The 57,671-nt window shown below is 31.9% G+C and carries 34 protein-coding genes and 1 tRNA gene (1 of these 35 running past the window's edge); 3 read left to right on the top strand and 32 right to left on the bottom strand.

Annotated features, from left to right (window positions below; translation table 11 throughout):
* The 27 genes from Q0684_RS02745 to Q0684_RS02615 form a co-directional block, all read right to left on the bottom strand.
* Nucleotides 1-76 carry the start of a family 43 glycosylhydrolase gene (locus Q0684_RS02745; RefSeq protein ID WP_299012508.1) on the bottom strand. The gene continues 1,286 nt to the left of window position 1, outside the view, so 76 of the gene's 1,362 nt are visible here — the first part of the coding sequence; it begins with the start codon at nt 74-76; its stop codon lies off the left edge, out of view.
* 213 nt (nt 77-289) lie between these two features.
* Complete coding sequence (locus Q0684_RS02740) at nt 290-1,789, bottom strand: hypothetical protein (RefSeq protein ID WP_299012507.1); 1,500 nt, start codon at nt 1,787-1,789, stop codon at nt 290-292.
* 127 nt (nt 1,790-1,916) lie between these two features.
* The gene (locus tag Q0684_RS02735; protein ID WP_299012506.1) at nt 1,917-4,841 is read right to left on the bottom strand and encodes a sugar-binding domain-containing protein; all 2,925 of its coding nucleotides are present in this window, start codon (nt 4,839-4,841) and stop codon (nt 1,917-1,919) included.
* Between the two features lie 222 nt (nt 4,842-5,063).
* Complete coding sequence (locus tag Q0684_RS02730) at nt 5,064-5,243, bottom strand: hypothetical protein (RefSeq protein WP_299012505.1); 180 nt, start codon at nt 5,241-5,243, stop codon at nt 5,064-5,066.
* A 32-nt stretch (nt 5,244-5,275) separates the two neighbouring features.
* Complete coding sequence (locus tag Q0684_RS02725) at nt 5,276-7,462, bottom strand: T9SS type A sorting domain-containing protein (protein WP_299012504.1); 2,187 nt, start codon at nt 7,460-7,462, stop codon at nt 5,276-5,278.
* Between the two features lie 405 nt (nt 7,463-7,867).
* Complete coding sequence (locus Q0684_RS02720; protein WP_299012503.1) at nt 7,868-9,976, bottom strand: BNR-4 repeat-containing protein; 2,109 nt, start codon at nt 9,974-9,976, stop codon at nt 7,868-7,870.
* A gap of 89 nt (nt 9,977-10,065) precedes the next feature.
* Entirely contained in the window at nt 10,066-13,584 is a 3,519-nt protein-coding gene (locus Q0684_RS02715) for a sulfatase-like hydrolase/transferase (RefSeq protein ID WP_299012502.1), read from the bottom strand.
* 353 nt (nt 13,585-13,937) lie between these two features.
* The gene (locus tag Q0684_RS02710) at nt 13,938-15,434 is read right to left on the bottom strand and encodes a sulfatase (RefSeq protein ID WP_299012501.1); all 1,497 of its coding nucleotides are present in this window, start codon (nt 15,432-15,434) and stop codon (nt 13,938-13,940) included.
* Between the two features lie 48 nt (nt 15,435-15,482).
* Nucleotides 15,483-18,203, bottom strand: coding sequence for a family 78 glycoside hydrolase catalytic domain (locus Q0684_RS02705; RefSeq protein WP_299012500.1), 2,721 nt, complete (start codon nt 18,201-18,203; stop codon nt 15,483-15,485).
* A gap of 89 nt (nt 18,204-18,292) precedes the next feature.
* Nucleotides 18,293-20,203 carry a hypothetical protein gene (locus tag Q0684_RS02700; protein ID WP_299012499.1) on the bottom strand — a complete coding sequence of 637 codons (1,911 nt, stop codon included), beginning with the start codon at nt 20,201-20,203 and terminating at the stop codon, nt 18,293-18,295.
* Nucleotides 20,204-20,335: 132 nt separating this feature from the next.
* Nucleotides 20,336-22,810, bottom strand: coding sequence for a BNR-4 repeat-containing protein (locus Q0684_RS02695; RefSeq protein WP_299012498.1), 2,475 nt, complete (start codon nt 22,808-22,810; stop codon nt 20,336-20,338).
* A gap of 380 nt (nt 22,811-23,190) precedes the next feature.
* The gene (locus Q0684_RS02690) at nt 23,191-23,892 is read right to left on the bottom strand and encodes a fibronectin type III domain-containing protein (protein WP_299012497.1); all 702 of its coding nucleotides are present in this window, start codon (nt 23,890-23,892) and stop codon (nt 23,191-23,193) included.
* Nucleotide 23,893: 1 nt separating this feature from the next.
* Complete coding sequence (locus Q0684_RS02685) at nt 23,894-26,104, bottom strand: BNR-4 repeat-containing protein (protein ID WP_299012496.1); 2,211 nt, start codon at nt 26,102-26,104, stop codon at nt 23,894-23,896.
* Nucleotides 26,105-26,314: 210 nt separating this feature from the next.
* A complete protein-coding gene (locus Q0684_RS02680) occupies nt 26,315-27,199 on the bottom strand; it encodes a T9SS type A sorting domain-containing protein (RefSeq protein ID WP_299012495.1) in 885 nt (294 codons plus the stop codon).
* A gap of 148 nt (nt 27,200-27,347) precedes the next feature.
* The gene (locus Q0684_RS02675) at nt 27,348-28,286 is read right to left on the bottom strand and encodes a T9SS type A sorting domain-containing protein (RefSeq protein ID WP_299012494.1); all 939 of its coding nucleotides are present in this window, start codon (nt 28,284-28,286) and stop codon (nt 27,348-27,350) included.
* Nucleotides 28,287-28,709: 423 nt separating this feature from the next.
* Nucleotides 28,710-29,837, bottom strand: a complete 1,128-nt coding sequence (locus Q0684_RS02670; RefSeq protein ID WP_299012493.1) for a DUF5627 domain-containing protein — start codon at nt 29,835-29,837, stop codon at nt 28,710-28,712.
* A 38-nt stretch (nt 29,838-29,875) separates the two neighbouring features.
* The gene (locus Q0684_RS02665; protein ID WP_299012492.1) at nt 29,876-31,603 is read right to left on the bottom strand and encodes a RagB/SusD family nutrient uptake outer membrane protein; all 1,728 of its coding nucleotides are present in this window, start codon (nt 31,601-31,603) and stop codon (nt 29,876-29,878) included.
* A 27-nt stretch (nt 31,604-31,630) separates the two neighbouring features.
* Nucleotides 31,631-34,666 carry a SusC/RagA family TonB-linked outer membrane protein gene (locus Q0684_RS02660; protein ID WP_299012491.1) on the bottom strand — a complete coding sequence of 1,012 codons (3,036 nt, stop codon included), beginning with the start codon at nt 34,664-34,666 and terminating at the stop codon, nt 31,631-31,633.
* A gap of 39 nt (nt 34,667-34,705) precedes the next feature.
* Nucleotides 34,706-36,568, bottom strand: a complete 1,863-nt coding sequence (locus Q0684_RS02655; RefSeq protein WP_299012490.1) for a RagB/SusD family nutrient uptake outer membrane protein — start codon at nt 36,566-36,568, stop codon at nt 34,706-34,708.
* Between the two features lie 12 nt (nt 36,569-36,580).
* Nucleotides 36,581-39,715 (bottom strand): TonB-dependent receptor, encoded by a 3,135-nt coding sequence (locus tag Q0684_RS02650; protein ID WP_299012489.1) that lies wholly within the window; start codon nt 39,713-39,715, stop codon nt 36,581-36,583.
* A gap of 397 nt (nt 39,716-40,112) precedes the next feature.
* On the bottom strand, nt 40,113-40,958 hold the full coding sequence (locus Q0684_RS02645; RefSeq protein ID WP_299012488.1) for a DMT family transporter: 846 nt from the start codon (nt 40,956-40,958) through the stop codon (nt 40,113-40,115).
* Between the two features lie 436 nt (nt 40,959-41,394).
* Nucleotides 41,395-41,562 (bottom strand): hypothetical protein, encoded by a 168-nt coding sequence (locus Q0684_RS02640; protein ID WP_299012487.1) that lies wholly within the window; start codon nt 41,560-41,562, stop codon nt 41,395-41,397.
* A 3-nt stretch (nt 41,563-41,565) separates the two neighbouring features.
* On the bottom strand, nt 41,566-42,951 hold the full coding sequence (locus Q0684_RS02635; protein ID WP_299012486.1) for a hypothetical protein: 1,386 nt from the start codon (nt 42,949-42,951) through the stop codon (nt 41,566-41,568).
* Between the two features lie 541 nt (nt 42,952-43,492).
* Nucleotides 43,493-44,641, bottom strand: a complete 1,149-nt coding sequence (locus tag Q0684_RS02630; RefSeq protein WP_299012485.1) for an alpha-hydroxy acid oxidase — start codon at nt 44,639-44,641, stop codon at nt 43,493-43,495.
* Nucleotides 44,642-44,718: 77 nt separating this feature from the next.
* On the bottom strand, nt 44,719-46,095 hold the full coding sequence (locus Q0684_RS02625; RefSeq protein ID WP_299012484.1) for an FGGY family carbohydrate kinase: 1,377 nt from the start codon (nt 46,093-46,095) through the stop codon (nt 44,719-44,721).
* Nucleotides 46,096-46,103: 8 nt separating this feature from the next.
* Nucleotides 46,104-47,384, bottom strand: coding sequence for a sugar isomerase (locus Q0684_RS02620; protein ID WP_299012483.1), 1,281 nt, complete (start codon nt 47,382-47,384; stop codon nt 46,104-46,106).
* A 94-nt stretch (nt 47,385-47,478) separates the two neighbouring features.
* Nucleotides 47,479-49,575, bottom strand: coding sequence for a bifunctional aldolase/short-chain dehydrogenase (locus Q0684_RS02615; RefSeq protein WP_299012482.1), 2,097 nt, complete (start codon nt 49,573-49,575; stop codon nt 47,479-47,481).
* A gap of 234 nt (nt 49,576-49,809) precedes the next feature.
* On the opposite strand from Q0684_RS02615, the gene Q0684_RS02610 reads away from it, so the two are divergent.
* Nucleotides 49,810-50,856, top strand: a complete 1,047-nt coding sequence (locus Q0684_RS02610; RefSeq protein WP_299012481.1) for a GntR family transcriptional regulator — start codon at nt 49,810-49,812, stop codon at nt 50,854-50,856.
* A 126-nt stretch (nt 50,857-50,982) separates the two neighbouring features.
* On the opposite strand, the gene Q0684_RS02605 is transcribed toward Q0684_RS02610, so the two are convergent.
* The 3 genes from Q0684_RS02605 to Q0684_RS02595 all read right to left on the bottom strand — a co-directional run bounded on the left by Q0684_RS02605 (nt 50,983) and on the right by Q0684_RS02595 (nt 51,971).
* Nucleotides 50,983-51,053, bottom strand: a tRNA-Cys gene (locus Q0684_RS02605).
* Between the two features lie 95 nt (nt 51,054-51,148).
* The gene (gene folB, locus Q0684_RS02600) at nt 51,149-51,505 is read right to left on the bottom strand and encodes a dihydroneopterin aldolase (protein WP_299012480.1); all 357 of its coding nucleotides are present in this window, start codon (nt 51,503-51,505) and stop codon (nt 51,149-51,151) included.
* A 55-nt stretch (nt 51,506-51,560) separates the two neighbouring features.
* Nucleotides 51,561-51,971 carry a DUF2452 domain-containing protein gene (locus tag Q0684_RS02595; protein ID WP_299012479.1) on the bottom strand — a complete coding sequence of 137 codons (411 nt, stop codon included), beginning with the start codon at nt 51,969-51,971 and terminating at the stop codon, nt 51,561-51,563.
* Between the two features lie 285 nt (nt 51,972-52,256).
* On the opposite strand from Q0684_RS02595, the gene Q0684_RS02590 reads away from it, so the two are divergent.
* Both Q0684_RS02590 and Q0684_RS02585 read left to right on the top strand, forming a co-directional pair.
* Nucleotides 52,257-53,942 carry a glutamine--tRNA ligase/YqeY domain fusion protein gene (locus Q0684_RS02590; protein WP_299012478.1) on the top strand — a complete coding sequence of 562 codons (1,686 nt, stop codon included), beginning with the start codon at nt 52,257-52,259 and terminating at the stop codon, nt 53,940-53,942.
* Nucleotides 53,943-53,971: 29 nt separating this feature from the next.
* Nucleotides 53,972-54,277, top strand: coding sequence for a DUF6370 family protein (locus Q0684_RS02585; protein ID WP_299012477.1), 306 nt, complete (start codon nt 53,972-53,974; stop codon nt 54,275-54,277).
* A gap of 104 nt (nt 54,278-54,381) precedes the next feature.
* Here Q0684_RS02585 and Q0684_RS02580 read toward each other — a convergent pair whose 3' ends face one another.
* Both Q0684_RS02580 and Q0684_RS02575 read right to left on the bottom strand, forming a co-directional pair.
* Nucleotides 54,382-56,271, bottom strand: coding sequence for a ubiquitin-like protein (locus Q0684_RS02580; protein WP_299012476.1), 1,890 nt, complete (start codon nt 56,269-56,271; stop codon nt 54,382-54,384).
* Nucleotides 56,272-56,393: 122 nt separating this feature from the next.
* A partial coding sequence (locus Q0684_RS02575) for an MBG domain-containing protein (RefSeq protein WP_299012475.1) occupies nt 56,394-57,671 on the bottom strand: 1,278 nt, incomplete at its 5' end.

The following is a 57,671-nucleotide window of genomic DNA, read 5'->3' as shown; positions in this document are numbered from 1 at the left end:
GATTTTGCGCCTTAACAGTTGCTGAAAGAAATACAAATATGATTGTCAATACTTTAAAAACATTAGAATATATCATATTTATAAACTTCTTTGTAGACTATTTTAAATTTTAAAAATAGATGCTAAGAATAGAAAAAGTATCCTGTACTATAATGGTTAAAGTTAGCTTTTTTTTGAAAATTAATTGACAATACATCTTATAATTTAGATAAGTTTTTACCATTCAAAATCTTAGAACTACTCTTTTTTGATGAACAATTAAATTGAAGGCAAAACTATTTTTATAAAGCTACTTTTTATGATTACTGAAAAACTCTTTAGCATCTCTTAAACTTAATTTATCTGAGTTATAAAAAAGCAAATAATCTACATTAAAGTGTTTTGATTTTCCTGCTAAAGTAAGTGTATAGTTTTGTCCTTTTTCAAATTGATAAATTAAATCGTGAACAATATGGGCTCCATTTTCTGCTTTTTGTGCCCAATGCCATTCTTTTTTCAGTGTTTTTTCATTTTCTTCTAGAAAAAATTTTGTATAATTTTTCAATTCGTTTTTAGAAAGACTTGTTGCCGATTTAAAATTACCAGCCATTTTAATAGAAATAGTATTGCAACAATCTGCTTTATCTCCTTTCAAACGTTTGCTGCTCTTCAACAACAATCTAAAGTTCCCGTCTTTTGGTGCTGTAAATTTATATTTTAAAGGCGAGTTTGGTTTTGGAGAATCCGGTTGATTTCCAGTAAACTCTAAATAAGAAAAACCAGAAGCATTTGCTTTATAATTAGCATCGCCAAATTGAATACGATTCCATTTTTGCAACTTTGATTTTGTACTTTCTGCCTCTATAAAAATGTAATCTTTTGCTGTAACTTTAATTTCTGGGGTTGGTCTATTATTTTCAATCGGTTTGTTTGTAAAAAGCGCTTTTACTTCTTTCCAACCTGCTTTATCATTACCTCCATTTGGTCCTCCAGTAATTAACCAATAGGTCATGCCTGCATCAGAAATATCAAAATGTTTTTCTGTATTCGATTTCCAACGTTCTAATTGATCTACTTGATAAGTATCATCAATTGTATACAACCATTGCCAATTTGGATTTTCACTTTCTTTGAGCCATTGCCAATTCTTAATATGGGATTGAAAATCATCTTCTCCATTAGATTTATTCTGATCTATAAGATCATGATAAACAACCGTTGGAAAATCTTTTTTCATGTCTGCCCAAGTCATTTTTGTTGCTCCATGGCTGTGTTCTTCATTCCATTTGCTATGAGAAATGGCATGTATAAATTGCCTTTTCTCTTTTGGTGTGGCTTTAATTAAATTATAGGCAGTGTGCATTGGGCCTGCACAAATAAACCAAAGCGGATTATTTTTACTACTTTTTTTAGCTTCTTTTACAAAATTTGCAATAGCATCTTCCTGTTCTGTTTGATTGTTAAAAACCTTACTAACATCCAAACCAAAACGTTTGGCACCGCCTTTTGCAGCGTCGTCCATTATTTTTTCCCAACTTGCTCTAGATTTTCCTAGATGATTGTTATAATCATAATGCACAAAATGTTTTTCTAAACCTGCATAATGAATAAATGCTAGTGAGAAAGCAGTTGCTCCCCAATCGTCAGAATCATGTAAATTACCATCAGAAGTAAAAGCAATACGCCCTTTTGGCATTTTTATTTTTATAGTATTTTGAGCAAAATATTCAGAAAAAAACAGCAACAAAAATGCAAAGAGCAACATTTTAGATTTTTTATGAGCTGCTATATTTTTAGAAACTGAGTGCATTGTAAATTTATAAGTTGGGTTACTAAAACTAGTTTGTATGGTAAAAAAAAGTATCCTGTACTATAATGGTTATATAATACAGGATACCTTTGTTTTTACTTTTGAAAAAAAGTTTAAAATATAGGCTTTACTTTTTAAGTTTCTTTCCGATCACAAAATACATTCTGCTATCTTCTGGCACATCACCATCACTATTACCAGCCATAATAATGCTTTCTCCTTTTTTTGCAATTCTTTTAAAGAGCGACATTTTTACGCCACCTAGATTTACATCATCTCCAGTATCTGTATAATCTTTTATTAAAAATACAGGTCTTTCTACGGTATCATCATGCCCAACATAAATAATCATATCTGCTCCTGCTATAAATTGCAGTTGGTCTCTTGCCCAATATTTACCGTCAGAATTTGGCACTCTAATATATTCTGAACCTACCAAATATCTAGGAATTACAGTATAGTTATGTTCCATATCTGTATAAGCTTTTTTACCCCAATGTACATTTTTTCTTAGCACTGCTTTACCATTTCCTGTATAACTAAATTTAACAAACAAGTCACTTTTATTAACTCTAGCAGGATTATAAGGTTCTGTTTTAGGATTATAAATTGGCAAAGGTTCTTCATTTTTAGAATTCACAACATATTCTTGTGGAAGTAATTTTGACAAACCATTTTCAATGTCCACCGCTTTAGAATTAATGGTTATTGCAGCCGGTTGTAAACCTTTTGTGGTTGCTGTAATTGTAACTTCACCAGCTTTTAGCATAGAACGTATTGCAACTCTGTTGATACCTGCTTCTGCATCTAAAAATAAATTGTTAGTGGTATTTGGTTTTCCACTATTGTAACCACCTCTCCAAATTGCAGGACCTGTAATTGTAAAATCTACAGTGTTTCTACCTAAAGGATGTCTGTTCCCATCTTTATCAACAATTTCAAAATCAACTAAAGCAATGTCTGCACCATTGGCTAACCAACCTTTTGGACCTACTTTAGAAGTTAATTTAATGGCAACAGGCTCTCCAACTGTTTTTTTAGTTTGAGAAACCAACAGTTTATCATTTAAATAGCCTTCAACTTTTAACTCTCCTGCTTCAAAATTTACTTTTGGAAATTTAAATAAATAACCATTGTCTGCTTTTTCATCTGTACCAACTAATTTATTGTTGATGTAGAGTTTTACTTTTGTACAATTAGACACAACATACATTGTTTTTTGCGTCCCTTTTTCGTAATTCCAATGCCCAATTGCATGGATTTGCGCTTCTGGTCTCCACATTGCTTTTGTTGCATAAAAAGCCTCTTTTTTTAATCTTACAGCATCAACCTCTCCACTTGCTCTGGTAACTTCTGTAGGATTTCTTCCTCCATGTGTTCCATCTGAAAACACCCAATTGGCACCTCCACTATGGTAAGATTTTTTACCCATCTTATCCCACCAATCTTCTACTTGACGCACAGCAAAAATTTCTGATCCAATTTTATAAACGTTTTTAGAAATGTTTGGATGTGTCCAAAAATTATCATCTGGTGTGTGTTTGTCCCAAACACGTCTTGCACCTTCATCTCTTAAGTATTCACTTTCTATTAAAGGCAAATGCGCATATTCTCTTTGCCAACCTTCTGTACCAATTTCTATAGAAATATACTGTTCTGAATCTTCTTTTACATCTGCTCTTCTGTTCCCCATTAATCTTTTTCCTTGAGGATCATAAGTATTGATGATTTCTAATATTTCTTCGTAATGTGCAGATGTTTCTGCCCAATTACCACCTTCCCAAATAAAAATGGATGGATGATTTCTGTAATAGACAATCATATCTCTAAAGGCAGCAATTCTAATATCCCATGTTTCGCCTTCGTCTTGAGACTCTCCACTTACACCAGGCATTAAGGTTACAAAACCATATTTATCGCCCATTGCAATTTCTGCAGGCGAACCAGCACAATGTCCCCAACGTATAAAATTACCACCAGCTTCGTCCATTAAACGATAGGTAAATTCTTTTAACCAATCTGGTTGTGCAGCTCCTAAACCTGCCCAACCCGCAGTTGGTTTTTGTCCCCAACCGTGCAATTTGGCATGCTCTCCATTATTATGAAAACCTGAGTCTTTATCGAACTTAAAAGTTCTAATTCCTAATGGAGTTGTGTAACTGTCTAACTCTTTACTACCCTCTTTTAAAGTGGTTACTACTTTATACATATATGGTTTTCTAGTGTACCATAAATTAGGATTCTTTACTTTGTTTTTTGTAGAAAAAGTTGCAGTTTCTCCTGCTTTTAAAACAGCCGTTTCTCTTTCACAACTAACCTCTTTACCATCAGCATCAATAATTTTAGCTTCAAAAGTAATTTTTTTGTTTTCTTTTGATTGATTTACCGTTTCTGCTGAAATATGAACGTCTGCCTTCTTTTTTGATATATTTTCTGCATGCACATAAGTACCCACTGTTTTTAAATTATCATACAATGGTAAAGTAATATGAACAGGATTCATGATATGTAAAAATACATTTCTGTATATTCCACCGTGGTTTGGATGCCAATGTTCATGATGCCAAACTAATGGAAAATTTTCTCTAAAATGTTCTCCTCTATCGTTGTTTACTTTTACTGCAATAATATTTTCTTCACCATTAAACTTTAAATGTTTAGAAATATCATATCCAAAAGGAATAAAACCAGTTTTATTGGTTCCTAAATACGATCCATTAATGTACACATCTGCAATTTGACGTACAGATTCAAACTCTATATAAACCTTTTTATCAGCATCTGATTTTGGTAATTTAAAGTGTTTTCTGTACCAAACTGTGCCTCTAAATTGGTTTTTCTCACCAATATGTTTTCCAATGCTTAAATCGTCAAAAGTATCTGTATCGTTAAACGTATGAGGCGTGCTAATAGTAGACCAACTAGAATCATCATAATTTACCATCTGCGCATCTGTTGGGTTTGCTTTAGTAAATTTCCAATCTGGATTGAAATTATACTTTACTCTACTTTCTTGTGCATTTACAATTGATGAATGTAGGACTAATGACAAGATTAAAAATAATATAAAGTTTTTCTGCATTGTTATTTTATAAAAAGTTGAGTTTATTTTTTATTGATAATTTTTTATTTTTTGAATAAAAAAGTTAATCTTCGGTAAAAATATTGTTCATATACATAATATATATCCTGTACTCTCAGGTTTTGAAAAAAATAAAAAAAAAACCAACTTATAGAAAAATAAGTTGGTTTTTTTTTATTGAACAGTAAGTACTTAAAACCCAGTACCAGGAGCCTCTGGACTTTGCGCTTGAGCTTTTTGAGGATTTAAAATCATATAGGTACCTAATGCAGTTAATGCCGCATATTTTCCGTAATTTCCTATTTTCTTAATGGCATCTTTACGCGTTATTTCTTGTTCTTTATTTTTAGTATTTACTTTATGTTTTTTCATGATGTCTTAATTAAAGGTTATTGTTAAAGCTATTATTCTAAAACTATCTTTTTATTTAATTTTCCAGTTTCAGTTTCCAATTGAACAATATAAACACCTGTTCCTAATTTTGGCAAAGCAATTTCTTTAACGCCTTGTGCATTAAAACTAGTATTTAACACTTGTTTCCCCAAAACATTAAATAATTTTACATTTGTTTCTCCTTGAGATAAACCAACAATTCTTAATGTAGAGGCATTAGATTTATAAATACTTACACTTTCTAATACGTCTGAGTCTACACTTAATACTGCTTTTGCAGAAGTATGTAAAAAGAAACGACCATCTGTAGAGTTAGCATTTACTGTTGCAGTATATTTTGCATTCTCTTCATCTAATCTTGTAAATGTATCTTGTAATCTATCTTCTAAAAAGACTTTATAACCTTCTGGAAGGTTTAAAGCGTTTGCTGTAAACGTAATTTCTGAATTAGCAATAGCTGTTACGCCTACAGGAACAACCATGTTATCCAAATTTGTGTTTGGTAAAGCTTGTCTTAAAAAAGAAACACCATTATTATCTGATACTAATTGAGTGTACACATTTAAGTTAGAAGCCTCTGCACCTGTAAATGTTCCAACATCAAAACTAGGGTCTAAACCTGTTGTTTTATTCTCTAAAAAGTTAATCTCTGTTTTTGCAATATTTTCTCCTTCTTCTACAAACAATTCAATTGATGTAGCAGCGTTTTTAAAAAAGGTAACATTATTTCTATCGCTTAACATTGCTGTAGTAACTGTAAAGTTATCTGCCGTAGAGTTTGCAGCATTTACAAAAAACCCTTGTGCAGGATGAATATAATCTGTACCCGCTAATGCTTCATAACCTGCACCACCCACTTTATTATTATTCCAAACATATACTGCTTGATGCGTACTTGTTAAATTAGTTGAGTTTGCAGTAACTAAATCACTTACTAAAATATAAGCCGTATATGGATTCCCTACTAAATTCCATCTATTCTCATTTGCAGTCCCCATATTCCCAACACTAATAGTACTTGTAAAATCGTCTGTTTTTAAAGTACCTGGAAATCTTACCTGACCTGTAGTTGGAGACTTTCTTTTGATAGCATAACCTTGTCCTGTTGTAAAAGTTTTAGTGGTAGCATCTGTACTTTGTAAATAAGACCATTCTCCGTCTGCATCTACAGTATTATCATAATTACCAATACCCACGTTATTTCCAGTACCAGCAACATCATCAATATTATAAGTAGTTATCCAATCTGTTCCTGTAGCAGAAATATACTCCATGTCTTCTGTTGGACTAGCTATTAAATGCCAATTTGTATCATTAATGTTAAATCTTGGACTTACTTCTCCAAAAGATTTATCTGACACTATTAAAGAACTACCAGAAGAAATTGTTAAAACTGCACTTGGCTCTACTACCAAATTGTTTGCAACACCACCTGTTAAAGTACCAGGTAATTCTGGGTCATTTGGCTGATCATCTGGAATATATACATTATCTGTTGCAGTTGGCACAGTACCCTTACTCCAGTTTCCAGCATCTGTCCATCTTTTTACATTTGCACCACCAGTACCTAACCAAGTATTAGTATTTGCACCTGCTGTTACTAATTCAAAGAAAAACTCACCACGGGTATCTCCAATTATACCTGGATTTTGATTTAAATTGGTACCACCACCATCTGTAATTAAGGTACCTACATAAACAGTACCAGCAGCTGTTAAAGCAGTAGAAATTAAACGATAAGCATTATTAGCTTTCTTTTGAATTATAAATCCTCTTAAGTTTTCGTCAGATTTAGCAGCTGCTGTTCCTCTATGTCTAGCTCTAGTACCTGTAGTGGCTGTAGTGTTATTAAATTCAATAAAATTTGTTGTGTTCTGTGTAGACTGAAAGTAATATTCAGCATACTGATTTCCTTGGAATTCGAATGAATCACCAGATCTAATGACACGCCAGTCTTGAGTGTTAACATTTTGAGTTGTACCAGGCACAGTTGTTGCATTCAAAGGCACAAAACGCACAATTTTACCATTTTCACTGTTCTGATTACCACTAACAACATCAGACAAATAAAGGCTACCACCACTTATTTCATTTCTAATTTTATAAGTACCCTCTCCTAAAAACTGTTGGGCTGTAGCCTGTAAAATGGTTAAGCTAAAAAATAAAAAGGCAAAACCTTTTAAAGTAATTTTTTTCATAATAGTTTAAAGTTTTTGAACTAAAAATCATCAGGGGATGGTGGAGATTTCTAGTTTAAATTAATTGAATTATGTAACAATTTTAAAGGTTATTTAAAAAAAGAGTATCCTGTACTGTTATGTATAATTAGGTAATATAACAAACATTAAAGGTAATTTTGGATACAAATTTTAAACAAAATACTCAAAATTACCTTTAATGTTTACTATATAAACCCTATAATATTTGATATAAAAAACTCTTTTTGTAAAAAAAAATTGGACATTTAAAAATTTAAATCAAAACAACTACCTTGTGCTTTCACGTTCAATTTTTACTTCTTTTTGTAAATTATAGGTATAAAAAAACACCATTCTTAAAATATTTCTTTTTAAGAATGGTGTTCTGTTTTAATTTTATGAGTTTTATTCTAAAATAATCCGTTTTGTAGTGGTTGTATTATTTGCTGAAATTAAACGTAAAAAATAGATTCCTTTGGTTTTGTTTGAAAAATCTAAGCTATTTTTTTCTACAACACCTTGCTGTAATAATCTACCTTGAGCACTTATTAATTGATAGTTTACACTTTCTGCAGTTGTATTAACAGTAATAACACCCTTACTTGGGTTTGGATATACGTTAATTGTGTTTTTGTTAAAACTGGCTGCACTTAAAACTGCATTTGAAAAAACTTCTATTTTATCTGGCTCACTAGATAAAGACCTTTTTTGAGTAATTCTAATGGTATTTTCTCCTTGATTTAAGGTTACATTTTCAATTCTATTTTCGCCATAAATATTCCAATCTCCTGTTCTAGCAACAGGAAAATTATTAAACTGTTGTACATTAATTGCTACATCCATAGTAGAGTCGTCTCTGTTTCTAACAGCTACAAATAGCACGATATCATAATCACCAGCTTCTGCAATATTAAATTTATATTCTAAAAATTGATTGTTTCTAAAAGCATCTATATACTTTCCATTTGACGCAGCTACATTTGTGCCAATAGTAATATCAGTAGAAGCCGTTGTAAATTCTTCTGCTTCTATAACAACAATGGGTTTTCTATCTTCTTGAACTGTGGTTTCAGATAAACTGAATTCCTGAAAATATAACGGGCGCTTATCACCTACACCAACAGTATTATTTCCAGTATCTTCCATCAAATACACATACAGCTTATCTTCATTCACAAAAGCATCAAAATGGTCAAAAGAAGTAACATCTTGACCAGTATAAATTATTTTCCAATTATTTTCTCCTTCTAAAGTAGTTTTAATAGTAATTTTTCCACTGATGAGTTCAACCATAAAAACATGGTTTTTGTAGCTGTATACTTCTCCTCTTGTGTCTGGATTAGGAATTAAACCACCCGCATTTTTAGAAAAATTAGCATCAGTTGCTTTTTTGTAATAATGTACATTAATATTATCTACTCTTTGCACAAAATGAATTGCACCGTTTTCTGTAACTGTCCAAGCTGGATCTGATGATGACCTAGGGAATGTAGCTGTACCAAAATCGTCTCCTGGTTGACCAATTTGTACGGGATCTTTTGTAGCATCTATATTATTTTTTATGGGTAGAGATATTGGATTATCATTTACATCAAACCATTGGGTAGATTGATTTTTAGGAATACCATTTGTGTAAGCATAATATAATCCACTATTTAGCATATAGCCGTTACTTGTACTTGTGCTATTATTTGTTGAATATCTTATGGAAAAACCTGAATAAAATTTACCGTGTAAAAAACGCTCTCCTCCATACATATTATTTCTATTTGGAACCGCTAAAGAGCCTTCATGAAATAACCAATTATTAGTCCAAGAAGTACCATTGTAATGTGCCATTAAAATATCTCCATTACCAGAACCACCTCTTCTATATCTTGCAACTAAACTACCATCTTCTGCTCTATGAATCATTGGGTAAGTCATGCGCTCATAATTCTGACCCGATTTAAGTTCTGTTTGTTTTGGTTTAAAAATATCTAATTTAAAATCTTCATCTGGTACAAATGCCTTTTCTTTTTCGGAAACAGAATAATTAAAAAATACACTTGGTAAAGAACTTCTTCTATAGGCATGTAAATCATAAATAATGTGAATGGTATTGTCTATAGTACTAATAGCAATAGCTGCTGTATTATGAGAATCTCCTCTAATTCCTATTCCATTAAACAACTCTCCTCCTTGACCTACATGTTGATGTGGAAATTCTATAGTTACCCAAGGTGAATTTTCTACATTTAAGTTTTTTCTGGATAACATTAAGTTTCGCTTATCCATACCTCCTTTGTACCAAGTTACAAATGCATATCCGTTTATAACATCAATACAATCTCCATGTGGTGAAATTCTTTTCCCAAATCTAAAATTCACATCTCGCTCTCCAGCAAAAAAGAGCCCACCTTCACCGTCTTCTGTTACGCTACTAGCACTTTTTAATGTTGCTACTAATTCAGTCTGAGCGAAAGTTGAATTTAAAAATGCAAAAACAAATACTAGACAAAATATATTTTTCATTTTTCTATTTTAAATATTAATGATATACATAATTAAGTCTAGTATTTTTAAATAAACTTACAAGTTCGCCGTATTTTATTTACAATAAATTAAAAAGAATTTATTTTTAATTGTATGGTATGTTTACCTGGCGTTAATCTAACAATTTTAAATGCAGATGGTACGCTTTTTCCATTGTGGATAAATTCTTTACCTTCTGAACCATTTAAAGAAAATTCTGCAACCATATTTCCTGGAATTTCAATTTCATAAGTCTGTAATCTTTTTCCATTATAAGTATATTTTGCTTTTATAGTACCTCTTACTGTTGGTACTTCTATAGCACTATTTTTTAAGTTACTCATTTGAGGTTTAATAGTTGCAATACCAAACCCTGGTGTTTTAGGCTTAATACCCCATAAACCTCTAGGAATTATATTTGCTGGTGCTGCACCCCAAGCGTGATTCCAATCTAAGTTTATTTTATATTCATAACCCCAAGCTTCTAAAGAAATTGTAGATCCTTCTCTCATCATATTATACCAACTTCTTTTTGCTTTGCTCGCTAATAATTTAAGCGCATAATCTTCTTCACCTGCATTATATAAACCATCCATTAAAAATTGAGCTCCATACACACTACAAGCCATTCCTCTAGATTTTACATAATTTACTACAGACTTAAAATGTTCTTCTGGCACCAATCCAAATGCTAAAGGCATCATGTTTGCGTGTAAAGATGCATGATCTGTACCAATTCCATCAACATAAACACCTCGCTTTTTATCGAACATTTGTTCGTTAACTGCTTTCTTCGCTTTTGCAGCTCTGTATTCAAAATCTAAAGCTTCTTGTGTTTTTCCTAAGATGCTAGCAAACTCAGTCATAATTTTCATGTTCTCATAAAAGAACGCATTAATAACTGTACTGTATGGTTTAAATACAAAACCATCACGTTCTCCTTTTGTTTTACTTCCTGCAAAATTCTTAGAAGGCCAATCTACAATATCTGTTAATGGTTTGTTATAACCAGGTTTAAAACCTAACTTATACATAAACTCTTCTGTAACTTTTGTTGATGTTATTAAACCATCTTCATTAGACAATTCATAAAGCGTTTTATGCTTTAAAGGTTCATAATAACGTTCTATTAATTCTGTATTACCAGTATACATGTAATCTGCATAGATTAGTAACGCAACATGTTGCTGCCATTCTGTTGGCCATGTTGGATTTTCCATAAAGTATTCTATGGTACGTCTTGCAATTGCAAACTCTCTATCTGTTGTGTAATGACTTAATTGATTTAAATATGCATCTGCCTCATAAGGAATACGTTCTCTATCTCCATCAACATATAAACCGTTAAAAGTTGTTGCTTTAATAGAATATTTACAAAATTCCCAAACTTGATTTAAAATATCATTATTACTACTAAAATCACTTGCGTTATCTTCCCAATAACCTGTATGTCTTAATTGTTCAAAATCTTCACCTTTTAAATCCATTCTAGCTCCCTCAACTTCTGCATATCTAAAAGGTTGTAATACAGGAAAACCTTCTGGTAAAGGAATCGCCTTACTTGGCCCTTTCATACGTAAGTCTGGTACTGGATTTATTTCTATTTGGTATTTTGTTTTACCAGGTTTTACATCAACCTTAATTTCTTGATAACGAATGTTACTTTTTCTTGGTACTACTCTATTTACATTTCCTTTATCATTTAGCATTTCACCAATTCTAACCGTTAATGTGTGTGGCTCTTTAGCCTCATAATTAAAGTCTATGGTTGCAAATGCTGCTTTACCAAAATCCATAAAGTAAAAATTCCCTCTTTTTTCAAAAAGTACAGGTTTTACTTTATCTACTAAATATTTATTTTCTGTAGAAATTATATAATCATCACTTTTACCAGTTGTAAATTGTTGCGCCTCAGAATAATCTACCAATCTATTGGCTTCATCCCAAATTCTAACTTTCCAAAAATAGGTTTTCCCAATTTCTAAAGCATTTCCTGCATATTCTACGTCTGTAGATTTTGATGATGCTACTCTTTTGCTATCCCAAACATCACCATTATTTGCATCTATACTTGCTTTGTTTGATGCTACTAAAATTTGATAGGCTCCTTGGTATTTTGCACCTAAAGGAACGGTCCAACCAAATTCTGGTTTTAAATCAAAGATTTCAACTTCAGTACTTGGTTGTCTAATTAATTCTACAGTTAAATCTGTTGGTGCAGCTCTAAAATGATTTCCATTCTTTTTGATTAGCTCGTCTGTTTTAGCTCTTAAGTTTGCTAAAACTTTTCTATATCTTCTTTTACCAACTAAGTTTTTAATTTCTTGTGGATCTTTTTCTAGATTGTAAAGTTCCTCTATAGTTTTATCATTTACGTATCTAAAGTATTTCCACTTTTTAGTACGTACACCTTCACTTGGTGGAATGTTATCAAAATCCCAAATATGCTCAATTAAAACAGTATCCCTTTCAATAGATTTCTTCTCTTTTCTAACAATTGGCATTAAACTTTTACCTTGCCAAGATTCTGGTGCTTTTACACCCGCTAAATCTGCAATGGTTTGTGTAACATCAATATTTAAAACCATATCATCAATATCTTGATGATTGTTTTCTCTTGGATCAAAAACAATTAAAGGCACTCTAATTGAGTTGTCATACATTAACCATTTTCCTGCAAACTGACGCTCGCCCAAGAAATACCCATTATCTCCCATTAAGATGATAACTGTATTTTTATCTTGACCTTTTTCTTTTAATTTTTCACGTATTTTTTTGATTTCTAAATCAATTCCAGAAATCATTCTATAATATCCTTTTAAACTGTGTTGGTATTTTTCAGGATTGTCATATCTCCAAGTCCAACGTAATCTGTTAAAACCATCTCTAACAATTTTTGGTTGCGCTTCAAAATACTTATCATCTCCTAATGCCGGTTCAGGAATGGTAGTACCTTCTAACATTGCATCTAGAGGTTCTTGCCAAAAATATTGCTTTGGAGCACCATCGTGTGCATGAGGAGCACTAAAACTTAAAGACAAGCAAAAAGGTTTGTTATTATCTGCATTTTTATCGATAAAATCAATTGCTTGTTGACCTGTATATCTTGTTAAGTGAACAGTATCTTTATTGATAGTTTTATAGTAATACCCTCTTCTGTCTTTAAATCTATTATTTCTATCGTAAGATTCGTACTCATCAAATTGCTTATCTAAGTGATTGTATCTTGTACCGTACTTCCCATAGAAACCTGTATAATAGCCATTATCTTTTAACAATCTTGGGTAAGATTCATCCATATATTCATCTCTAACATTACCTGTTTGAAAGTTGAAATTATGCGCTCTTTCGTACAAACCTGTTAAAATACTAGTTCTACTAGCTGCACAAATTGGTGTGGTAACAATTGCCGTTTTAAAGTAAGTTCCTTTTTTTGCTAAATCGTCCATTTCTGGGGTTTCTACAAACTTATTGCCTGCATAACCAATAGCGTCAAAACGCTGATCATCTGTTAAAATAAAAATGATATTTGGTTTTTCCTGAGCTTTTATGGTATTAAAACCATAAATGGAACAAATAAGTACTAATAAAAAACTGTTTTTAAACATAGAATATTTTCTTAAATATTAAAAAAAATGAATTTGATTATTCTGGATTACAAAAAATAAAAATAAAGGTAAAGGTAAGTAATTGTATCCTGTCCTGTCCTGAAAAACATTAGCAATACAGAGCGATAAAAAAAGTAATCGCTTTAAATATGTGTTTTTAAAAATAACAAGTCTATTATTTAAGTGTTTACTGATATATAGTCTAATATCTGTGTCAATTTTATAATGCAAAATTCTGACTAAAAAATCATCAAAATAAAAATTAATCTATTGTTTTTTTATCCTTAAAAAAAGAATATTAAAACCAAAAAGTAATATCAGTTAAAAATAATGTTTGTCTTAAATAATTGCTTTTAAAGCTCTTTTGGCGATTGTACTTTTCCCTTTCCTTCTTTCCAACTCCAAAAATCGATAGCCCTTCTTTTCTCGTCAAACTTATAACCCCATTTTTTCATATAGTAGGCTCTTGGCCTTACCTCATCTCCAATTTTTTCCAATTCTTTATGTAATTTTACATCCAAATCCTTTTGAATTTCAGCAAATTCTGGTTTACCTAATAAATTATTTTGCTGATAAGGGTCTTTAAGATTATCATAAAACATACTTGGTCCTTTTGGAGTTCGTGTATACGTATATTGTTTAGTTCTTATGGCTCTATAAGGTTGATCATTAAAGTTAGCACCAAATGGAGCTGTAAGCATTACTAAAGCAGCTCTATCTGTATTTAGATCTGGATTTTTAATTAATTCTGACAAGTTTTCTCCTTCAATATCTTTTGGAATAGCAATATTTGTTAAGCCTAATAAAGAAGGTAAAATATCTGGAGTTGTTAGCGGCGCATTTACTACTTTGCCTTTATGCTTATCAATTTTTGGATACCTAATTAAAAAAGGTACTCTAATAGATTCGTCCCAAGCCAATTGTTTTACAAAAGGTTTAACACCATGTGCTCCCATCATTTCTCCATGATCTGCAGAAAAAACAATAATGGTATTTTCTAACAAGCCCAATTCTTTAATTTTATTTAAAACATTCCCAATAGCTTCATCTGTTGCAGTAGCATGCGCGTAATAGCCTTGTAATTCTTCTCGCGCTCTTTCTTTAAAATTCTCTGAAACATTAGGATTTAAAGTTAACGATTCTGGAGCATACATCTCTTTGTATTTCCTTGGTGCACTTCTATGAGGATAATGTGGTGTACCAATAGAAATTACAGCTAAAAACGGCTTTTTCCCTTTAGCCTGTTGCTCTAAATATTGATTGGCATCTTCTGTAATTGCAAAAGGAGAATATTTTTTCCAATGTTTTAACTCCTGATTATCATTGTCATAATACGGCATTTTTGTGTAATTGTGAGAGCATTCTAAGGCTCTCCAAAAATCGAAACCTTGCCTTCTTTCTTTTGGAATGTAATTAGAACGGCCATGGCCATCTAAATGCCATTTACCCCAATAAGCAGTTGTATATCCTTCTTTTTTAAAGATTTCTGCCATTGTTTCTTCCTCTGCAGGAAGATGCAAATCATTTAAAAACATACCTGTTGTTGTAGGAAATTTACCGGTTAACAATGCTGCTCTGTGTGGTGTACAAACTGGCGTTACAGAAACGGCATTTGTAAAATTAACAGCTTCTTTTGCAAAAGCATCTAAATTTGGTGTTTTTACATCTGGATTGCCTGCATACCCCAAAGCACTGCCTCTCCATTGATCTGTAAGAATATAAACGATATTTGGTTTTTCTGATGCCGCTGCTTTGTTTTCTGCTACAACTTTTGGATTTACATCTTTTTTGCAACTTGATAAAGCAAGAGTGATTCCTAAAATTAAGATTGCAAATAATTTAATTTTCATGCTGTAATAAATTATGTATTGGTTTATAAATTTCTTTTTAATAAACTCTTATTTATCAAATTCTAATTTAATTTCAAATTTATAAGTACCTGCACTCACCATTTTTACCGCTGAATTTTTGTCTTTTGATGCGTTTGGCAAATGAATTTCTGCAGTTGTATTTGGAGGAATAATTGCCTCTAAATAAAAAATATCATTTTCAATTTTCCAAGAAGAAGATGCTTTACCATAAGGTGTATTTATAGATGCTTCCGCAGAAGTTAATTGTTTGCTTGGTACTGGTGCAATTCTTATTTTCTTGTAACCTGGCTCTAAAGCCGATAAACCTGCAATACGTTCATACATCCATTGCCCAACAGCACCATAAGCGTAATGATTTAAACTATTCATACTTTGTGGATTGTAACCATCTGCTTTACTAAAACTATTCCAACGTTCCCACATTGTGGTTGCTCCTTGATTAATAGAGTAAAACCAAGAAGGATAGGTTTCTTTAAATAAGATTTTATACATTAATTCAATCTCACCCATATCATCTAAAACTTTTGGTAAAATTGGTGTTCCTAGAAAACCTGTACCCAAATGATAATCTGCATTTTTAATAGTTTCTAACAAGTGTTTTTGCGCTTTTACTTTGGTTTCTGGTTGTAATAAATCAAAATAAATGGCTAGTAAATATGCGGTTTGCGTTTGCTTTTTATTTTGATATTTTCCGTTTTTATCAAAAAACTTGTTTTCAAAAGCTAAAGCGATTTCTTTGTATAAGTTTTTGTATTTTTTTTCATCATCAACCTTACCTAAAATTCCTGCAATTTTAGATACCAAATGCGCTGAATGTGCAAAATAAGCAGTATTTACAAAACTTCCTGGGGTATCACCTCTATTACCCATTTTCCCACCTTTTGTGGGATAAGGTTGCAACCAATCTCTAAAAGAATGTATGGTTGGTATGTAGTTTTTTGATTTAGATTGGTAGTACCCAACCCATTTTTTAGCCATTTCAAAATTTTCTTCTAGTACTCTTTTATCTCCAGTAGCATTATAAATATCCCAAGGAACAATAACGCAGGCATCTCCCCAACCAGAACTAGCTCTGTTATTTTGTAGAACATCTGGAATAATAAAAGGCACTAAACCATTTTCATGCTCAGATTGCGTTTCTCGCATACTTTGCAACCAAGCTGACCAAAAAGCATGCATTTTAAAATTATACATTGCCGTTGGCGAAATCACTTGTGCATCTCCTGTCCAACCCAAACGTTCGTCTCTTTGGGGGCAATCTGTAGGAATATCTAACAAATTATCTCGTAAACCCCAAGTAATATTACTTTGCAATTGATTTAATTTCTCATGTGAAGAACTAAATGTTCCGTTTACGTCAAATTCAGAGTGTTGTACCAAGCCTTTTACCCAAGTTGAATTTGGTTTTACTGCAGCATCAAAACCTGATAATTCAATAAACTGAAAACCATGAAAGGTGAATTTTGGCGTATATTCTATAACTCCATCTTTTGCAGCAATATAATAATCTGTAGATTTTGCTGAACGATAATTCTTGGTATAAAAAGTACCATCAGACAATAACATTTCAGAAAAACGAATGGTTAACGTGTCTCCTTTTTTCATAGGCACCGTTACTTTTGGCACACCCACCATATTTTGTTTTAAGTTAAAAACTACTGCCTTTTCAGTAGCTGAAACTATTTCTGCATCTTCTAAAACAACCATTTCTTTTACAGTTGTATGACGTTTTGGTTCTAATTTTACACTATCTGCTACTACTTCTATTTCTGTATTTTTCCAAGATGCGTCTTTAAAATTAGCTGTATTCCAATTTGGTATTTCTAAGTTGGCATCATACTCTTCTCCATCATACAAACTAGCTAATCTTATTGGTCCGTTTGTTGTTCCTTTCCAAGTTTCATCAGAAATAATTGTTTTTGTAGCACCATCTTTTAAAGTGATTTCTAATTGACATAAAACTTTAGGCGAAGCAAAATTTTCATAAACTGCTTTTCCTCTACTAATTCTTCCTGAATGCCAACCTGAAGCCAATGCTACAGCTATTGCATTTTTGCCTGAAGCCAACAAATCTGTTACATCATAAGTTAAGGTTTCTATACGTTTGTTATAAGGGGTCCAACCTGGAGTTAATACATCATCACTAATGTCTTTCCCGTTTAAATGCACATCAAAAACACCTTTTGAGGTAATGTATAATCTTGCTGATGTTATTTCTGATGGTAAATCAAATGCTTTTCTTAAATATTGTGGTCTGTGCATTAAAAATTTACGCACACCTTTTATGCTATCTTTTGCAGTATCTAATCCTGTCCATTTTGCTTTCCAATCTGAGTTGTTTAATAAACCCAATTCAAAGTGATTTACACTACTCCATGCAGAAGCGTTGTTATCTTGATTCCAAAAACGTACTTGCCAAAATACTTTTTGACGAGATTTTAGCGCTTTTCCTTTGTAGTTTATAAAAGTAGATTGCGCACTTTTCTGTTTTTCAGAATCCCATAAATCTGCATTATCTGGTAATAAATCTTTAGAAGAAGCCACTACAATTTGATAAGCAGCTTGTGAGGTTACGTTTTCTGAAATTGGCAATTGCCAAGAAAAAGTTGGTTTTGGATTGTAAAAACCAATCGGATTTTTAAAACCTTCTGAAAGCGTTAATTCTTTTGGTTTTTGAATATTACCTTGAGAACAAGATAGCATCACTAAAAAAACAGATAGACTAAAAAAAAGAGATTTGCGCATCATTAATAAATATTACATTAATTTATAATGATGCAATCTCTTTTATTTTTCAAAAAAAACTATCCTGTTGTATCTCGATTATTAGCTGTTTTTTAAACTACCTCTATAGCACAAGAAATTTCGGTTGTTCCTTTTGGAAACACGATCAATAAAGGTAAAACTTCCATACCTGGCACCTGATTAAATATACGTTCTTTTTGCATCTCTTTAATTTGTATTGCCACGTTTGAAGACACTTTAACAACACCTTCTTTTTTATGAATTTCTAAACTATTTGCTGATGTTTGCACTACCTTTTCTCCTGTTTTAGAAATAATTGGCAATACTAAAGTGTCTCCATTTTGTGCTGTACTTGTTCTTTTTGCTTTTATGGTGGCAGTTTTTTCATCAAATAGATAATTTAATTGAAACGCTGCGTCTTTTGAAGCAACCTCTTTTTCTCTATTGGTTAAATTTGCGGCTATGTTAAAATTGATAATTCCATTTTCGTCTTTAAAACTTGCTTTTGCTTTTAAATCGTGAATATTTGTAAACCATACATTATTCTCAAAACGTTCTACTCTTGGTGTTATGCAAAAGTCAATTCCTGGTTGTGGCTGTTGGTTGTTTGGTTCTACCATTAAATATTCTGCCATACTTGCTGTAAACAAAGGCCCAACTTTATCGTGCCATAAAATACTTAAAGCACCTCCTGTACCTGCAACAGAGTATTTTTTCTTCCAAATTTGATCGTAAGTAGACACTGTACTTTTCCAAGGACCTCTTGCTCCCAACCAAACATCTAATTCAGGAAAATGTTTTACGCCATTATTGGTACTTCTAGGAACAGGCGTTTCTTTATTCGCAGATTTTGTAGCTTTTAAATTGTCTAATACAAAGGCTAAATTTTTAGCATGCGAAAATGTATGATGAATACAAGGTTTTTCACCATGAGATTCGTAATGTAAACCTCCTGCTAAAAGTCCATCTACAGTGCAACGTGCTAACAATTCTGTACTTAAAACAGCTGCTGTGCCAAAAGCAGGATTTCTATCTGCCATTAATGCAAATGCAGGTTGGCAACCATCTGTAGTTCTACTGCCCCAATAAGACCATTTGTTTTGTCGTGTTCCAAAGCTATTGTCCCAAGCACCATCTGGCAAAATAAATTCTAAATGCCCATTCATAGATTCTGTAAGCAGTTCTAAAAGCTTTTCATCTTTCTTTAAAATAGCGTATTGCACCACACCATTTAAGGTTTCTTCTACATTGTAACCAATATCTATTGGATACAAACCTTTTGCACTTTTATCATTATCTGGTTTATCTTCTCCAAAAATTAATTTATTAGGTGCTGTTAAATAATCTGGAATTAACGCAGCAAATTCATCACTTCGTTTGATGTATTTTTCTTCGTTAAAATAAGTGCCTAAAAAGTATAAAGCATACACTGCAGTAAAACGATAATTGATATGACTAAAATGCATATCAAATCTGTTGTATACAAATTCAATAGCTTCTTTTAATCTGGCATCCCATTTTGTTTTATCCTCTTTTGATAATAAATGGCCATGATGATGCAACGCTTCACCCAAAGCAATAGCTCCAAAAACAGTAATTCCATTCCAAGATTTTGGGTTGATGTCGTTTGTCCAACTTCCTTTTGGGCCATCTACATTTACAGACCAATCTAACAATTTAAGTGCAGCATCTAAATATTTTTTTTCTCCTGTAGCGTCTGCCATATACATAAACGGATATACTGCATCATTTGCACGACCGTGAACGGTTTTACAAGCGTGGCAATACAATGTTCCATTTGTAACAGGATCATTATTATCATTTATCTGATCTCTAATCATAGCATCACACCAGGTTTTTAAAAGATCAAAAGATTGTTTTTGAAATGCAGTGAAATCTTCTAAGTTAATAACTTTGTGACTGTTTGAATTACAAGAGTGTAAAGGAAGTAATAACCCTAAACTGCTTAGCGCAGAAAGCTGCATAAAAGAACGTCTTTTCATAAAATTGATGTATACTATAGATTAATCGCTCTAAAATACTTTCTCTTTTTTTGAATTGTATCCTGTTCTATACCGCAAAAAAAATCATCCTACTTAAAAAAATAGGATGATGATTATGATGAAATGCTTGTTTTATTCTACAATTAATTTTTTGTTAATTACTTTTTGATTATCACCAATAATACGAACTAAATATACACCTGACTTAAATCGATTATTATTATTGATTATTATTTTTTCATCTGAAGTAACTTTTTCAAAAACTTCTTTACCAAGAACATCATAAATTTTAACTCTTGCTTCTCTTAAACCATTAAAAGATAAAGTAAAATTATCTTTGGTTGGATTTGGATAAATTTTTACTGAGAATAAGTTTATTTGTTCATCTTTAATACTTAATGGAGCTTGGTTTGCCAACTCTAAAATCCATTTGCTTCTCGCATCATTTATATCTGCAACAATGTTGTAAAAGTTGTTATTATCTTGATGGTATAAAAAGTTATTGCCATCTCTAACACTAAACCTATAAACATCTTCAGTGGCTATGTAATTAGATGTCCAAACCTTATCTACATCGCTATTTGGCGAAGGCCTACCTGTGCTTATTATGGTGTTTCCCGCTCCAGAACCTGCTCCTCTTAAAACTCCATTTACTTCACTATCTATATTATAATATTCTGTATCTCCAATATTTGTTTTAACAAATTTCCAATGTAAAGCAGCATCGTTAGCAACGTAATCACTTTCTTCTACGTTAGCACCAGATGATTTTAAATATTTTCCTGTTGCAACGTTTTTCAATCGGTAAACTTTACCATTTATATTGGTTGGATCAAAAATTTGTGCATTAATTGTTATTGTTGAAGAAGAAACGGTTTCGTTGTTATTATTATAGGCTACTGCTTGTATGGTATATTCACCTTCTGCAGTTGGTGTCCAACTTACAGTATATGGTTTGGTAGTATCTTCATTAACAGAAGTCCCATTTACTTTAAAATCTACTTTTGCAATACCTACATTATCATCAAAAGCATTTGCTGAAATTTGAGTTGCTTTATCTACATAATAATTTTGGCCACCTAAAGGTGATGATAGAGAGACTCTAAATGGTGCTCTCTCTATATCTAAATCTATTATTTGAAGGTACAAAGGCATTGCATTACCTGATGTTTTTTCCATTAAATAATAGTAAACTTTACCATTTTTAACATGAACTCTACCATGATCAAAAACTTTACCTGTGGTAGCTTGATACACTGTTGTAAAATTATTTGTTCCACCTTCTGTTTTTTGGATAAAAACTCTATTATTTTTTAATCCGATAATAAAAACACTATTTCCAGAGGTGTAAATAGAGGTTGCTCCTGCAAAATCTTCTGAGGTAATAAAATCTGATGCACCTGATGGTTTGTAGGTATGCAAAGTCTTAGTTACGTTATTTTGTAAATCTCTAACTTTACTAATTATATGAACATCATCATTTTCGGTAACTGTCCAATCAAAATCACCAACTATATAAACTTTACTAGTTTGTGTAGTTTGTACATAATCTCCAGGTTCCATTATTTTTATTTTATCCGCATCAAAAAGAGGTAAAGAAAATGGTTGCCCAGCATGGTTTTTCCAACTGTCTGCTCCAGATTGATTGTCTGAATACGCATAATACACACCATTCTGATATTGATATTTATCGTTATTATTTGCAGACCTTCTTTGGAAACCAATTCTAATTTTTCCATTTACATATTTCATATTACCATAAAGTCCCCAATTATGCGTAATTCCTGGTTGTCTTTTGGCATTTAGTACATTAAAATGTGTAAAATTAGACCAAGTTGATGTGTTTGCATCATATTTAGAAAATTTATACGCTCCATTATTATTGCCACCTTCTCTTAAATACACAAATAAATCTCCAGAATCGTTTTGAAAAAATTGAGGATATGTTAAAGCAGCGTATTTAGAATATTCTTCTGATGGAAAACCTGGTCTGCCACTATTTAAACTTAAATGTTTGTAACCACCAGTACTATTTTTAACAAACTTATCTAAAGTAAATTCTGAATCTGGCAAAGTAACTGTATTTTTTACAGAATAAGAATACCTAAAATAATCTTTACTTAAACTACCATTAGAAGGTCTTGTTCTGCTATAGGCATGCATATCATATACCATATGAATTGTACCATCTAAAGGACTAACTTCTATACCAATCGTATTGTGAGACTCGCCAATCCAAGGTTTGTTTTGAAAACCTGTGTGTCTGTGAGGAAACTCAATATCTACACTTGTACCTGTAATTGTATTGTAACGCGTTAGCATTACATGACGATCTGCTTCTCCACCTCTATACCAAGTCATAAAAACATAATCTCCATAGGTTTTTACACAATCTCCATGAGCAGAAATATTTCGTCCAAAATAGAAATCGTAAGAATTTGTATTGCCATCATTTGTGTTAAACTTAGTGCCACTTCTAACTTTACTGCCATTAAAATGTAAACCTATATCTGTTATTTTTACTTGCTTTTCTAAAGTTACTTGAGCATTAGTAAATAATGTTAGAAAAAAGAAAATTGCGGCTGTATAGGTATATTTATAATGCATTTGTTTGGTATTTTTTTTATACTATTTTGAATTTGATAAAGTTAACCATAAATAAACCACTAATCCATCTTGCTATGTCCTGATAGAAAATAAGTGTTTTCAAAAACAATTTTTAACGCGAATTAGATATTACTATTGCAGTTTATATTTTTATATAGCTAAAAATTAGTTGTTGGTTATTTTGAACGAAACGAAGTGTAATGAGAAATCTCGTATTTAATTTAAGATTTCTTCATTTAAGGCGAAATGATATGAATATCAAATATTAACTAAATAACAATGTTTGGTAAACAAACCATTGCTTGTTTATTCTATAGACCGAAAAAAGCTGTTAAAATCAAGATGATGATAACAGCTAATACTTTATTAAATTTTTGATTCTATTTTGTACTAAAACTCCAAACTTGCCCCGTACTAATTCCTCCTTTGTCATCTTTTACAACTACCCTGAAGTAATACTTTGTAGATGGTAATAAATTTGTGGCATTATAAATGGTTTCAGTTTGATTCTCTGCTACTTTTGTAGTTGGGTTTTCATTTGTATCTAAAAATACATCAAAAGTTAGTGGATCTGAATCTATATCTGATGAAGTCCAACTTAAAATTACATTTGTAGCATCAATTTCTGCATTTAATGCTGGTGCTACTAATGCTGGCGCAAAAGGGATATGATTAGAAACACCTTCTCCTTCTGTTAAAAATGGTACTGTCTCAGAATATTCACTAGCTGCAGCTCTACTATCTACTGCTTTAATACGCCAATAATATGCTTTACCTCTATCTAAACTTATTAATCTTGATTCCGAAAAACTTTCCTGTACGTGTAATATTGGCGAGAAAGAACTATTTTCTGCAACTTCTATCCTATACGTTATTCTATTGCTTTCAGCATCTGTAGATGCACTCCATTGAAATACAACATTATTATCTGTACAAATTTCATTTTCTAGAGGAAATATCATGTTAGGAACAGTTGGTGCTGTATTTTCTTCTATTTGAACTTCCTCTGAGCCTTCTTCTCCTCCACAAGAAAACATAATTAAACAGAGTACTACCAATGTATATAAATATGTGTTTTTCATTTTATTTCTTTATTACTTTAACAAATACTGGTTTACTTGAGTTTACTTTTACAAAATACATGCCTTTAGGACGATTTTGTAAATCTAATTGTACCTTCCCATTAGTTACTTGATACGTTTTAGCAACTAATAAACGTGATTGCACATTATAAATTTCTATAGCTATAGTAGTTATATCATTGGGAATAAACAATTCAAAAAGACCATTAGAAGGATTAGGGTATGCTTTAACATCTTCTAATAAATTAATAGTTTTAGACATTTCTCCTTGGCAAGCTTCTTTGCTTTTAACCTGAATAGTATCTCCATTATTTACAGGTACAGAGAAATTGGTTTGGTTGGTCTCCAATATTTTTATTCCATTTTTAATAACTGTATATGGTGCTGTACCTGATGCCACTGAAACTTGTGCAGCACGCTTACTCACGTCTATTTTTGCAGACAAAGTTGCTGCCTCTTCTATACTTACTTGGTAACAACTAGTATGATCTTTCCCTACAACATCAATACAAATATCATAAGTACCAGGACTTAAATTTTCTATAGTGGTATTCTTAGTAAATTCATACGCTACATTGTTAATAGTTGCCATATAACTATGGGTTGCAGCAGCATTAATAATTAAGGAACCATTTTCTGCATTTGCACAGGTTTCTCCAAGCGCTTGAATTGTAAAGTTTGAAGGTAAAGTAGGATCTGTAGCTGGTATGTCTAAATCTATAACTTGCAAATACAAAGGCCTTGCACTACTAGTTCCTCTTTCTAATAAAAAGTAATATAGCTTTCCATCGTTAATATATACTCTACCATTCTCAAACCTTTTACCAGAAGTAGCCTCATAAACAGTTGTAAAATTATTAGTTCCTCCTGCTGCTTTTTCTATAGACACTCTATTATTTTTTAAACCAATAAGAAAGATGCTTTCTCCAGAGGTATAAATTGCAGAGCCACCAGAAAAATCTTCTGAAGTAATAAAATCTGTTGCACCTGCGGGTTTATAAGTATGTAAATTTTTAGTGATGTTATTTTGAGTGTCTCTTACTTTACTTATAATATGTACGTCTTCATTTTCTGTTACGGTCCAATCAAAACCATCTACAATACGTACTTTATTTTGTTGTGTCGTTGGCACATAATCTCCAGGTTCCATTACTTTTATCTTATCAGCATCAAAAAGTGGCACAGAAAAAGGTTCACCAGAATGATTTTTCCAACTGTCTGAGCCATCTTGATTATCTGAATACGCATAATATACTCCATTTTGGAACACATATTTATCGTTATTGTCTCCAGACCTACGCTGAAAACCTATTCTAATTTTACCGTTTACATATTTTATGGTTCCATAAAGCCCCCAGTTGTGTTCTATGCCAGATTGTCTTCTAGCATTTAATACATTAAAATTGGTAAAATTTGACCAAGTTGACGTATTTGCATCGTATTTTGTGAACTTATAAGCTCCGTTATTATTTCCTCCTTCGCGTATGTACATCAACAATTCGTTTGCATCATTTATAAAAAAACGTGGGTAGGTTAATGCTTGGTATTTTGCATATTCTTCAACAGGGAAACCTGGTCTACCACTATTTAATGATAAATGCCTGTATGTACCTGGTGCATTTGGTTTTTCTATAAACTTATCAATTGTAAACTCGTCATCTGGTAATAATGCTGCATTTTTTACTGAATAAGAATACCTAAAATAGTCTTTACTAAAACTACCGTCTCTAGGTCTTGTTCTGCTGTAAGCATGCATATCATATAATAAATGGATAGAACCATCTATTGGACTTACAGCAACTGAGATATAATTGTGAGATTCTCCTAACCACCATTGGTTGATATAGCCTGTATGTCTGTGAGGAAATTCTATAGTAACAATATTACCCGTAATTAAGTTGTAACGCGAAAGCATCACATTTCTTTCCATTTTACCTCCTTTATACCAAGTCAAAAAAATGTAGTTCCCATATTTCTGAACAGAATCTCCATCTGTTCTTGCTGAAATTGCCCTACCAAAAACAAAATCGTAAGAATCTGGGTTGCCATTATTAGTAGTAAGACTTCTATCTATTTGTCGGCCATTAAAATGTAAACCAATATCTGTAATTTTCACTTCCTTTTCTAAAGTTACTTGAGAAAAAGAATTATAGCTTATTAACAGAAAGATAAGCAGTAGCGAAAACCCTTTATTTTTAATAATTTTAGTCATAATGCATAAATTAAGTAATGCTCTAAAAATAAAATTAAAAAGCGTAATGTTTATCTTGTAGTGTCTGTTTAGAAAATGTTAAATTGTAAAAAATGAAGTTCTTGCTTTTATTTTTTTCAAAATAAATGATTTTTTTAAACAAAAAAATCATTCTATCTTTTTAAGGATAGAATGATTTCTCGTAAAAATAGTGTTTGATGTACTAAAAGATTATTGCTTAATCACCTTTTTAGTTAATCTCTCTCCATTATTTCCATTAATTTCTACAATGTATAAACCAGTAGATAAAGAGTTAATGTTAATGTTGATTTCTCCATTTGCGTTGTTAACTGTTTTCGATAATACTTTTTTACCTAATACAGAATAAAGAGAAACTTCTTTTACTTTAGAAGTAGCACCTTTAATAGTTAATTGGTCATTACTAGAAGTAAATACAGTGAATGCATCTAAACCAAAAGTATTTACACTTGCTGTAGCAGCTTCTATCAACTTAAATCTAAGTGCATAAGCAGATCCATCTAGCTGAATTGTCGCATCCTTTTCAACTGTTACACCTAATCTGATTGCGTTATTTGCTGATTCCCAAGGCGTACCCTCTCTACTACCTTGAAGAAAAATTGTATTTTGGCCTGCTAACTCACTATTTTTAGTAAAGTCAGGCTCAGACTGATGAAACTTTCTAAATTGCCATGCAGATTGCTCAGAATCTAACCCAGTACTAGTACCAACTATTACATCTGGTGTAGCATCGGTATTAACATCTGCTTTTAAAACCCCAATATTAGGAACTGCAGAAGTAATATAAGAATAAGCGTTGCCATCTTGATCAAGCGTTGGATGATTACTAGTAATAACCCAAAGTTGAGCAGGATTATCACCAGTCATTTCTGAAGTCCATACAGCTTTAAGCTCATTGTTTACTGTTAAAAAAAGTTCTTCACCACCAATTTGTTCTAATAATTTAATTTTCCAAGTTCCAGGTGTTGCTGCATTAAAAAAACCGTAACCACCAGCATCTAGGTCACCAACTTGTCCTTGTACTTGAGATACAAATGTAATTAAAGTTATTACTAATAATAATGTAATTTTTTTCATAAGATAAAATTTAATTTAATTAATATAGAATAATATTACGTAAACATATTTTTTTAAGTATCCTGCACAATCCTGAATATATAAAAAAAATCGATATATTCTTTTAAGCAAGACAACATATCGATTTAAAAAAATTAGTTATTTCTATTTATTCTTTTATAACTTTCTTAGTAAAAGAACCATTGTCTCCTGTTAATTTTACAAGATACATACCACTTGTTAATCCACTAACATCTACATCTAAAGTAGACTGTGCTGTAACTTTTCTTGATAACACTTGCTGACCTAGAACTGAATACACAGTTACTTGCTTTACATTATCAGTAATACCTTTTACACTTAAAGTGTTTTTTACAGGGTTTGCAATAAAAATAGAACTCACATCAAATTGCTCGTTACTTAACACCTGTTCTCCTGTTTCAGTTTCAAAAACAAATTGCTCTATTCTTGGTCTAGCTCCATCTAAAGCACCTAAATCTACAGTATGAAAATTTAACCATTCATAATTTGTATCAGGCTGAATAGCTCTATTAGGTTGTGATGCAGCTCCAATAGTAGCCGCGTTAATTAATTGATAAGATGATTCATTATCGTCTTGAGATGCCTCAACAACTATAAATTTCGCCACATCTTCGTCATAAGGAAAAGCATTCCCTCTAATTCTTGTTCTACTTGATGCTATACCTATTTCATTTAATTCTAAAACACCGTTTCCGTTTCCTGCTCCTTCAAATTTGCTCACAATATTATAAATTTGATTCATTTGCCCTGATTCTGCAGGATACTCTACAGTTTGTCCAACAAGCTCTACAAACGCAAAAAGCTGAAGATCTGGATTATCTGTATTTAATGGTGTTAAAGGTAAAGCGTTTTTACCTGGATCAATGGTTGCATAAACAAATTGATCAACAAATGGAGGCACTTTTTCTTCACCATCTTTTACTGCCGTGTTATATTCGTCAGGTGATGCTAATGCTGTTCTTAATTTGTAGAAAGTTTTTGATTGAAAATCCACCTGTGCGTGTACTTGAAAAGCGAAAGCACATAATGCCAAGGTCAATAAATTTTTAAATGTAATTTTTTTCATAATTATATATTTATTAGATTATTCGATAAATATATACCAATAAAATTATAAATGTATCCTGCACAATACTGTATTTTTTTTTAATTCTATTCTATTACAACACACTTACTATTAGCACCTTACATTATCCTGTAAATTTATTTATAACCTCGAATAGAAAAAGATGAAAACAATAATAACCAACACAACATAAAGAGTTATAATTGAACAATAAAATATTTAGTGTATCTTTTTCTAATTGCGCACAAAAATAGATTCATGTTACACAATTCTTTTTGAAAAACCTTATTTTTTGTAGTAAACAATATCTATTGCTATTGTAAAAAGAAAAACCTTTCATTATGAGTATAATGAAAGGTTTTAATACCTAATATATAGTTAAAAATATTATATACAATGAAATATTGCTTATAAATTATCTTACTATCTCTCTAAATTAACAGTAAATTCTTCAAATCTAACATCTCTATTTCTCATAACCAAAGTATCTCTTACAGTATGCAGTAAATCCACTGTTGTTTCTGATCTTACAGTTCCAAAAAATATGTCTTGCACTACTTCTACATCTCTGTATTCGTACTCTAAATAAATTACATTACGTGGCTCACCACCCCATTCATCACCATCTTCTAACCATCTTCCAGTTCCAGTTACTACAAGAGGTTCATCCTCTGCACTAGACACTGTAATGTCACCATTATCGTTAAAATCTAGAATTAACGAAACTTCTGCATTACTTGCAATATTACCTCTTCTAACACGGTTAAAAACCTGTGCCTTACTTCGTCCTTTAGTAACTACTGGAGCTAGTTCATCTTGTACAACAAATTCTGCACGATAAACAGATGTGGTGTCAATTGGGGTAGTTTCTGGTGTACCCGAAAAATCATTGAAAACTGAGGTTCCTACAATTCTATCTGCTCCACGACGTAAATGAACTCCGCTGTATTTATTTATAAATTTAATACCAAAAAGTGTATAATCTTTAGGAGCAGGATTCCAATCCGCATCATTTATTCTAATAGGATTATCAACAATAGGAATGCCTGTTAAAAGCGAATCTAAGTTTTGGATTTGTGTAATTCTTAATGGAATCACGTAATGCGCCTCTCCAAAAGGAGCGTACGACAACGGGTCATCAAAAAATGCATCATTTAACTGAATTCCTATACGACCATCTGTAGAACCAGACGGGATTATCACAGGACTTTCTTGCTCTATCGTATAATAAGATGATGGCAGTGCTTGTACATTAACCGTGTCTACACCTAATAAACTAGCGTCAATTAATTCTGGTGCAAGTTCAAAGCTAACACTTCTATCCTCTCTGTTTTCTACAACACCAGACATTACCACACCAATCTCAAAACGACCTTGATTATCATTGTCATTGAATCCTAAGTCGAAATCTCCCTGAACTATCGTTCTTACAGGGGTTTGAAAAGGAAAAAACACAGACTGCGTGTCAAAATCTTCAAAAACAGTTTCTTGATTCTCGCAAGACAAAAAACCGAGTACTATTATAAATACTGCAATTAATTTAATTTTCATTTCTTTGTTTTTATATTATAATTATTTCTCTAATTAAATTACCAACCGCTATTTTGTTCAATTGCCGGAAACTTAAAAATCTCGTCATTTGGTATTGGCAAATAATTAGCATTCGCTGGATAATTTCTTGCTTCCACAGAAGGAATCTCAATATAATTATTTCCATCGAAAAAATTACCTCTTACAGTTTCATTTAAAGGAGCTTGCCATCTTCTAAGATCCCAAAATCTATGACCTTCAAAACTTAATTCTAAACGTCTTTCATTTCTAATTAGCTGGCGCATATCATCTTGCGTAGTAATTGAGTTTGTTAAATAAAGATCTGGCTGAGTAATACCTGCTCTTTCGCGTATTGCTGCAATTACATTTCTAGCTGACATACCATTAAAACTTACATCTGGACCACCTACTTCATTTGCCGCCTCTGCGAATATTAAAAATAATTCTGTATATCTTAGGTAAACATCAAAATTTCTTTGATCTACAGTAGTATTATCATTATTAATTCTAACATCTGGTCTTAATAGTTTTTTAAGATAATAGCCCGTAGTTGTAGATCTTTCTGGGATAGAATCAAGTCTATCAATACCACCACCAAAACCTGTATTAATAGTACCACCTCCAAAAGAAGAACCGTTTACTACTACAAATTTCTCTAATCTTGGATCTCTGTTAGCAAAAGGATTTTGAGGGTCAAAACCATTGGCTTGCGTAGCAGGGAAACCATTAAGCATAGGAAAGGCATTTACAAAGTTTTCTGAAGGATTAATTTCTCCTCTACCATTTACAGATGGTGGAAACATTCTTCTTTCTAGACCAGAATTAGGCCCTTCTATATTCCCTCTAAATACAGCTTCATCAACATTTCTTTCTGAGATATAAAACTCAACTCCATTAGGATTAAGACCTCCTAAACCGCCGTTTAAATCTAATACTTCACTAGCATTATCTATTGCCATTTGGTAAAGATCTTGGTCATTTAAGTAACCAGGACTCGCTGCAAATAATGCAACCCTAGCTTTAAGCGCCTTTACTATTCTTCCTGAAATACGTAGGTTATAACGAGATCCATTAGCCACATCGTATTGTAAAAAACTGTCTCCCACAAAATCTGCATATATAGGATCTAAGTTACTCTCGCTTAAACCATAATCTGTTGGTAATAAAGTTAAAGATTCGTCAAAATCATTTAAGATTGCTTCAACAGTCTCTCTAAAAGGTAATCTTGGTAAATTAAAATCTCCATCCGCCTCAATAAATTCGGTATAATATGGAACGCCTAATAACTGACCAGATGTTCCTACACCTGCATGCGCTTGAAGGATATAAAAGTGATGTAACGCTCTTAATGCAAGGGCTTCACCCTTAAGACGTTTGTTAAACAAGTCACTAATTACTTCATCTCTATTCCATTCAATTTCTGCAGCATCTACAATTTCCAAAAATCGATTTAAAAAGAAAACATTTTGGTAATTATTCCAACGAGACGTAGGATTAAATTGAGCATTTAACTCTCCAAGTACCATACGTTTTAAACCATTATTCAACTGATTGTTTACAGCGTCATCAGTAGCTGCTTCAGTAAAAGAATATTGATCTACTAAACGTGAGTAACCTTGCAAAAGCAAACCTTCCGCTGATGCTGGATCGCTGCTTACAAACTCAAAATCTAACCTATTTTCATCAATAGGTTCTAAGAAGTCTTCACAAGCTATTAAGCCTGTAAAAAGCAACATAGCTAACAAATATTTTGTATAATTTTTCATTCTATTTATCTAAATTTTCTATTTATATTAAAATGATATTCTTGCTCCAAATGTGTAAGCCTTTGTTTGTGGTATCCCTCCAATATTTAATTGGCGAATCTCTCTATTCTTTGAGATTTCAAGAATATTGTTTCCTTGTAGGTTTAAACTTAAATCTCTAGCCCCAATAGATTTACAAACATTATCTGAAAACTCATAAGTTAATTGAATACGATTTAGTCTAAAGAAACTATTGTCATATAACCAAAACGTAGAATTTCTAAAGTTATTTTGGTTTGCAACAGAAGATAGTCTTGGAAACGTAGCTGTATCAGCAGTCTCTGGTGTCCAACGACCTAAAACAACCTCAGAATATTTATCATTACCATCTACTCTAAAGTAATTGTTTGATCTGTTAGCAACAGCACCTGTTTGTGCAGTTCCCAGTAAAAATAAATTTAAATTTTTATATTTTAAATTTAAATTTAGACCGTAAGTCCATGGACTACTACCTTGTCCAATTGCCACTTGATCATCGTTATCAATTATATTATCACCATTTTGATCTGCATATCTCAGATCTCCAGGTTGAACAGCTCCAAAATTAGGGACAGGTAAGTTGCTATTTAAAATAAAATTACCATCTACATCTTGTGTAAAATCAGCCTCCGTATAAAAACCTTGATCTTCTAGCCCAAAAATTGTAGACAATTCTGTACCCACTCTGTTTTGATATTCAAACTCATTTATCTCAGATCTTTTTAAAGCCTCTGTTTGGCTGTATAATACGTTAGCGCCAACTGCTATAGAAAAATCATTAAAAGATTTATTGAAATTTGCACCCAATTCAAAACCAGTAAATAAATTACTATTAAAGTTATCTCTAGGTCTAAATGTGTTGAAAAAAGAAGGGTATTGCGCATTTAAAAAACCTAATTGTTTGTCTAACTCAGATCTAAAATAGTTAAAATCTAAGAAAAGAGAATTCATTAATTGTGCTTCAAACCCTAAGTTTAAATCAATTCTTTCTTCGAAAGTCATGTTAGGATTTGCCCCTTGTGTAATATTCTGTCTACGGTTAGAACTACGATCGTCATCCCAAGTAAAATTAGAACCACTAGTGTAATTTTCTTGATATAAGAAATAACCATTAATTCCGGCGTCAGATTTAATAATACCACCTGTAGCCTTTAATTTTAAATAGTTAATAAATTTGTTGTCCTTTAAAAAAGGCTCTTCACTTAAAATATAAGCTATACCTGCTGTTGGTGAAAAACCACCTCTATTACCCTCTGGTAATTTAATAGAGTGCGCAAAAGCACCGCTAAAATCTACAAATAACTTTTTCTTATAATCATAAGTTGCTTGAAAACCTATATGAGCATCTTTATCGGTTTGCAGCACATTATTACTTTTTTGAGTGTTGTAATATGCCAATAATGTAGAATTAATTGAATGGTCCTTAGCAAATGTTTTCTTGTAGTTTAATAAACCATAAAACGCTAATCTAGATACAAAATCATTTGTACCTACACGTTCTATTTGATCCCTTTCATTAACACCAAATTCCGTTAAACCAACAATTCTATCATTTTCCCATTCTGGTTCGTACACAATATAATCGTTTCGAACAAATTCTCTGTAAGAATCAAAAAAATCGAAACTTAAATATGTTTTTGCTGTTAATCCTTCGGTAATTGCAGATAAGTCAAAATTAATTGTATTGTTAAACTGCGTTACACGAAAAACATTCTCTTGAGTACCACCTGCAATAGCTTCCGCAACAGGTGTGTTGTTTTGAAATTGTTGAGAAGTACCTAATAAGAAACCATTAAAAGACTGCGCTGCACCAAGAATATCAATAAGATCTGATCCTGGTCTGGCATTAACGTCTAATAAACTAATTGGTAATAATGGTGCATAATCATTAGGTCTAAATGTAGTACCTGCGTTAAGTAAACTAGAAAAAGCACTTTTATTAGAGTCTAAGATCGCAATACCATCAATACTACTTGTAATCCAATCATTTACCCTAAAATCTATATTTCCTCTAATGTTAAAACGGTTTCTTCCTTTATTTGCCTCTGGGCTTATACTTTCCCAAGATTCTTCTCTATTCCAACCTGCATTCACATAATATTGAGATTTTTCGTTACCACCAGAAAACTCCGTAATTACATTAAATGTGTTGATAAGTGGTTTGATGAACTCACTAGAATAAAAATCGGTATCGGGAAATTGAAAAGGATTGTTACCGCTTCTTGTATTTGCAATAACGTCGTTTGAAAATTGAGTAGGTTGACCGTCATTAGTTAACGCCTCATTAAACAACTCCATATAATCTGCTGAACCTAAATAATTTGGAAGCTCTAAAGGCATTCTAAATCCAGTAAGTACATTTACATTAAATTCTTTTTTGTTTACTTGTCCACGTTTGGTATTTATAACGATTACACCATTTCTACCTTGACTACCATATAAAGCAACAGCATTAGCATCTCTAAGCACCGTAATTTGCTCTACCTCCTCCATGTTTAAAAAGTTAGGATTACGTCCAAATACACCATCAATTACAAAAATAGCATTTCCTAACCCCCTAACATTTGAAGAACCTCTAACTCCTAACATTAAACCATTAATATAGTTTCTAACAAACTGGGTATTATCAAAAGTTAATCTTTCTTCAGGTCTGATACTAGAGACCGCCCCAATAATTTCTCTTCTGTCTTTTGTGGTTACACCCATTTTAATTTCATCCTTTTCGGAAGCTAGAAAAATAGATTTTTTTAAGGTTATCTTATCACTAATATTTGCAAAGGAAATCAATGCTGAATCATATCCCTCTTTTTGTATCACTAAAGAACCACTATCTGTTAATGCAATCTTAAATTTACCATTTAAATTGGTTGAAGCTTCTCTTCCTTTAGGTCCAAAAATAGCTGCATCATTTAAAGGATTTCCTTGCTCATCTACCACAATTGCAGACACTTCAGTATCATTTGATTGTGCTCTTAGCATATTACTAGAGCATAACATAGTAATACAAACTATAGCAAATAACCTATATATCTTATTTATTTTCATTGTTTTTTTCTTTATTATTTTAATAAGAATTATTGAAGCTTACCAACCTGGGTTTTGAGGAAAGCCTTCATAAAATTGAGTTTGATTTGCTTGAAAAGGTAACCAATATTGTTTTGGGTATTCACAAACCCTAGTAGTTAAAACACGTTCACTAAAGAAAGTATAACTTCTATCAAAATCTAAGGCTGTTTTAACCTTATATTTATCCAAGTGCGCTACTCCCCATCTTCTAATATCTACCCATCTATGTGCCTCTAAAGATAATTCTATAGCTCTTTGCCTTCTAATTTCGTCCATAAATAAATTATTATCGGCTACAATGGCAGGATGTACGTTTGGCACGTTTACTCTACCACGAATTTCATTAATAATTTGTTCTGCAGTCTTAGGGTAAGAAGCCGGTGCTGTTCTTGCGCCTTGTGCAACGTGTAAAGCCTCTGCATACATTAGATACACATCTGTAACTCTCATATGGTAACGTCTACCATTAAACTGGTTGAACAGACCGTTTGCATTTGTTGCCAAATCTCCATTATCATCTACTGGTAAAAACTTTTTATGCAAATATCCTGTAATGGATGCGTTTGCAGCTCTGTCACGACCAGGTCTACCAGAACCGTTGTCTGAAAAAAGTTGAAAATTTCTAGAAGCATTAACTCTATCTCCATCAACAATTATCCACTTATAAAAACGTGGATCTCTATTATCAAAAGGCCTTGAAGGATTGTAAGTTGTTGGACCATAAGCACCACTTAAATCTTCTTCTATAGACAAACCATTTGCCATACCAAAATTATTGTGTATGTAATTGTGCGTAATATTACTTACTGCACCACCTGCTATACCATGAACTGTTCTTGGTATACCCGTAACCATAAAACGTCTATTTTCTACTATATTACCTCCTGGCGAGCCAAAAACCATCTCTCTTGAACCTGCAGTAATAGCAGGCCACATGTTACCATTTGGCGTTCTCCAAAAAACTGCTTCTAAGTCCGCTTCTGATGCAAAGTCATAAAGACCTTGGTCTACTAACTTCAAAAATTCTGCAAATGCATCTGTAGCCATTTGAGCTAATTCAACATCATATTGATAAGTGTCTATACCTGGTCTGTTATTAAAGAACATTAATGGACTTGCAGCTAACAATAAGTTTTTACCTTGAAAGGCATAAGCTGTACCTTTTGTAAGTCTTGCTTGATTGTTACCAAATGTTCTTTGACCATAAGGCTCGTTATCCCAATTTAAAGGTAATAATTCAATTGCTCTTTTATAATCTTCATTGATTGAAAGTGCCGCTTCTCTGTAAGTCTCTGGTCTTGGAATAGTAATTTCTCCTGAAAAAACCTCCTGAATATGAGGAAAGCGCCCCCAAAACTTCATAATTTCATTGTGAAAAAATGCTCTAAAGAAATAAGCCTGACCTAAAATTACGTTTCTTTCTTGTTGTGTAAGATTTACTAATAAATCCTCATTTTCTATAACAATATTCGCTTTACGAATACCATCCATACTTCCTCTCCAAACACGAGGCCTACCTCTAGCAGTTTGATGTGTTGTATTCCCTAAAGTACCACCGGTTCTTACATTTTTACCAAGATAACTTAAGGTATTTCTAAACCAAAAATCTAAAGTACCTGCATCTATTTGACCACTTGCTTTCCATTGTTGAGGATGATAAGAATCATCACCAAACATATAGTCTTGGAATGTATGACCTGCAGTTCCATAATCTACTACTAAAGCATACATTTCTTCAACAAAACCCTGTGTATTCTCAAAATTATCGAATACATCTTCTACAGATATTTCTACTTCAGGCGCTATGTCTAAGTAATCCTCACAAGAGAATGTAAATAAGAACCCGAATGATAATACTATTATTTTAAAATATTTTTTCATTGTTCGTATTTTTTAAAAATTCAAATTAAACCCTAAATTAAACCTCCTAAGTGTAGGATAGTCACCTCTAAAACTAGCATCTGCTGTTATATTACCGTTAAACTCTCTATCATCAGGTAAATCTGTCCATAAAAACAAATTTGTACCATTAACAAAAAGATTTAAAGAACTTACTCCAAGATTCTTACAAATCTTTTTTGGAATATCATAAGACATAGACACGTTTCTAAGCCTTACTAAAGAAGCGTCAAAGAAATTTTGTCTTCCATTAGTAGAACCTTGCGGTAAATTAAAGTCTGGCTGCACATTAGTTGCATTTGGATTATCTTTTGTCCAAAAGTTTAAGTCTTGTGTAAAGAAAACATCTGTTTGGTTGTTAAATGTTCTACTAGCCAAACTTCTGTTTGTGTTTTGCGTCCCATAAAGTTGAGCTGAAAAATTAAACCCTTTGTAACGCATTCCTAAAGTAGCGTTCCAAGTTCTTTGTGGTCTGGTTGGGAATCCAAAAGGTACGTTATCAAAATTGTTATCATAAGCACCACTACCGTCATAATCTATTAAATTGTAGTAACCAATTCTTACAGATTCTTGTCCGTTTATCCTAGGTGTAGAACTATAAACATCATCCCAATTGGTAATAATTTCACCTGGAATACCAGATCTCGGTTGCCCTATTGTAAAACCAGCTGCTTTCTGATAATCTGGCGCTAACGCCGGATCTTCTCTATTAATTACTACGTCTTTTGCTTCGGTAAAAAAGAAACTACCGAAAACATTTAAATCATTGGCAAAAGTATAATTGGCATTAACTACAAGTTCATAACCTCTTACCTCAACTGCACCTAAGTTAAATGGCGGAGGTGAAGTACCAAACCATTCTGGAACTGCTCTTTGATTTTCTGGTATTAATATATTATCTCTGTTTTCACCAAAATAATCAAATTCTAACGAAACTAAATTATTAAATAAACCAACCTCTGCAGCAATATTATATTTTACTGCTGTTTCCCATTGTAAATTAGGGTTACCTACTCTAGTTTCATTTAAGAATACGTAAGAATCTCTACTACCGTATTCATTTGGATTTAAATATGTTGTGCCTCCTTGAGAAAAATTAGCTTGATATGCAAATCTCCTACCACCTTGATCGTCTCCAATTAAACCATAAGAACCTCTAAACTTTAACTTGTTTACCCATTCTACGTTTTCCATGAATGATTCGTTAGAAACAGTCCATCCTGCACCAACTGCTGGAAAGAAATCAAATCTAAAACCAGGTCCAAATTTTTCTGATCCGTTATACGCACCACTTACATCTAAAAAATATCTTTTATCGTAATCGTATGTTACTCTTGACACCCAATCTTCACGGTGTATATCAAATTGCTGATTACCCGTAGCGAATTCTCTACGTCTTAACAAGAATAAACCCGTAACATTATGCTTATCTGCAAAAGTATTCGCATAATTTAAAGAAAAATCATATAATAAGTTACGATACCTACTACCGTCTGTAATTTGCGAAGGGCCTACAGTCCAAGGAAAAGGTACGAAAGCGAAGTCATTTACACCCAAAGGGCTTTCAAAAAACTCTACACCATTTGAATCAAAAATACGATAAATTACGTTTTCTTGCCCATCTCCTCCCGGATCATTTAAGCTTTGTCTACTTACAGATCTACTATCTACAGATACACGACTTTCAAATTTTAATCCCTTTGTAATAAAATCTAAGTTTTGTTTTAGGATAACATCTGTATTAATTTCAAAAGTTGTGAACCTATTAAATCCTGTATTTGTTAAACTAACTATTGGATTAGTAAGCCCAAATAAATCTAACTCGTCACGTCCAAAAGTTCCATCGTCATAAACAGGAGTATAAGCGTTTGGTGCAATTTCGTAGATACCATTAGTTACTACATTTAAGTTTGCCGGCGCTTCTCTTGTACCTAAATAACCTCCTAAATTAACCGAAATTTCTGTAGTTTTAGATATGTTAAAATCTATATTGGTTCTATAATTAAACCTATCATATTTAAATTCACCTAAATATCCTTTACCATTATCATATCTAGATCCATCAAAGATATCATTTACAGTCTGGTAAGCTAAACTACCAAAATATTTGGCATTATCACCACCACCTCTTACAGATAAGTTAATTCTGTAATCTTGTGCAAAATCTTTTAATGTTTCATCTCTCCAATTAATATTAGGATACAAAGGGTCGTTAGGTCTTAAAAACCTTTCAGCAACCTCTAAAGGACGATAAAAATCCCAAGATTCTGGAACATATGGCAACTCTCTAAGAATAGCTGAATTTGCCTGCAGAATCGCATCATAAGAATCTAACTTTTCTGGTAATTTTGAAATTGTTTTAATTGCCGTATTAAAGTTTAAAGACAATTTTGCTTTACCCTTCTTACCTCTTTTGGTTGTTAATAAAATAACTCCGTTTGCACCCTGTACACCAAAAACTGCCGTAGCAGAAGCATCTTTAAGTACAGAAACACTTTCAATATCATTAAAATCTATATCTGTAATTGTTCTTGGCACACCATCAACAAGTATTAATGGCTGACCACCACCATTCCAAGAAGCTTGCCCACGAATAAAAATCTGCATATCTGATTGACCTGGTATACCACTACCTTGTATAGCAGTTACCCCTGGTAAATTACCTTGCAAAGCTTCTTCTACATTGGTAATACCTCCTGCAGCTGTTTGTAAATCTGCACCTGTAATTTGTGTAATTGCTCCAACTACACTTTCTTTCTTTTGTGTACCATAACCCACAACTACAATTTCATCTAAGTTCTCAGACGCTTCTTCGATTGTGATATTAATAGTTGTTTTACCATTAACTGGAATTTCTACTTTTTTGTAACCTAAATAAGAAAAAACCAATGTTTTTTCTCCTGTAGTAAGCGTAATAGAATATTTACCATCAAAATCTGTAGAAGTACCTCTAGTAGTTCCTTTTTGAATAACACTTACACCAGGTAAAGTAATACCATCAACATCTTTAACAACACCAGTAATCTTTTCTTGAGCCTGTGCATTAAAAGATATGAAACCTATAAACACAAGTAAAAGCGTAAGCTTTAAACCCAATGACAGATTTCTTTTTTTTAAATTTTGTTTCATGTTTACAATAAATTATTTTTTGGATTAACTATTATGTTAAGAGTATCTTAAAAATATAACACAATATTACAAACAAGAGACTTTCTCTGTATCCTGTACTGTACTGAATATGTATATTATTTTACCCTTTTTGTATATAAATTTAATAAATTTTAAACTCAACCGTGTGTTTTTAAATAAAAAACCGACTCTAAATCAGTTGTTTAAAACTTTAAAGCAATTTACAATTGCCGAAACAAAAATTCTAAATTTTAAATACTTGAAAAGATATATGGTCTAAATATAACTAGATTTTTGTTAAAATTTAAACATTTTAACATTTTTATTGGTCTTATACGCAATACTATTAACAATAAAAGTAATACGAGATAGCTTTTAAATTAGCGCTATTTTTGACTTACAAATTTGTTTTCTGTTTGATATAAATGTTATAAATTAAGCCTGATAGAATTAGTAGAATTCCTAAAAGTGTCCACCAGTTATAAACATCTCCAAACCATAAAGTTCCAATAATTATGGTAATGATTACTTCTAAATATTTTATAGGTGCCACTAAATTAGTTTCTGCCAGTTGAAACGCCTTGGTCATATATAACTGACCAAAATAACCAAAAACACCTGTACTTATAAATAAAACCCATTGCATAGGTGTTGGCTGTTCCCAATACCTAAGACACATTAATCCGCCAAATAAAAATGCCATTAACATAAAGTAATTAATAATTACCAAAGGATGTTCTGTATTGCCTATTTTACGAATAACGACAAAAATAATTCCCAAAAAAACAGCAGATAAAATAACAAAAAACACTCCAATCAATTCTACATCTGCCCCAAAACCTTTAATAATTAGCACCCCTAAAAAGGCAATAAAAAACAAGAACCATTGAATGGGTTTTATTTTTTCTTTAAGAAAGAAAAGCGCAAAAACAGCTGCAAATATTGGCGCTGTATAGCGCAAGGAAACTGCTGTACCAATGCTTAAATAATTTAAAGATTGGAAAAAGCAGGTTAAAGATATTACACCTGTTATTCCTCTTATAATCAACCATTTTTTATGGGTACCCCAAAAAGGTACTTTTTGTTTTAATACTAAAGGTACTGTAAACAACAAAGTTCCTACAGATCTAAAAAAAACAACTTGGTACACGTTAAAAGTACTTAAATATTTTACAACAGAACCCATGAATGCAAATGCAATTGCACTAAAAATCATGTATAAAATAGCTTTGTTCTGTTTCATTTAAGGTGACGCAAATATAACTGAATAAATTACGAGCACCTCTAAAAAAGTATCAAATATAGTATTTACGGAAAAATGGTTGCTTAATATAATGTAACACAATGCAGATACAATATTTACGCTACCTATATTGGATAACACTGCTGAAGAAACTATGCTTTTAAACCGAAACAAAATAATTTGTATTTCAGATTCATGCTCCTACTAAAAACCTATAATTTTTAAAATCGAAATAGTAATAAACCTTATATGTTTTTCACAAAAAAGTGAATTACCAAAAGATAATTCACTTTATAAAAATTTTATTTCCTAGTATTATCTATCTACTAATTCAAATAGTAGCCTATACTATAACATATCATTAAAATATGGATAACATTCTTGCTGACAACTTATAAAAAATAAGAAATGTGCAAAAAGCATCATTATCAAATATCTAATCTTCTTTCATCCAAAAAGGTGTTACTACAAACCACAAAACTGTGCCTACTAACGTCAATATCTTCAACTCACTTGCATCTATTGTACCTAAGAATAAAAGTAAACTAGCTAAAAGTATTAAGCCTCCTATAGCCACAGCACTTATTAATTTTAATATTTTCATAATTTATGATTTTTGAAGTTTCATTATTAGCACATACAACACACTAGAAGCAATCCAACAAGGTATTACTGCATAAGCAGGAAATAAGCCTTTTGCAAAGATGAAATACAAGCCTAGTGTTACTGGAAGTACCCAAGCTAATAAAACAGCCGCATTAAAACCAGTACCTTTTTCAACTGCATAATCTTGTTTGAAATTCATTTTTTTAGCCAAATAATGATTCACAAATATAACACCACCCATAGGTCCTAAAATAGTACCATAGAAACCTACAAAGTCTAATAATTTACCAGAAAGTGCAGGGAAAATACCAGCAGCCGTAGCTACTAGCCCCGCTAAAATTACACCTGAATATGATTTTGCCTTAGATGAAAATAAACTTTGAAAAGCAAGGCCTGCTCTATATATTGTTGGGTTTGCGGTTGTCCAACCTGCTACAATTACACAAATAATACCTGTCCAACCAACTGCACTCCAAGCTAAAGCCCCTGGATTTGCAGAAATATCTCCTGTTAATTTAATTTGTGCTGCTAACATAAATGACGCACAAATCCAAGCCATGTAATGCCCTAAAAACATACCTATAGATGGACCCCAACCTGCTTTAGTATCTTTAGCAAAACGCATAATAGACAAATCAGACATTCCAAAATGCATAGCTGCATTGGCCAGCCAAGCAAATATTACAATTTTCCAAAAACCAAACTCAAGCTTACCATTTATAGATTGAACTACACTAATACTTTGGTCCCATTCTGTTAATAAACTTTTCCATGAATCCACTTCCATTTGAGATAAAGCAGAAATACCACAAGCGGCAAAAACAACAATCATCCAAGGTGCAGCAATATTTGCGAACTTAGAAACCGTATTATAACCAGCAGCCGCAACAATTGTCATTACAATACCAACAATAACCACTATTAAAGAAAACGATGTACTACTTAAACCAAAAATATTTTCTGGTACCGAAAAATTTACATCAAAAGGAACCCCAACTGCACTAGCAGAAACCGTAATCATGGCACCAGCCAAAAAACAAAAGAGCACTCCATTAACAACATTGTATACTTTTACTAAATGTTTACCTGCAATTTTTTCTAATTGATAGTATAAAGTTAATTTACTAGCAACAGCTATTGGCGCTACCAAATACCTCCAGGTAAGAATTGCTAAAATATTACCTATAAGTAAACCAAATATTAGATCTTTTAAACTTGCACCTGCTGCCAAAAACAAAGGTCCAATCATAAATTCTGTTCCTGCAGCATGCTCTCCTGCATACATACCAAGAAAAGATTTCCAGCCTTTTAATTTAGAAGATGGCACTTGTTCTCTTGCAAATTCTCCACCAGAACTTGGTTGTATTTCTACTGATGTTTCACTCATATTTATCTTTTTTTCATTAGTTGTATTGACTTCTATAACCCTCAAATAAAGGCGCAAAAACTAAAGTATGACCCTTGTAGGGTTTCTGCATCCTGCACTATACTGTTTAGTATTTATATTTACTAGTATAAAGTACTATTTGATAATCTAGACTAATGTTAAAAAACGTAAATATTTAAATTAATAGAGATAAATTAAGTTATACTGAAATGGTTAACGTGAGTTAAATATAACTATTAGCGTTTATACTTTTTATGCAGCTAAAAATAAGTTTTTTGTCATTTCAAACAAAACGCAATGTAACTGAGAAATCTCATATTTAATTTGAGATTTCTCCTTAAAACCGAAATGACATTAGTTTTAAATATTACAAGTGGCAACTAACAAACAGTGTTATTTAAATCGAACTCACGCTAACTATGAAACATAATTGCATTTAAAGAATAATAATCTAATGGTAGTAGATAAAATTATAGTACAAAAAAAAGCCTATTCAAACTTAGTTTGAATAGGCTTTTAAAAAACGTTATTTCTTGTCAAATTATTTGATTAAATGGTCTGGAAAATCTGAAGTTTTTTCACAACATAGCTGTTCCATTACTTGTTGTAATTCTGTTTTTAATAATGAAATTGTGTGGTTACCACCCTTTTTACCAAGTGCAGATACGCCATACATAAATGAACGTCCCATGAAGGTGAATTTAGCACCACTTGCCATAGCTCTTGCTACATCTGGTCCAGAACGCACTCCACTATCCATCATTACTTCTATTTGATCTCCATATTTTTCTGCAATAGTTGCTAAAGGTTTTATGGTAGACTGCCCTGCATCTAATTGACGTCCTCCATGATTTGAAACAATAATACCATCTAAACCTAAACGAATTGCTTGTTCTGCATCATATTCTGAAGCTACACCTTTTAGAACAATTTTACCTTTCCACATATCGCGAATTGGTTTAATTTTCTCTTCATTTAACCTACCAGAAAAAGTTTGATCCATAAATTTACCTAATTGTTTTAGGTCTAAATTTTTTGGCATATAAGGAAGCAAATTCGCAAAATTAGGTATACCATGTTTTAGCGTTTGTAAACTCCAATGAGGTCTGCCAAAAGCTTGTAAAATATTAGCTACATTCATTTTTGGTGGCATTGCCAATCCGTTTCTAATATCTCTTGGTCTAAAACCAAAACTAGGCACATCACATAAAATTACTAAAACTGGACACTCTGCTGCAGCTGCTCTATTAATAATATCGTCTCTTAATTTATCTTCTGTTGGATGATATAATTGAAACCAAGCTTTACCTTCTGTTAATTCTGCAGCCCTTTCTATACTTGTAGTGGTAACTGTACTTAAAATAAAAGGGATGTTTTGCTCAAAAGCCGCTTTTGCTAAAATTTCTGGCGAATTTGGCCACATTAAGCCTTGTAAACCAACTGGTGCAACTCCAAAAGGGGCGTCATATTCAATACCAAATAATTTGGTTTTTAAAGACGATCCATGGTGTTTTCTTAGGTAGTTTGGTTTTAATTGTACCTCTCTTAACTCAGATGTATTTCTAATTAAATTTACATCTTCATTACAACCTCCATCTAAATATTCAAATGCAAATTTTGGTATTTTCTTTTGAGCTTTCGCTCTTAAATCGTCTACAGACGGATAACGTGTATCGAAACTTATTGCCATATTTTATTATTCTAAAAACTTTTATCTTTTTTTCTTAGTATTACTATTGATAATGGTTGATGTTCTGTTTTATCTTATTAACTCACAATAAACGGAACATGTTTTTTTAAAGCGTAATTCTTTTTTAAAAATTTAGAATTTAATTTGGTATCTGAAATTGCAATTGCGGCTCCTAAAGCGGAACCTAAAGAAGCTTTAGTTGTTCTTAACTTCATGCCTCTTAAATAATGAGAAAGTAACTTTATATATACATCATTATCTGTAAAACCACCATCAACATAAAGTCTTTCTATGTCTTGTGTTTTAGAGATTCTCTTAATATTGTCTACTTGTAACATTACTAACTCTATCATTAAATGATGATACGCGTCTTCAAAATTATCATACAAATATTTTGTTACTGGCGCCATATTTTCATCTACAAAAGATTCCCATTTAAAAGCGTGCGTGAAATCTTGTAAGATTTCTGAATACGAATCATAATTAAAATCTACTGTTTTATGATAGTCTTTGTCTTTACCAAAATGTTCAGATAATTTATCTACCTGAATTTGATATTCTCTACCTAAAAATAATCTTGAAGATTTTACAGGTTTTCCATTAATTCTCATGTAATTAATACAATCTGCTTGTACATCTTCATTAGTTAAAGGTGTATCTACAAAAGGATTTAAAGCAATACTCCAAGTTCCTGTAGAAACCAATACAAAAGGTTTTTTTACACTTCTAACATAAGGTAAAAGCGCAGAGGAACTGTCATGAATACCAACTCCAATTTTAATTCTTTTACCATTGTAATTTATGTTTAAACTAGTTTCAGTAGATACTAATGGAGGTAATATATTATTTATTTTCTCTTTGTAAACCCAATCTTGGTAATCTCTAGTTTCATAATTCCATAATGTAGTATGGCAACCAATACTTGTATATTCACTTAAAGGCACACCAGAAAATATATAACTTAAATATTGTGGTAAATGCAACGAATACTTAATTTTCTTAAAAATTTCTGGTTTTGCATATTTAATCCAATACAACTGTAATCCTGAATTTAATAAACCAGGCGAAATTGATGAACCACTTGTTCTGGTTAACTCTAAGTTGTTCCCATATTTTTTATAAAACTGATCTGCAACATCTTGATCTATTTCTTTGGTGTAATTATACAAAGGTGTCAGCACTTCTCCATCTTCATCTAAATGAACAAAACTTGCTCCATAGGTAGAAAAGTTTATTGCTTTTACATTAAATTGATCGGATTTTAAGATCTTATTAAATACATCTTTTAACCAATTTTGTAATGCATGAATGTCTTCTGTTGGATGGCCGTCTTCATCTAAAATTTCATCAAAAGAAGCGTACTCTTTGTGAACTTCTTTAAATTCTTTATCAAAAAGAAAGAATTTCTTATTTGTTTTTCCAATATCGAAAACTGCTGTTACCTTTTTTTTCATAACAAATCTTATAAACCAGTAGCTATTGTATGCTTACCTCTTTCTTTTATTAATTGTGCTCTAACACCTAAAGATCTATATGCATCTATTGGGCTAATTACACCACCTGCATTTATTCTTGCTTTTTCTAACAAAGGTCTAACATCTGTTCTATAAGCACCTTGTAAGATTTCCTGACATTTTACAACGTCGTTTTCTAATTGTGCTGTTCTTAATGCAGTTTGGTCTATTAGTAATGCTTTTGCGTATGCTTCTTGTATCGCTTCTAAAGACTGAATTAAATCTTCTAATGGATCTTTAACATTGTGACTTGCATCAATCATCCAAGCTAAATCTGGATTTTGTGGATTGTTTTCCATTCCGTAAACCAATTCATTAAATATTAAAAACAATGCATAAGGTTTAATACTTCCAACAGTTAAATCATCATCACCATACTTGCTATCATTAAAATGGAAACCACCTAATTTACCTTTTAATTGTAAAATAGATACAATTTGCTCTATGTTAGAGTTTGGTAAATGGTGTCCTAAATCTACTAAAGTATAAGCTTTGTCTCCACAACCATTTGCCAACATTAAAGATGCGCCCCAGTCTTGAATTACTGTACTGTAAAAATTAGGCTCATAAGGCTTGTATTCTACTAGCATTTTCCAATCGTCTGGTAAACCTTTGTAAATGTCTATTAAACTGTCTTGCGTATTTTGAAAAGCAGTTTGAAAATTATTTTGACCAGGAAAACAAGAACCATCTGCCAACCAAACTGTTAATGCTTTAGAGCCTAATTTATCTCCAATTTTAATAACATCTAAGTTGTGTTGTATTGCTTGTTCTCTTACAGCCTTACTTACATTACTTAAAGAACCATATTTATAAGTTTCTGCCGCGTCTTTTTGATCTTGAAAAGTGTTAGAGTTTACTGCATCAAACTTAATATCTAACGCTTCTGCTTTTTGTTTAATCGCATCATAATCAGAAGGGATATCCCAAGGAATATGCAAAGAAACAGCACCTGCTGTTTGTGTTAAACTGTGTAAAATACCAACATCTTCTATTTTTTGTTCTAAGTTTGATGGTTCTCCGTAGAATCCAAAACGTCCAAAACGAGTACCACCGGCACCTAAAGCCCAACTTGGTATAGCTACTTGAAATTCTGATAATTTAGCTACAATGCTATTTACATCTTTTCCTTTATTGGTTAATTTATTAGATAAAAAGTCAAAGTTTTCTTTGTGATCTTTACCTGTTTTCTGATTGTAGTCTGAAATTTCTGATTGATTAATTTTCATTCTTGTATTATGTGCTTAATTAAGGAAGACTTCTATAAACTGGATTGCAATTTATAGAAGTCTTATCTTACTAATTCAAATTAAATTATTTTTATTATCTCACAAATGCGTTAGCCATTCCACCATCTACATTTATAATATTACCTGTAGATTTGTCTAGAATTCCTACTAAAGAGAAAACTCCGTTAGCAATATCATCTGGTGTTATAATTTCGTGTAGTAAGTTTCTCTTTGCATAAAAGGCTGGTAATTCTTCTACAGTAATACCGTTTGCTTTTGCACGTCCTTCTGCCCAAGCGCCTTCCCAAATTTTACTTCCTACAATAACTCCATCAGGGTTTACTGTGTTTACTCTTACTTTATCTTTAGCTAATTCTGCTGCTAATAAACGAACCATATGTTGTTGTGCTGCTTTTGCAGTACCATAAGCTACATTATTAGGCCCTGCAACTAAACCGTTCTTACTTGCAATAGCAATATAATCTCCACCAAGGTTTTGCTTACGTGCAATTGCTGTAAATTGTTTAGCCAAATCAAACTGACCTTTTACCAAAATATTCTGTAAAATATTCCAATCTTTATCTGTTGTATCTTCAATTGGCTTAGAAATTGCTAAACCTGCACTGTGTACTATAATGTCTACACCACCAAACTCAACAATAGCTTTTTTGTATGCACTTTCAATAGATTCTGTACTAGTAACATCACAAACTGCATAAGAAGATACGTCTCTTTTATAAGTTCCGTTAGCCTCAATTAAAGCTTCTTCATTAATATCTGTTAAAACTACATTAGCACCTTCTGCTGCTAATTTATCTGCAATAGCTTTACCAATACCACCACCAGCACCAGTTACCAAAGCAACTTTTCTAGATAATGGCTGCTCTTTTGGCATACGCTGTAATTTTGCTTCTTCTAACAACCAGTATTCTATATCAAAAGCTTCTTGTCTTGGTAAAGAAGTATAAGCAGTTATTGCTTCTGCACCACGCATTACGTTAATAGCGTTGATATAGAATTCACTAGCTACACGTGTAGTTTGTTTGTTTTTTGCAAAACTAAACATACCAACTCCAGGATAAATAATAATTACTGGGTTTGCATCACGAATTGCAGGACTATTTTCTTTTTTACAAGTATTGTAGTAATCTGCATATTCTTGACGATAAGCTTCAAAAGCTGGTTCTAATTTTGCTGCAATAGCATCTGCATCAGATAAGTCTTCATTTTTATCTAACTCTAATACTAATGGCTGAATTTTAGTTCTTAAGAAGTGATCTGGACAAGAAGTTCCCATTGGAGCTAGTCTTTCTAAATCGTTACTGTTGATGTATTGCATTACAACCTCAGTATCTGAAAAATGACCAATCATTCTATTTTCTGAAGAACATAAACCTCTTAATAAAGGCATTATTTGAGCAGCTTTTTCTAAACGCTCTTCTTTTGGTAAACTTTCAACTTTTTGTCCACCAAAAACTTCACCTTGTTCTTTTAATTTTTGTTCTATATATTCAGAAGCCATTTCAATAACTTCTAAACTATTCATATAACACTCATAAGAAGTATCTCCCCATGTAAACAAACCATGAGACCCTAATACAATACCTCTAATACCTGGATTATCTGCCAAACATTTTTCTAATTGTAAACCTAAATCGAAACCTGGCTTTTGCCAAGGCACCCAACCCATTGTGTCTCCCCAAATTTCTTTGGTTACTTTCTCACTATCTTTAGCTGCAGCAACTGCAATTAAAGCATCTGGATGTAAGTGATCTATATGTGCAAATGGTAACAAACCATGCAAAGGTGTATCAATAGAAGGTGCTTTGCTATCTAAATCATAAATACAATGGTTAAATAAACCTACCATTCTATCTTCATCATGCAAACCTTGGTACACGTTTTTAAGATCACGCAACCTGTTTGTATATAAACCTGCAATCCCAGAACGAGTTAAAGTACCAATGTCTCCACCAGAACCTTTAACCCACATAACCTCAACTTCTTCGTTTGTTAATGGGTCTTTTTCTATGGTTTTACAACTTGTATTCCCTCCTCCGTAATTTGTAATTCTTAAATCTGCTCCTAAAATATTAGACCTGTATAAGAATAATTCAACTTGATTATCTCCTAAAGATAATGCTTTCTTATCGTCCCATAAATAATCGACGTACTTAAAAGTTTTAGTCATTTCCGCTTTGTTTATTTGTAAGTTTTAACATAAACAAAAATACGTCTGGATAAAAAATTTTGTATCCTGTACTATACCGCTCAAATTAAAATTATCTCAAAATAAAAACAATTTTATTGCTTTTAATGTAATAAAACGGGTAAACTTTTAACTATAAATGTGCAATAAAAGTAGTAGTTTTACAGGCTTATTAGTTAGATTGAAGAATATTGATAAATAAATAATATTGGCAACATGAGTTTAATAAAATTAATTAGTATTGACGAAAATTCTAGGATACCAAAGTATCAGCAAATAATTGATTCTATTATTAATAATATATCTTTAGGAAACTTACAAATAGACGAAAAAATACCATCTATTAATAACTTTAGTGAAGAATTTTATTTATCACGAGATACTGTAGAGAAAGCGTATAGTATTTTAAAAGAACGCAATATTATAACTAGTATTAGAGGAAAAGGATTTTATATTTCTCGAACAAAATTAATTTCTAAGGTAAATATATTATTTTTAGTAAATAAATTAAGCTCTTATAAATTAAGGATATACAACCACTTTATAGATAGTATTGGCGCAAACTCTCACACAGATTTACATATTTATCATTGTGATGAAACTTTATTTTTAAACTTACTAGACAAAAACAAGTCTGCTTACGATTACTTTGTTGTTATGCCCCACTTTAAAAAAGAAGACTTAACACACGTAAGTTTTACTGATAAAGTTGTAGCTGCTCTTAAAAAAATACCTAAGGATAAATTGATACTTTTAGATAATATAAAACCAGGTTTTGATGTTCAAGGTTCTATTGTGTATCAAGATTTTAAAAATGACATTTATAGAGCATTAAACCAAGGTATTACCAAAGTAAGAAAGTACAAAAAAATAATGCTTGTTTATCCGGAAAAAGCAGTTTATCCTTATCCTAGAAGAATATTGCATGGCTTTAGAAAGTTTTGTGTAGAACATAGTTTAGATTTTGAAATCATAGATACCGTTTATTCAGATATGGTCATAAAAAAAGGAGATCTTTTTATTACTATTGAGGAAGAACATTTGGTTAATCTAGTAAAACAAATAAGAGAAAACGAATATAAATTGGGTAGTGATATTGGAATTATATCTTACAATGATACTCCTTTAAAAGAACTTCTAGGCATTACTGTAATGTCTACAGATTTTAAAGTTATGGGTGAAACTGCAGCAGAAATAATTCTAAATAAAACATTAAAAGAAATTAAAGTGCCTTTTCATTTAATTGAAAGGGAATCATTATAATTGATTGCATTTGTTTCAATTAAGCATTATTACTTAAATTTATTATTGGAAATTTCTACAAATTATACTTTTACTATATAAAGTATAAAAAAACCTTAATTCCGTATAAGGAATTAAGGTTCTTAGAGGTGTCTAGCGGATTCGAACCGCTGTACATGGTTTTGCAAACCATTGCCTAGCCACTCGGCCAAGACACCTTTTGCGCTTAAAAAAAAGCCTTATAAAATTACAAAACCTCTTTTAAGGTTTGCAAATTTACGCATTTTTATAAAATCTGCAAGATTTATTTTGCTTATCTCTTTTTTGTAAGCATAATTACAACTTCTGCAACATTGCCACCAATTGGTGGATTTATTTTAGCCACAGCAACAGTTGCTTTTGTAATCATTTTTAATTCTTTAAAAAAACGATCTAAAATACGTTGTGCTACTGTTTCTAACAACTCAGAACGTATTGCCATTTCTTCTTTTACAATATGGTTTAAATGCACATAATCTACAGTATCTACTAAATTATCTGTTTTTGCAGATTTTTTTAAATCGGCTTTTATAGTTACGTTTACTCTATACTCGCTTCCAATTTTTGCTTCTTCATCTAAACAACCGTGATTTGAAAAGACTTTTATATTGTTTACCTGTATAATTCCCATTTGTGTTTTTTTTAACCCTCAAAGGGTTTTAAACCCTTTGAGGGTTGCTTTAAAATTATTCTATTTTCTCCCACATTTTGTCTGTATTTAGTCTAAAAGAGCCCAAATACTCAAAACTACATTGTGCTGGTTCTATTATAGATAAAAAAGGCTCGCCATTTCTGTTATTGTATAAGTGATAATTTTCCCCAAAAATAGGCTCGAAACTAAATTTTGCGTTGTAAATTAAATCGTTGTACTCAAATTTTTGCATTAAAGCTTCGTATTCTGCTTTAACTTCATCAAATTTAGATTTTAGTTGTTTGTTTACACGCTGTATTCCATCGTTTTTCCAACTTGCTGTATTTAATGGCTTTATTACTGGAGAACTTGCAGAGGTTCCATAGGGTTTTAAAGCAGCATCATATTGTTGTGTTTCTTCGTTAAAAACAACTAAGTCTGGCTTTTTTGCAACTTCATTTTTCATACTCACAAAATTACGACAATTTATAAATACACATTTGGCTTTTTGGAAAACTTTAACTGCTAAATATGCCTGCGTGAAGGATTGAAACGGCATCCTTTTTTTTAAATCTGAACTAAATACATCCTCTTAAAAATGAATTATGCTATTTTATTGTGAATTACTAAAATAAATTCAGCATTAAAAAAAAAAGATATAGTGGAAAGCCTGACCTGAAAGGGCCCGCCCAAAATGGAATTATAAAAGTTATTTTACGTAATTTTGCATCTTAATTTTTCATATTACACAATGTCTGAAGAAACTAAATCGCTCAATTTTATAGAGCATATTATAGAGGAAGATTTGGCTAATGGAATGCCAAAAGAGAGTTTACGTTTTCGTTTTCCACCAGAACCAAATGGATATTTGCATATTGGCCACACAAAAGCGATAGGAATTAGCTTTGGTTTGGGGCAAAAATACAATGCACCCGTAAATTTACGTTTTGATGATACAAATCCTGCAAAAGAGGAGCAAGAATATGTAGATGCTATTAAAAAAGACATTGCTTGGTTGGGTTATAATTGGGCAGAGGAACGCTATTCATCAGATTATTTTCAGCAATTATTTGATTGGGCTGTTTTATTGATAAAAGATGGTAAGGCTTATGTAGATTCTCAATCTTCTGAAGTAATGCGTGAGCAAAAAGGTACACCAACGCAAGTTGGAACAAACAGTCCTTTTAGAGATAGATCTGTAGCAGAAAACTTGGAATTGTTTGAAGGAATGAAAGATGGGAAATTTAAGGAAGGCGAACATACATTGCGTGCTAAAATTAATATGGCAGATGACAATATGTTAATGCGTGATCCTTTAATGTACAGAATTATGTATAAATCGCACCACAGAACTGGTTCAGATTGGTGCATTTACCCAATGTACGATTGGACGCATGGTGAGAGTGATTATATTGAACAAATATCGCATTCTTTATGTTCTTTAGAGTTTAAACCACACCGTAAATTATACAATTGGTTTCGTGATAATGTTTATGAATACAGCAAAAGCACCTTACCAAATCCGCCAAAACAACGCGAGTTTTCTCGTTTGAATTTGAGTTATACTATTATGAGTAAACGTAAGTTGCTAAAGTTGGTAGAAGAAAATATAGTTTCTGGATGGGATGATCCTAGAATGCCAACCATTTCTGGTTTACGAAGACGTGGTTATACGCCTGCTGCTATTAGAAGTTTTGTAGAAACTGTTGGTGTTTCTAAACGTGAAAATGTAATTGATGTGGCACTTTTAGAGTTTAAAATTCGTGAAGATTTAAACAATACTGCCAAAAGAGTTATGGGTGTTTTAGATCCTGTAAAAGTGGTAATTACCAATTATCCTGAAGGTGAAGAAGAATTTTTAGACGCAAGTTATAATGATTATGAAGAAGGTTTTGGCAGCAGACAAGTGCCTTTTTCTAGAGAAATTTATATTGAAAAAGAAGATTTTAGAGAGGAAGCGAATAAGAAGTTTTTCCGTTTAAAATTAGGGAAAGAAGTGCGTTTGAAAAATGCCTATTTTATTACGGCAAACAGTTGTACAAAAGATACTGATGGAAACATTACAGAAATACAATGTACTTATGATCCGTTAACAAAATCTGGCAGTGGAACTCCAGAAAGCATGCGTAAAGTTAAAGGCACTTTGCATTGGGTTTCTGTAAAACATGCTATAAAAGCAGAAGTAAGAGCGTATGACCGTTTGTTTTTAGATGAAGCACCAGATGCACATAAAGACAAAGATTATATGGAGTTTGTAAATCCGAATTCTCTAGAAATTATAGAAGCGTATTTAGAGCCTAGTTTGCAATCTGCAACAATTGGCGAACGTTTTCAGTTTCAAAGAATGGGTTATTTTAATGTTGATGATGATGCTACTGCTGAAAAATTAGTTTTTAATAAAACAGTTGGATTGAGAGATTCTTGGGCTAAGAAATAGTTTTTAGTTGAAAATTATAGAATAATATTATGAAAAAAATAATTATTTTAAATTTGTTAGTTTTTGCAAGTTGCAAAACTGAATTAAAAGTTAGTGTTAAACAGGCTGAAATTTCTTGTGGACAATGTAAATTCGACTTAGACTCTGAAGATGGTTGCAATTTAGCTGTAAAATTTAATGAGAAAGCCTATTTTGTAGATGGTTTTAATATTGATGATTTTGGAGATGCTCATGATGTAAATAGTGGTTTTTGTAATGTGATTAGAAAAGGTGCTATTGAAGGTGTGATTAAAGATGGAAGATTTATTGCGAGTGCTATTGAATTAAGTAAGTAATTATATAAAAAAAATCCTACTTGCGTAGGAATGACAGCATAAAAAAAATCCGAAGTAAAATTTTTACTTCGGGTTTTTAAGTTTAAATAATAAATAGTAAAGAATTATTCTAAAATTATTTTCTTGGTAAATTTTCTTTTTTCTGCAGTTATGTCTAACAAATAAATAGCTGCTTTTAAATTTGGAAGTTGAATATCATTCTTAATACCTCCTTTAAGATTCGTTTTTAAAACTTGCTTTCCTAAAACATCAAATATTTTAAGTACTGCATTTTTAGTTTTTACACCTGTAATTCTCAAAGTATTATTATCCCTTTTATACACAGAAATAGAATCTAAAATGTTAGCAGCTGAAGATAAAACCTTGGAAGATGTATGCAAATAAAAACGTCCAATTCCTTTTACATCTTCATTTAAAGTAATGTTATGCTGCGTATCTTCCTCATCTAATCTTATAAAACTATTGGTTTTTCTATCTTCTAAATACAACATTAATCCATTTGGTAAATCTTTAGTTTTAAGAGAAATAGTAATTACATCTTTAGTTTTAGCAGTTAAACTTATTGGAATTATTAAATTATTTATTTCTGAAAAAGGCAGAGATTGTATAGTATAATTTTTACCATGTGAATTTTCTAATAAATGCGAGTTGATATCAAAATTAGCGCCTTCAAAATTTTTAATATCTTCCCTTACATCTAAACCTTTTGTTGCTGTTTCAGAAAAAATAATGTTTGTAGCTACTGCCACATTTTTATTTTTTGCGGTTAATTTTAAATAAGGATTTGTACTTGCTGTTTTGCTAAAATTATGAGTACCTGTTGTTGGTATTTCACTTCGTAAATCTTTATTAAAAGTCAACTCTGTATAGTTTGCAACCTCCACAAAAAAAGCTTCACTTGGTTGTAAAAATTTTTCTGCTGACGAAATTGAATTGGTAACTGCTACATATTTTGTTTGGCTATTGCTCCAAATATACACTGCTGGTGTAGCAAGTTTACTTGCATTATCACTTAAAAAACTTTGGTTTTCGTTTTTATTAATTGGATAATACGTGGTGTAAGCATTTCCAATTAAATTAAATTGATTTTGAACAACAGCAGTATTGTAGGAGTTTATTTCTAAATTTCCCGTAAAACTTACACTACCATTTGAAGCTCTTGAAATTGAATATCCTTTATGGACATCAAAAGTTGTATTTAAATTAGTATTTGCAGTATAATATTCCCATTTTTCATCTTTTAAATTCGCATCATTGTAAATTGCTATTGCGTATCTATTAGGACTTGGTGTTGTATTTATACGAATATCATTTGCGGTACTTTGGGCAAATTCTAAAATTTTTTGCTCTAAAACTGGTGGCGTTATCAAACTCCATTTGTTCGCTTCTAATTCGTTTCTGTTATAGGTTACGTATCCACTTGCATTAGTATTTGCTAATAATACACCACTACTATTATTTGATGCAAAAACGTTTAATTTTGCTGTAGATTCAACGTTTAAGTTGTTATTACTTATAATGGTTCCACTACCTGTATTGTCTGAATTTATGTTTACAACACCTGTATTCTTTACAGATAAATTACTTACAGTTAACGTTTTAGTTGGGTTAACATGTAAAATTCCATAAACAGTTATATTCTGAAGTGTTTCATTGGTGCTTAAATTTACAGTTGTACCATTATTTATAATAATATTATCTGTGGTACTTGGCACATTACCTAAAGACCAGTTTGTTGGGTCGTTCCAATTTGAACTTGTAGTAGATATAAACCGATTTAGTAGTATTACATGTAAGGTTGCTTCTTTTTGAATGTTATAATCTGAAAGTGTTCTGCCATCTTCTAGAAGTTTTCCCGCAAAAATTAATCTTTGACTGTCAGGTGGGAAACCCTCTTTATCCTGTATTTTTTGCTTTATATTTTCTATAGTGTCAGAAGGTTCTACATCTAAAGTTATGGTTCTGCCATCTAATGTTTTTATAAAAATTTGCATACTAAAAGCAGTTGTATAACAAAATAAAAGGACAAGAAATAAAAAAGATTTCATAATATAGTATTGAAAAATCCGAAGTAAAAATTTTACTCCGGATTTTATATTTGAGTTTATAAATTAAATTATTCTATTTTTACCAACCTCTTGGTAATCATTTTTTGGTTATTTTGTATGCGAATCAGATATACCCCAATTTTAAAATCTCTAAGATCTATTAATTGGTCAGAAATATAATTGGTGTACTCCTGAATTTTCTTACCATTCACATCAAATATAGTAACCTCTACTGCATCAATACCCAAACTAATTTTTAAGCTGTTTTTAGCAGGATTAGGATATAAAAACACATCTTTTGCACTGAAAATATCTTCTGAAACGCCTAATGTAGCTATGGTTAAACTCTGAGTAATCGCAATTGCTGGATTAAAATTATTATCACCCAATTGTGTTGCTGTAATAATTACTGTACCTGGACTTAAAACTGTAATTACATTTCCATTTATAGTTGCAATTAATGTATCTGAACTTGTGTAACTAACTGCTAAACCAGAACTTGCAGTTGCTGTTAATTCAAAACTATCTAAATTATCATGCGAAATTGGATTAAAAGTAATAACCTGATCTGCTTTAGTAATCGTGAAATCTGCTCCCGTAAAGGTAATTGCGTAATTCGCATTTGCTAAAGTTGAACTAATGGCATACGTTCCTACATCTTCACCCGTTGCTCTTGATAAACTTCCTGTTAAATCATCACCTGTCTCTAAGGCTGGGTTTATACTAAAGGTTAAAGCAGGGTCTACTTCCCCATAAACCTTTGTTTTTGCATCTGCTGCTATTGCAATTGCTTTTGGTGTGATCGTAAAATCTGCGCCTGTGAAAGTAATTGTATAATTCGCATTTGCTAAAGTTGAACTAATGGCATACGTGCCTACATCTTCACCCATTGCTCTTGATAAACTTCCTGTTAAAACATCACCTGTTTCTAAGTCTGGGTTTATACTAAAGGTTAAAGCAGGATCTGATTCGCCATAAACCTTCGTTTTTGCCTCTGCTGCTATGGCAATTGCTTTTGGTGTAATTGTGAAATCTGCTCCTGTAAAGGTAATTGCGTAATTTGCATTTGCTAAAGTTGAACTAATTGGATACGTTCCTACATCTTCGCCCGTTGCTCGTGATAAACTTCCTGTTAAAACATCACCTGTCTCTAAGTCTGGGTTTATACTAAAGGTTAAAGCAGGGTCTGATTCGCCATAAACCTTTGTTTTTGCCTCTGCTGCTATGGCAATTGCTTTTGGTGTAATCGTGAAATCTGCTCCTGTAAAGGTAATTGTATAATTCGCATTTGCTAAAGTTGAACTAATGGCATACGTGCCTACATCTTCACCCATTGCTCTTGATAA

This window comes from uncultured Polaribacter sp. (assembly GCF_947503875.1).
Lineage (GTDB): Bacteria > Bacteroidota > Bacteroidia > Flavobacteriales > Flavobacteriaceae > Polaribacter.
This window is presented reverse-complemented; position numbering and strand designations above follow the sequence as displayed.

Bases quoted from the DNA above. Each gene is read 5' to 3' on its own strand.
- Q0684_RS02740 (WP_299012507.1), bottom strand. From the start codon at position 1,789: ATGCACTCAGTTTCTAAAAATATAGCAGCTCATAAAAAATCTAAAATG.
- Q0684_RS02730 (WP_299012505.1), bottom strand. From the start codon at position 5,243: ATGAAAAAACATAAAGTAAATACTAAAAATAAAGAACAAGAAATAACG.
- Q0684_RS02725 (WP_299012504.1), bottom strand. From the start codon at position 7,462: ATGAAAAAAATTACTTTAAAAGGTTTTGCCTTTTTATTTTTTAGCTTA.
- Q0684_RS02720 (WP_299012503.1), bottom strand. From the start codon at position 9,976: ATGAAAAATATATTTTGTCTAGTATTTGTTTTTGCATTTTTAAATTCA.
- Q0684_RS02715 (WP_299012502.1), bottom strand. From the start codon at position 13,584: ATGTTTAAAAACAGTTTTTTATTAGTACTTATTTGTTCCATTTATGGT.
- Q0684_RS02710 (WP_299012501.1), bottom strand. From the start codon at position 15,434: ATGAAAATTAAATTATTTGCAATCTTAATTTTAGGAATCACTCTTGCT.
- Q0684_RS02705 (WP_299012500.1), bottom strand. From the start codon at position 18,203: ATGATGCGCAAATCTCTTTTTTTTAGTCTATCTGTTTTTTTAGTGATG.
- Q0684_RS02700 (WP_299012499.1), bottom strand. From the start codon at position 20,203: ATGAAAAGACGTTCTTTTATGCAGCTTTCTGCGCTAAGCAGTTTAGGG.
- Q0684_RS02695 (WP_299012498.1), bottom strand. From the start codon at position 22,810: ATGCATTATAAATATACCTATACAGCCGCAATTTTCTTTTTTCTAACA.
- Q0684_RS02690 (WP_299012497.1), bottom strand. From the start codon at position 23,892: ATGAAAAACACATATTTATATACATTGGTAGTACTCTGTTTAATTATG.
- Q0684_RS02685 (WP_299012496.1), bottom strand. From the start codon at position 26,104: ATGACTAAAATTATTAAAAATAAAGGGTTTTCGCTACTGCTTATCTTT.
- Q0684_RS02680 (WP_299012495.1), bottom strand. From the start codon at position 27,199: ATGAAAAAAATTACATTATTATTAGTAATAACTTTAATTACATTTGTA.
- Q0684_RS02675 (WP_299012494.1), bottom strand. From the start codon at position 28,286: ATGAAAAAAATTACATTTAAAAATTTATTGACCTTGGCATTATGTGCT.
- Q0684_RS02670 (WP_299012493.1), bottom strand. From the start codon at position 29,837: ATGAAAATTAAATTAATTGCAGTATTTATAATAGTACTCGGTTTTTTG.
- Q0684_RS02665 (WP_299012492.1), bottom strand. From the start codon at position 31,603: ATGAAAAATTATACAAAATATTTGTTAGCTATGTTGCTTTTTACAGGC.
- Q0684_RS02660 (WP_299012491.1), bottom strand. From the start codon at position 34,666: ATGAAAATAAATAAGATATATAGGTTATTTGCTATAGTTTGTATTACT.
- Q0684_RS02655 (WP_299012490.1), bottom strand. From the start codon at position 36,568: ATGAAAAAATATTTTAAAATAATAGTATTATCATTCGGGTTCTTATTT.
- Q0684_RS02650 (WP_299012489.1), bottom strand. From the start codon at position 39,715: ATGAAACAAAATTTAAAAAAAAGAAATCTGTCATTGGGTTTAAAGCTT.
- Q0684_RS02645 (WP_299012488.1), bottom strand. From the start codon at position 40,958: ATGAAACAGAACAAAGCTATTTTATACATGATTTTTAGTGCAATTGCA.
- Q0684_RS02640 (WP_299012487.1), bottom strand. From the start codon at position 41,562: ATGAAAATATTAAAATTAATAAGTGCTGTGGCTATAGGAGGCTTAATA.
- Q0684_RS02635 (WP_299012486.1), bottom strand. From the start codon at position 42,951: ATGAGTGAAACATCAGTAGAAATACAACCAAGTTCTGGTGGAGAATTT.
- Q0684_RS02630 (WP_299012485.1), bottom strand. From the start codon at position 44,641: ATGGCAATAAGTTTCGATACACGTTATCCGTCTGTAGACGATTTAAGA.
- Q0684_RS02625 (WP_299012484.1), bottom strand. From the start codon at position 46,095: ATGAAAAAAAAGGTAACAGCAGTTTTCGATATTGGAAAAACAAATAAG.
- Q0684_RS02620 (WP_299012483.1), bottom strand. From the start codon at position 47,384: ATGAAAATTAATCAATCAGAAATTTCAGACTACAATCAGAAAACAGGT.
- Q0684_RS02615 (WP_299012482.1), bottom strand. From the start codon at position 49,575: ATGACTAAAACTTTTAAGTACGTCGATTATTTATGGGACGATAAGAAA.
- Q0684_RS02610 (WP_299012481.1), top strand. From the start codon at position 49,810: ATGAGTTTAATAAAATTAATTAGTATTGACGAAAATTCTAGGATACCA.
- folB (WP_299012480.1), bottom strand. From the start codon at position 51,505: ATGGGAATTATACAGGTAAACAATATAAAAGTCTTTTCAAATCACGGT.
- Q0684_RS02595 (WP_299012479.1), bottom strand. From the start codon at position 51,971: ATGAAAAATGAAGTTGCAAAAAAGCCAGACTTAGTTGTTTTTAACGAA.
- Q0684_RS02590 (WP_299012478.1), top strand. From the start codon at position 52,257: ATGTCTGAAGAAACTAAATCGCTCAATTTTATAGAGCATATTATAGAG.
- Q0684_RS02585 (WP_299012477.1), top strand. From the start codon at position 53,972: ATGAAAAAAATAATTATTTTAAATTTGTTAGTTTTTGCAAGTTGCAAA.
- Q0684_RS02580 (WP_299012476.1), bottom strand. From the start codon at position 56,271: ATGCAAATTTTTATAAAAACATTAGATGGCAGAACCATAACTTTAGAT.